Annotated in this window: 56 protein-coding genes (2 of these 56 running past the window's edge); 27 read left to right on the forward strand and 29 right to left on the reverse strand. The window is 32.9% G+C overall.

Annotated elements, in window-relative coordinates; translation table 11 throughout:
• The 4 genes from ASJ80_RS00815 to ASJ80_RS00830 all read right to left on the reverse strand — a co-directional run.
• Positions 1-350, reverse strand: the 5' portion of a protein-coding gene (locus ASJ80_RS00815) for a class I SAM-dependent methyltransferase (protein WP_069583618.1). 271 nt of this gene lie to the left of the window's left edge; the window shows 350 of its 621 coding nt (coding positions 1-350); the start codon lies at positions 348-350; its stop codon lies beyond the left edge, outside the window.
• A 77-nt stretch (positions 351-427) separates the two neighbouring features.
• Positions 428-1,939, reverse strand: a complete 1,512-nt coding sequence (locus ASJ80_RS00820) for an ABC transporter ATP-binding protein (protein ID WP_069583410.1) — start codon at positions 1,937-1,939, stop codon at positions 428-430.
• 14 nt (positions 1,940-1,953) lie between these two features.
• On the reverse strand, positions 1,954-2,679 hold the full coding sequence (locus tag ASJ80_RS00825; RefSeq protein WP_069583411.1) for an energy-coupling factor transporter transmembrane component T: 726 nt from the start codon (positions 2,677-2,679) through the stop codon (positions 1,954-1,956).
• A gap of 46 nt (positions 2,680-2,725) precedes the next feature.
• Entirely contained in the window at positions 2,726-3,304 is a 579-nt protein-coding gene (locus tag ASJ80_RS00830; RefSeq protein ID WP_069583412.1) for an MptD family putative ECF transporter S component, read from the reverse strand.
• Positions 3,305-3,723: 419 nt separating this feature from the next.
• Here ASJ80_RS00830 and ASJ80_RS00835 point away from each other — a divergent pair, with 419 nt between their 5' ends.
• The 5 genes from ASJ80_RS00835 (at position 3,724) to ASJ80_RS00855 (ending at position 10,299) form a co-directional block, all read left to right on the forward strand.
• Complete coding sequence (locus ASJ80_RS00835; protein ID WP_245837422.1) at positions 3,724-5,625, forward strand: ABC transporter ATP-binding protein; 1,902 nt, start codon at positions 3,724-3,726, stop codon at positions 5,623-5,625.
• The gene (locus ASJ80_RS00840) at positions 5,618-7,348 is read left to right on the forward strand and encodes an ABC transporter ATP-binding protein (RefSeq protein ID WP_069583414.1); all 1,731 of its coding nucleotides are present in this window, start codon (positions 5,618-5,620) and stop codon (positions 7,346-7,348) included. Before ASJ80_RS00835 ends, ASJ80_RS00840 begins: the two co-directional genes overlap by 8 nt.
• 271 nt (positions 7,349-7,619) lie before the next feature.
• Positions 7,620-7,946, forward strand: coding sequence for a DMT family transporter (locus ASJ80_RS00845; RefSeq protein WP_069583415.1), 327 nt, complete (start codon positions 7,620-7,622; stop codon positions 7,944-7,946).
• Between the two features lie 354 nt (positions 7,947-8,300).
• The gene (locus ASJ80_RS00850) at positions 8,301-9,530 is read left to right on the forward strand and encodes an MFS transporter (protein ID WP_069583416.1); all 1,230 of its coding nucleotides are present in this window, start codon (positions 8,301-8,303) and stop codon (positions 9,528-9,530) included.
• Positions 9,531-9,720: 190 nt separating this feature from the next.
• A complete protein-coding gene (locus ASJ80_RS00855) occupies positions 9,721-10,299 on the forward strand; it encodes a TetR/AcrR family transcriptional regulator (protein WP_069583417.1) in 579 nt (192 codons plus the stop codon).
• A gap of 239 nt (positions 10,300-10,538) precedes the next feature.
• On the opposite strand, the gene ASJ80_RS00860 is transcribed toward ASJ80_RS00855, so the two are convergent.
• Positions 10,539-11,336, reverse strand: a complete 798-nt coding sequence (locus tag ASJ80_RS00860) for a class I SAM-dependent methyltransferase (RefSeq protein ID WP_083240923.1) — start codon at positions 11,334-11,336, stop codon at positions 10,539-10,541.
• A 116-nt stretch (positions 11,337-11,452) separates the two neighbouring features.
• Here ASJ80_RS00860 and ASJ80_RS16740 point away from each other — a divergent pair, with 116 nt between their 5' ends.
• On the forward strand, positions 11,453-11,608 hold the full coding sequence (locus ASJ80_RS16740) for a hypothetical protein (RefSeq protein WP_176720224.1): 156 nt from the start codon (positions 11,453-11,455) through the stop codon (positions 11,606-11,608).
• Positions 11,609-11,920: 312 nt separating this feature from the next.
• Here ASJ80_RS16740 and ASJ80_RS00865 read toward each other — a convergent pair whose 3' ends face one another.
• The 7 genes from ASJ80_RS00865 to ASJ80_RS00885 form a co-directional block, all read right to left on the reverse strand.
• A complete protein-coding gene (locus tag ASJ80_RS00865) occupies positions 11,921-12,730 on the reverse strand; it encodes a ZIP family metal transporter (protein WP_069583418.1) in 810 nt (269 codons plus the stop codon).
• 289 nt (positions 12,731-13,019) lie between these two features.
• Positions 13,020-13,241, reverse strand: coding sequence for a ferritin family protein (locus tag ASJ80_RS17815; RefSeq protein WP_369802121.1), 222 nt, complete (start codon positions 13,239-13,241; stop codon positions 13,020-13,022).
• Positions 13,242-13,262: 21 nt separating this feature from the next.
• Entirely contained in the window at positions 13,263-13,439 is a 177-nt protein-coding gene (locus ASJ80_RS17820) for a ferritin family protein (RefSeq protein WP_369802122.1), read from the reverse strand.
• Positions 13,440-14,636: 1,197 nt separating this feature from the next.
• Entirely contained in the window at positions 14,637-14,789 is a 153-nt protein-coding gene (locus tag ASJ80_RS16745; RefSeq protein WP_176720225.1) for a hypothetical protein, read from the reverse strand.
• A gap of 91 nt (positions 14,790-14,880) precedes the next feature.
• On the reverse strand, positions 14,881-15,477 hold the full coding sequence (mtrA, locus tag ASJ80_RS00875) for a tetrahydromethanopterin S-methyltransferase subunit A (protein ID WP_069583419.1): 597 nt from the start codon (positions 15,475-15,477) through the stop codon (positions 14,881-14,883).
• A gap of 655 nt (positions 15,478-16,132) precedes the next feature.
• Complete coding sequence (locus ASJ80_RS00880; protein WP_338036855.1) at positions 16,133-17,269, reverse strand: permease; 1,137 nt, start codon at positions 17,267-17,269, stop codon at positions 16,133-16,135.
• A gap of 64 nt (positions 17,270-17,333) precedes the next feature.
• Entirely contained in the window at positions 17,334-17,690 is a 357-nt protein-coding gene (locus ASJ80_RS00885; RefSeq protein ID WP_069583420.1) for a hypothetical protein, read from the reverse strand.
• Between the two features lie 360 nt (positions 17,691-18,050).
• On the opposite strand from ASJ80_RS00885, the gene ASJ80_RS00890 reads away from it, so the two are divergent.
• The 7 genes from ASJ80_RS00890 to ASJ80_RS00915 all read left to right on the forward strand — a co-directional run bounded on the left by ASJ80_RS00890 (position 18,051) and on the right by ASJ80_RS00915 (position 26,618).
• Positions 18,051-18,281 carry a FeoA family protein gene (locus ASJ80_RS00890; protein WP_048080884.1) on the forward strand — a complete coding sequence of 77 codons (231 nt, stop codon included), beginning with the start codon at positions 18,051-18,053 and terminating at the stop codon, positions 18,279-18,281.
• 207 nt (positions 18,282-18,488) lie between these two features.
• Complete coding sequence (gene feoB / locus ASJ80_RS00895) at positions 18,489-20,594, forward strand: ferrous iron transport protein B (RefSeq protein WP_083240924.1); 2,106 nt, start codon at positions 18,489-18,491, stop codon at positions 20,592-20,594.
• 90 nt (positions 20,595-20,684) lie between these two features.
• Entirely contained in the window at positions 20,685-20,816 is a 132-nt protein-coding gene (locus ASJ80_RS17585) for a hypothetical protein (RefSeq protein WP_255360680.1), read from the forward strand.
• A 681-nt stretch (positions 20,817-21,497) separates the two neighbouring features.
• Positions 21,498-22,565: an NAD(P)/FAD-dependent oxidoreductase gene (locus ASJ80_RS00900; RefSeq protein WP_069583422.1), complete on the forward strand. Its 1,068-nt coding sequence runs from the start codon at positions 21,498-21,500 to the stop codon at positions 22,563-22,565.
• A gap of 93 nt (positions 22,566-22,658) precedes the next feature.
• Complete coding sequence (gene ade / locus ASJ80_RS00905) at positions 22,659-24,266, forward strand: adenine deaminase (RefSeq protein WP_069583423.1); 1,608 nt, start codon at positions 22,659-22,661, stop codon at positions 24,264-24,266.
• A gap of 13 nt (positions 24,267-24,279) precedes the next feature.
• On the forward strand, positions 24,280-25,158 hold the full coding sequence (locus ASJ80_RS00910; RefSeq protein WP_069583424.1) for an MBL fold metallo-hydrolase: 879 nt from the start codon (positions 24,280-24,282) through the stop codon (positions 25,156-25,158).
• A 230-nt stretch (positions 25,159-25,388) separates the two neighbouring features.
• Positions 25,389-26,618: a histidine kinase dimerization/phosphoacceptor domain -containing protein gene (locus ASJ80_RS00915; RefSeq protein ID WP_069583425.1), complete on the forward strand. Its 1,230-nt coding sequence runs from the start codon at positions 25,389-25,391 to the stop codon at positions 26,616-26,618.
• Positions 26,619-26,687: 69 nt separating this feature from the next.
• Here the strand turns inward: ASJ80_RS00915 and ASJ80_RS00920 are convergent, their stop codons facing one another.
• Entirely contained in the window at positions 26,688-27,305 is a 618-nt protein-coding gene (locus tag ASJ80_RS00920; RefSeq protein WP_069583426.1) for a DUF447 domain-containing protein, read from the reverse strand.
• Between the two features lie 576 nt (positions 27,306-27,881).
• Here ASJ80_RS00920 and ASJ80_RS00930 point away from each other — a divergent pair.
• A complete protein-coding gene (locus ASJ80_RS00930) occupies positions 27,882-28,451 on the forward strand; it encodes a GMP synthase subunit A (RefSeq protein ID WP_069583427.1) in 570 nt (189 codons plus the stop codon).
• Positions 28,452-28,526: 75 nt separating this feature from the next.
• On the opposite strand, the gene ASJ80_RS00935 is transcribed toward ASJ80_RS00930, so the two are convergent.
• The 5 genes from ASJ80_RS00935 to ASJ80_RS00955 all read right to left on the reverse strand — a co-directional run bounded on the left by ASJ80_RS00935 (position 28,527) and on the right by ASJ80_RS00955 (position 34,798).
• Positions 28,527-30,137, reverse strand: coding sequence for an NAD(P)/FAD-dependent oxidoreductase (locus ASJ80_RS00935; RefSeq protein ID WP_069583428.1), 1,611 nt, complete (start codon positions 30,135-30,137; stop codon positions 28,527-28,529).
• Between the two features lie 278 nt (positions 30,138-30,415).
• Positions 30,416-30,892: a GtrA family protein gene (locus ASJ80_RS00940; protein WP_069583429.1), complete on the reverse strand. Its 477-nt coding sequence runs from the start codon at positions 30,890-30,892 to the stop codon at positions 30,416-30,418.
• A gap of 316 nt (positions 30,893-31,208) precedes the next feature.
• Positions 31,209-32,630 (reverse strand): DUF2142 domain-containing protein, encoded by a 1,422-nt coding sequence (locus ASJ80_RS00945; protein ID WP_069583430.1) that lies wholly within the window; start codon positions 32,628-32,630, stop codon positions 31,209-31,211.
• Between the two features lie 88 nt (positions 32,631-32,718).
• Complete coding sequence (locus tag ASJ80_RS00950; RefSeq protein WP_069583431.1) at positions 32,719-34,152, reverse strand: DUF2142 domain-containing protein; 1,434 nt, start codon at positions 34,150-34,152, stop codon at positions 32,719-32,721.
• Positions 34,153-34,273: 121 nt separating this feature from the next.
• Positions 34,274-34,798: a hypothetical protein gene (locus ASJ80_RS00955; protein ID WP_069583432.1), complete on the reverse strand. Its 525-nt coding sequence runs from the start codon at positions 34,796-34,798 to the stop codon at positions 34,274-34,276.
• 565 nt (positions 34,799-35,363) lie between these two features.
• On the opposite strand from ASJ80_RS00955, the gene ASJ80_RS00960 reads away from it, so the two are divergent.
• From ASJ80_RS00960 to ASJ80_RS00985, 6 genes are all read left to right on the forward strand, one after another.
• Positions 35,364-36,335: a tetratricopeptide repeat protein gene (locus ASJ80_RS00960; RefSeq protein ID WP_069583433.1), complete on the forward strand. Its 972-nt coding sequence runs from the start codon at positions 35,364-35,366 to the stop codon at positions 36,333-36,335.
• Between the two features lie 273 nt (positions 36,336-36,608).
• Positions 36,609-37,535: a glutamine-hydrolyzing GMP synthase gene (gene guaA, locus ASJ80_RS00965; RefSeq protein WP_069583434.1), complete on the forward strand. Its 927-nt coding sequence runs from the start codon at positions 36,609-36,611 to the stop codon at positions 37,533-37,535.
• Between the two features lie 47 nt (positions 37,536-37,582).
• Complete coding sequence (locus ASJ80_RS00970; RefSeq protein WP_069583435.1) at positions 37,583-38,029, forward strand: hypothetical protein; 447 nt, start codon at positions 37,583-37,585, stop codon at positions 38,027-38,029.
• A 149-nt stretch (positions 38,030-38,178) separates the two neighbouring features.
• On the forward strand, positions 38,179-38,658 hold the full coding sequence (locus tag ASJ80_RS00975) for a MarR family winged helix-turn-helix transcriptional regulator (RefSeq protein WP_069583436.1): 480 nt from the start codon (positions 38,179-38,181) through the stop codon (positions 38,656-38,658).
• A 50-nt stretch (positions 38,659-38,708) separates the two neighbouring features.
• Complete coding sequence (locus ASJ80_RS00980; protein ID WP_069583437.1) at positions 38,709-39,272, forward strand: GNAT family N-acetyltransferase; 564 nt, start codon at positions 38,709-38,711, stop codon at positions 39,270-39,272.
• A 358-nt stretch (positions 39,273-39,630) separates the two neighbouring features.
• Positions 39,631-42,864, forward strand: coding sequence for a PAS domain S-box protein (locus ASJ80_RS00985; RefSeq protein WP_069583438.1), 3,234 nt, complete (start codon positions 39,631-39,633; stop codon positions 42,862-42,864).
• A gap of 60 nt (positions 42,865-42,924) precedes the next feature.
• On the opposite strand, the gene ASJ80_RS00990 is transcribed toward ASJ80_RS00985, so the two are convergent.
• Positions 42,925-43,791, reverse strand: coding sequence for an MBL fold metallo-hydrolase (locus ASJ80_RS00990; protein WP_069583439.1), 867 nt, complete (start codon positions 43,789-43,791; stop codon positions 42,925-42,927).
• A 144-nt stretch (positions 43,792-43,935) separates the two neighbouring features.
• Positions 43,936-44,493 (reverse strand): isochorismatase family protein, encoded by a 558-nt coding sequence (locus ASJ80_RS17410; RefSeq protein WP_069583440.1) that lies wholly within the window; start codon positions 44,491-44,493, stop codon positions 43,936-43,938.
• Between the two features lie 166 nt (positions 44,494-44,659).
• Between ASJ80_RS17410 and ASJ80_RS01000 the strand changes: the two genes are divergently transcribed.
• The 5 genes from ASJ80_RS01000 to ASJ80_RS01020 all read left to right on the forward strand — a co-directional run bounded on the left by ASJ80_RS01000 (position 44,660) and on the right by ASJ80_RS01020 (position 48,453).
• Positions 44,660-45,202, forward strand: coding sequence for a hypothetical protein (locus tag ASJ80_RS01000; protein ID WP_141705173.1), 543 nt, complete (start codon positions 44,660-44,662; stop codon positions 45,200-45,202).
• A gap of 564 nt (positions 45,203-45,766) precedes the next feature.
• A complete protein-coding gene (locus ASJ80_RS01005) occupies positions 45,767-46,330 on the forward strand; it encodes a PadR family transcriptional regulator (protein ID WP_069583442.1) in 564 nt (187 codons plus the stop codon).
• 17 nt (positions 46,331-46,347) lie between these two features.
• Complete coding sequence (locus tag ASJ80_RS01010; protein WP_069583443.1) at positions 46,348-47,136, forward strand: EFR1 family ferrodoxin; 789 nt, start codon at positions 46,348-46,350, stop codon at positions 47,134-47,136.
• Between the two features lie 17 nt (positions 47,137-47,153).
• On the forward strand, positions 47,154-47,777 hold the full coding sequence (locus ASJ80_RS01015) for an MBL fold metallo-hydrolase (RefSeq protein ID WP_245837439.1): 624 nt from the start codon (positions 47,154-47,156) through the stop codon (positions 47,775-47,777).
• 25 nt (positions 47,778-47,802) lie between these two features.
• Positions 47,803-48,453, forward strand: a complete 651-nt coding sequence (locus ASJ80_RS01020) for a class I SAM-dependent methyltransferase (RefSeq protein ID WP_069583445.1) — start codon at positions 47,803-47,805, stop codon at positions 48,451-48,453.
• A 130-nt stretch (positions 48,454-48,583) separates the two neighbouring features.
• Here the strand turns inward: ASJ80_RS01020 and ASJ80_RS01025 are convergent, their stop codons facing one another.
• The 7 genes from ASJ80_RS01025 to ASJ80_RS01055 form a co-directional block, all read right to left on the reverse strand.
• Entirely contained in the window at positions 48,584-48,877 is a 294-nt protein-coding gene (locus tag ASJ80_RS01025; protein ID WP_083240926.1) for a hypothetical protein, read from the reverse strand.
• A gap of 151 nt (positions 48,878-49,028) precedes the next feature.
• The gene (locus ASJ80_RS01030; protein WP_069583446.1) at positions 49,029-49,694 is read right to left on the reverse strand and encodes a HEAT repeat domain-containing protein; all 666 of its coding nucleotides are present in this window, start codon (positions 49,692-49,694) and stop codon (positions 49,029-49,031) included.
• Positions 49,695-49,793: 99 nt separating this feature from the next.
• Entirely contained in the window at positions 49,794-50,132 is a 339-nt protein-coding gene (locus ASJ80_RS01035; RefSeq protein WP_069583447.1) for a cupin domain-containing protein, read from the reverse strand.
• A gap of 35 nt (positions 50,133-50,167) precedes the next feature.
• Positions 50,168-50,974: a HEAT repeat domain-containing protein gene (locus ASJ80_RS01040; RefSeq protein ID WP_069583448.1), complete on the reverse strand. Its 807-nt coding sequence runs from the start codon at positions 50,972-50,974 to the stop codon at positions 50,168-50,170.
• Between the two features lie 172 nt (positions 50,975-51,146).
• Positions 51,147-51,707, reverse strand: a complete 561-nt coding sequence (locus ASJ80_RS01045; protein ID WP_176720226.1) for a GNAT family N-acetyltransferase — start codon at positions 51,705-51,707, stop codon at positions 51,147-51,149.
• A gap of 165 nt (positions 51,708-51,872) precedes the next feature.
• Complete coding sequence (locus ASJ80_RS01050) at positions 51,873-52,502, reverse strand: SGNH/GDSL hydrolase family protein (protein WP_069583450.1); 630 nt, start codon at positions 52,500-52,502, stop codon at positions 51,873-51,875.
• A gap of 77 nt (positions 52,503-52,579) precedes the next feature.
• The gene (locus tag ASJ80_RS01055; RefSeq protein WP_069583451.1) at positions 52,580-53,470 is read right to left on the reverse strand and encodes an alpha/beta hydrolase; all 891 of its coding nucleotides are present in this window, start codon (positions 53,468-53,470) and stop codon (positions 52,580-52,582) included.
• Between the two features lie 218 nt (positions 53,471-53,688).
• Here ASJ80_RS01055 and ASJ80_RS01060 point away from each other — a divergent pair, with 218 nt between their 5' ends.
• Positions 53,689-54,084: a PadR family transcriptional regulator gene (locus ASJ80_RS01060; protein ID WP_083240927.1), complete on the forward strand. Its 396-nt coding sequence runs from the start codon at positions 53,689-53,691 to the stop codon at positions 54,082-54,084.
• 146 nt (positions 54,085-54,230) lie between these two features.
• Positions 54,231-55,397 carry an Nre family DNA repair protein gene (locus ASJ80_RS01065; protein WP_176720227.1) on the forward strand — a complete coding sequence of 389 codons (1,167 nt, stop codon included), beginning with the start codon at positions 54,231-54,233 and terminating at the stop codon, positions 55,395-55,397.
• Between the two features lie 226 nt (positions 55,398-55,623).
• Here ASJ80_RS01065 and ASJ80_RS01070 read toward each other — a convergent pair whose 3' ends face one another.
• Both ASJ80_RS01070 and ASJ80_RS01075 read right to left on the reverse strand, forming a co-directional pair.
• The gene (locus ASJ80_RS01070) at positions 55,624-57,048 is read right to left on the reverse strand and encodes an Ig-like domain-containing protein (protein WP_069583452.1); all 1,425 of its coding nucleotides are present in this window, start codon (positions 57,046-57,048) and stop codon (positions 55,624-55,626) included.
• A 283-nt stretch (positions 57,049-57,331) separates the two neighbouring features.
• Positions 57,332-57,671, reverse strand: the 3' portion of a protein-coding gene (locus tag ASJ80_RS01075) for a GyrI-like domain-containing protein (protein WP_069583453.1). The gene runs 197 nt beyond the window's last position; only the last 340 of its 537 coding nucleotides appear in the window; the start codon falls outside the window, past its right edge — the gene reads right to left on this strand; its stop codon occupies positions 57,332-57,334.

Consider the following 57,671-nt stretch of genomic DNA (forward strand, 5'->3'; position numbering starts at 1 on the left):
TCAAATTTTTCATCTTCAAAGGGGAGGGATGAAACAGTTCCATGAACAATATCCACTTTCCCCTCTGAAACTGCTTTCCTATTGAATTTCTTTGAATTTGCTACACTTGTTTTGGAGTAATCCACACCATAAACCTTGGCATGGGGTGCTTTTTTTAATAGATTGGAAATATTTTTTCCGCCGCCACATCCAATTTCTAGGATATTAAAAGCTTTTTCTATTTCAATATTACTTAAACACCACATCGCATTTTTATTATGCATAGTATTCATCATCTGCAACATCATTTTGCCAGTTATACCTTTTCCTGGCTTACGTGTATTTGCGAAAATTTTTTTGATTAAACTCATATAAATCATCTTCTTGTAAAACTCCCCATGAACCATTTTTCAATGTAAATTGCTTTTTTGGGTCGAAATTATAAATTTTATGGATTTAAAGAGATATTGAAGTCTTTAAACGGGTTTATAAAGAATTTTTTTAATTTTTCTTCTCCTATATTATCTAAAATGTAATTATCGATTACTTTACCATTTTCAAAATGCAAAACATGGGAACAACATTCCAGTATAAGTTCCAGGTCATGAGAAATGATAAACAGAGTAATGCCTTTTTTTTGTAGGTTTTTTATATTATTGGCCACTTTTTTCATGTGTTTTAAATCTAAACCGCTGGTTGGTTCATCGAAAATGATAATTTCTTTTCCAGATGCAATTGCACTGCCAATAGCAACCCTCTGTTTCTGTCCTCCGGATAATGCCATGGGATGGGCTTCTTTTAAATGTAGTAAATCCAGATCTTTTAAAATTTTTTCAATTTTTTCCTCAATTTTGGGAGAGGATTCATCCATACTGAGTAAAATTTCGTCTTCAACACTTTCAGTGAAAATTTGATGGTTTACATCCTGCATAACCATGTAAGAAAGTTTTAAACGATCTTTATTTCTCAGAACTTTCCCTTCTTTTTTCAACTGGCCTTTGCATTTTCGTTCCAGTCCGCAGAGACAACGGGCGAAAGTGGATTTTCCAGCTCCATTTTCACCGATTATGGCAATTATTTCATTTTGGGGGACCTGCAAATGTTTTATATCAATTGCTAATGTGTTCCCATAAGAATATTTGAAATTGGTTAATGTTATGGAATTATTCCTACAATCTGGTTTTTTTGATAAAGCAGCTTTATTTTTGGAAAGTTCCTCTAAAGAGAAGGGACGAAGCCCTAACTGTGAAAATGATTTATTATCCATGGAAATTAAGTTATCCTTGTCCAACTCCATGTGAATTTGACCATTTTTCATGTAGATAAGACGATCTATTAAATCATTTAAAAAATACAAACGATGTTCTGCTATTATAACAGTGTTTCCTGCATTTTTCCATATTGAAATTAGTTTTCTAAGGTCCCATGTTGACGCAGAATCAAGATTGGATGAGGGTTCATCTAAAACTAAAATTTGAGGTTTAGATGCGGAAACTGAAGCGCATGCAATTTTTTGTTTTTCTCCACCAGATAATTTGAAAATGCTTTTATTTAACAGGTGGTGGATATTGAAAGTTGATACTACATCATGAAGTCGTTTTTGAATTTCTTCTACAGGAAGTCCCATATTTTCACAGCCAAAAACCAGTTCACTGTTGGTATCAACATTGAAAAATTGAGAGCGTGGATTTTGAAAAACAGATCCTACGATCTTAGCTGTTTCATATATGGGGTTTTCATTCACAGGTATACTGTTAATCAGGACCTGGCCTTCAACTGAACCTCCATAAAAGTCAGGTATCAATCCATTTATAAGTCGAGTTACAGTGGTCTTTCCACAACCGGATTCTCCGCAAAGAAGGATTACTTCACCCTTTTTAATATGCAGGTTGATATCATTTAAATCGGTTTTTGGAGTAGTTTCATCATACGAAAAATTAAGGTTTCTAATTTCAAGCATCTAAAAAAGCCTCCTTATTTAAATAAGACAAAAACAATTAACGCTCCTATGGAAATTATTAATAGAATTATGTCCTGGATGTGGAACCCTATATGGCAGATATGGGTTCTTTTTGCAGGGTTATTTATTCCTCGGGTTAAAGATGCTGCAGATAGTTCATCACCAGTTTTAACTGCATTGATCAATAAAGGGACAAAAATATATTCCAGCACTATTAATGGGGATTTAACTGTCCTTAGATTCAATCCAATTCCACGCATGCGCATGGCATCAATGATTGCCTTAATTTCTTCAATTAAAGTTGGGAAGAATCTAAAGATTACTGAAATAGGTATGGTTATAATTTTAGGAATTTTGATTTGTTCCATGGACGCTAAAAATTCGCTTACTGTGGTGGTAACAATTACATAATATCCCATGACAAGTCCGGGCATCATCCGCGCTAGCATGCTGGTAAACATCACAATTATCATATTGGAGATGCCGTGTGTTGCAGGTACAACGTAAATTTCCCCTAATTTAGCTAAAAAATAGGCTAAAATATAAATAAATGCTGATTTTTCTCTTTTACTACATAATAAAAGGAAAAAGGGAATAGCAACCAGAGATATGGTTAAATATAATTGCGCTCCCCCAAATACGATCAAATTCAGTATTATCAGTACAATTAGCTTTGTTCTGGGATCAAATTTAAGAATTGTACCTGTATCTAAATCTGATTGTAAAATTTCATAATTCATTTGTTTATCCTCTTATGCTTCTTTTAACCATATTTATAAACCTCTTTTAAGCAATCCCTGCTCTTTTGAAATGTTTTTCCAGAAGAGATTTACCAAGTAGAGCTCCGATGATTCCTGCTATGAATGAAACTAATATCACAACAAAGAGCATCCAATCGGGGGTGAGTGCCATTACCGTATTAACATATTCTGTTCCCATACTGGATCTTATGTATTCAAAATAGCTGTCTCTCATAACCCACATGGGGATCATGTATCCAACTACAGAAATGCTGAATACTGCATACCCTAAGACAGAATTTTTAAAGTTTTGATAGTTGCCGGCTTTGAATATTAAATCTGCAATCAAACCAAATACCAGACCAGTTATGATTGGGATAAATGTATGTCCGGTTAAAAACATGATTAACCCCAAAAGAAGTCCCATTATAGTAACCATTCCAAATTTTTTTACCTTGGTTAAAAACAGCATAAATGGAATTCCAGTTACGATAGGAGCAATAAATGGAAGTAGTATAAACAAGATGGGGATGAAGCCCAGCATGCCGCAGGCAAATAAAACCACGAAATATATCGCGGTAAATATTCCTGTTGTTATCAAATCTTTCGTATTCAAGTTATTCATATGTCATCACCTCTATTTTTATTAATTTAAGGAATTTTGTGGATTTTATAGATATATTTAGGTAAACCTAAATCATATTTAAACTTTTAGGTTTGCCTAAAAATAAACATAAATTTCATGTCTGCCATGTGCTTCTGAAATATTACATCAAAACAGCATCGTAATATTTTTAGGCATACCTAAATTTTATATAGTAGTAGTGCAAAATGTCTAAACCGACAATAAAATCAAATTATTCTAAAAAAACATTTCTTGTCTATCAGAGAAACTAATTTTCATTTAATGCTCAAAAATTCATGTTTAAATGGATATTTTGGTTTTATAATTGCTACATTGTATTTAAACTAAAAAATAATAGTTTAAACTCGAAAAAAGTAGAAAAAATGAATATAAAATATTTTATAAAGAGGCGACTAAAATTGAATGAAAATAAAGAAAAACATGGTTTTTCACGGTTAATGGAATTAACTGGAAAATTAAAAATACTGCTGGTTTTAGGGTGCATCTTATCTGCAATAGGAAGTGTATTAACACTGGGTCCTTTTGTTTATATTTACTTTATAATCAAGGAGATCTTAACTGTAGGTGGAAATATAAACCTGGTGAACACTGGTGTAGTGATTCATTATGGCTGGTTAGCGTTGATTTTTGCCATCTCTGGAATAATAGTGACTTTTGCAGCGTTGATGTGCACCCATGTGGTGGCATTTAAAACCATCAAAAATGTAAGGTACGATCTACTAAAACACCTGGCTACATTACCTCTAGGTTTCCATACAATGAATCCCAGTGGAAAAATTCGTAAAATAGTAGAAACCAATACTTTTCAGCTGGAAGATTTTATAGCTCATAGATTGCCTGATTTAGTTGGAAGTCTTGTTACTCCTGCAGCAATATTAATATTGTTACTGTATTTTGATTGGGTGCTTGGAATCATCTGTTTAATCCCATTAATTGCAGGATTTGCTATTCAATATTCTATAATGAAAAGATCAAGCCAGAAATTTTTAGAAATATACCAAAATTCCCTTGAAGATATGAATAATTCAGCAGTGGAGTACGTAAGAGGGATTTCAGTAGTAAAAGTATTTGGACAGACAATATACTCATTTAAAAATTTCTATGATTCTATAATAAGGTATAAAGATTTTGTTTTGAAGTATACTTTATCCATGGAAAAATCAATGAGTTTATTTGTAACAATTATCAATGGAGCTTTCTTTTTACTGGTACCTGCGGGTATTATACTCAGTTCGTATGCTACAAATTATGAATCATTTGTTTTAAGTTTCATATTTTATGCAATTTTTGCTCCAGTTACAGCGTCCATGCTCATGAAGATAATGTACACTGCTTCAGACCAGATGATGGTTTCAGAATCTTTAAAGAAGATTGATATGTTGTTCAATGAAAAACCTTTAAAAGAGCCTGAAAATCCTCAAACACCAGAAAATAACAATATTACATTTAATAATGTAAGTTTTTCTTATATCAGTGAACATAAAGAAGAACTGGCTTTAGAAGATGTTTCTTTTAAAGTCAATGAAGGAAAAATAATGGCTTTAGTTGGGCCTTCTGGAGGAGGTAAAACAACCATAGCTAATTTAATTCCTAGATTTTGGGATGTTAACAAAGGAGAAATCCGGATTGGTAATGTAGATATTCAGGAAATAGCTTACTCCGAGTTGATGGATAGAATGAGTATTGTATTTCAAGATGTTTATCTATTTAAAGACAGTATTTTAAACAATATAAAATTCTCAAAACCCGATGCAGGAAGAGAAGAGGTTTTAAAGGCTGCTAGATTAGCTCAGTGTGAAGATATACTGGAAAAATTACCTGATGGGATTGACACAGTAATTGGAACTAAGGGAATATACTTATCAGGGGGAGAAAAACAAAGAATTGCTTTAGCAAGGGCCATTTTAAAAGATTCACCCATAATAATATTTGATGAAGCAACAGCATTTGCAGACCCTGAAAATGAATATAAAATACAGCGGGCATTTGAGGAGCTGACTAAAAATAAAACCGTTATCATGATAGCCCACAGGTTATCCTCCATAAGAAATGTTGATGAAATTTTGGTGCTTAAAAAAGGTAAAATCTTAGAGAGAGGAAGTCATGATGAGCTCCTGAAAAATGAGGGGTTATACGCTACAATGTGGAAAGAATATCAAAGAGGACTGTCATGGGATGTTGGAAAGCAAATTGAAGATAATAGATCTGGTGGTGATTTTCCTGATTCAAATAAGTTGCAGGACAGTTTAAGCGGTTATGAAATAGAAAATAAAAGGGGAGAGGTAGATCCAAATGCTTAAAGAAAGGTTTGTTTTAACAGATAAAGGAGCTCGCGACCTAAAAAAAGCAATTTTTTCGGTAGTATTAACTGATCTGGCATTAATGCTGCCTGTTTTTATATTGCTGGCAGTTATTCAACAACTATTAAACCCTTTACTGGGAATGGGAGTTGCTGATTTAAATTTAATAAGTTATACTGTGATTGCGGGAGTAATTTTACTTATAATCTTTGTTACTCAACTATATCACTATAACAAGACTTATGTCGCAGCATATGAAGAAAGTGCCAATAGGAGAATACGGTTAGCTGAAAAAATAAGGAAATTACCATTATCTTTCTTTGGTAAAAAAGATCTAACTGAATTTACAGGAACCATGATGGATGATGCCACCTTTTTAGAAACTATATTTTCCCATTCTGTTCCTCAACTATTTGGATCAACAATTGCCATCATCATAATAGTGGTTATGTTGATGCTGTTTGATTGGAGAATGGGAGTAAGTCTGTTAATTGGCCTTCCAATTTCATTAGGGCTTCTTTGGGGCTGTGGAAAGGTTAAAGACAATTTTGCAAATAAACACATAGATAACAAAATTGAACTGGCAGATGCCATGCAGGAATCCTTAGAAGGAATAAAGGTTATAAAATCTTCTAATCAGGCAGATAACTACTTCGATGGAGTTAATGTTAAATTAAAAAACTTTTTCAACAGTGCACTGAAACTGGAACTGGTAATGGGAATATTTATATCCGGAGCGCAAATGGCCTTAAGGATAGGAATCCCTTTGGTAATATTAGTTGGTGTGGACCTTCTGACAGCTGGAAGTATCAATTTCGTATACTACATCCTGTTTTTAATCGTTGCAGTAAGGTTGTACGATCCATTAACAATAGCCATGATGAAACTGGGAGAGGTATTTGTTTTAATGACCCATATCAACAGAATGAAGGAAATGGAAGATCATGAAATAATGGGCGGAAAAACAGAGATCAATGTCAATGATTATGATATTGAGTTAGATGGTGTAAGCTTTGGATACAATGAAGAAAAAGTTTTGGACAATGTTTCAGTAACAATAAAACAGGGTGAAGTAACTGCCCTGGTTGGACCGAGCGGCAGTGGTAAAAGTACCGTGGCTAAGTTAATAGCTCGTTTTTGGGATGTTGATAAAGGAAAAATAGCCATTGGCGGGAAAGATGTTAAAAGTATTGATCCTGAAACACTTCTATCCAATTTTGCAATAGTTTTCCAGGACGTGGTTTTGTTTAACGATACCGTATTCAACAACATAAAAATCGGTAAAAAAGATGCAACTGATAAAGAAGTTATAGAAGCGGCTAAGCTTGCAAACTGTGATGATTTCATAAAAAGCATGCCTGAAGGATATGATACTGAAATTGGAGAGAATGGATGGACATTATCCGGCGGAGAACGCCAGCGTATATCAATAGCCAGAGCGCTGCTTAAGGATGCTCCAATTATTTTACTTGATGAAGCCACTGCTTCACTGGATGTTGAAAACGAAACAAAGATACAGAGTGCAATAACCAATTTAATTGAAAATAAAACATTGCTTATTATAGCACATAGAATGAGGACAGTTAAAGGTGCAGACAAAATTGTTGTTTTAGAAAATGGAAAGGTGGTGGAACAGGGAACACATGATAAATTGATTAATGATAAAAATCTTTATAATAAATTAGTAAAACTTCAAAATGAAAGTTTAGCATGGAGTATATGATTATTCCATGCACGTTTTATTTTTTAAGAATACTCATATCGGTGTCATGCTGGGGCATCTATGATTTCACGCGTTTACAATTATGGATTTACAACAGTGCAGAATTTTACTGTATAATTACTATTGAAAAATGGAAGATTTTATATGTGGGTTAATTTAAGTTGGATTTGTTTAAAAAAATTCAGCTTTATTAATCGACAGTTTAAATAAATTATAATAGTAATATTTGCACAGCACACTGATATGAGCGTTAAAAAAGGTTGGAGAATCAATGGTTAATGCATGGATATTACTCTTTATAGGGGTTGGACTGGAAGTGGTTGCCACTACCTGCCTGAAATTATCACAGAGTTTTACTAAGCTATGGCCTTCTATTGGATTTATTATTTTCTTTGCCAGTGCTTTTTATCTTTTTTCTCTGTGTATGAAACATATTGAAATGGGGATTGCATATGCAGTCTGGGCAGGATTGGGAATTGGATTAATAGCAATAATGGGAGTTATTTTTTTCAGTGAAGAGATTAGTTTTTTAAAATTCCTGGCTATTGGAATGATCATTGCAGGAGCTGTGATTCTTAACTTGACCAGCACAGGATAGAAATGAAAACTATCCCCACTTGATTAATTTATGACCTGTAACCATGGAAACACTTAAATATGATGAAAATCAGTATTCAAATATTGAACATTAGTTCAATTTTGGTGGATGGATGATTTTAAAGAGGTGTAAGATATGGATATAATTTGCAGCGGTGTGAAATTCAGCAGAAATTAGCAATATTTTTTTTGAACATAACTGAACAATTGTTCAGTATTGGATGGGTGAAATATGTAATTTTGCTTTGATATTTCAATTGAAATAAAAATATGATTTAATTTGAATTTTAAAGTTAATAATCAATTAATTTGTTAAAATAACTATATCTATCAAATAAAAATAGGAGAAACCAACATGGAAATACTTAAACTTAAAAATCCCCATTTGACGAAAATAGTACTGGTATTAACGGGAATGATGACTGTTATGGCAGGAGCACTTATAGCACCGACTTTACCCTCAATTCAGAGTTATTTTAGTTCTGTTCCTTCCATTGAATTAATAACGCCTCTTGTTTTGACAGTTGTTTCATTGGCATGTATTATATTTGCCCCTGTTATTGGATACCTGCTTGACAGGATCAGTAAGAGGAAAATTTTTTTAACATCCTTACTGCTTTTTGCTGCAAGTGGAAGCGCTGGCCTGTACCTGAACTCAGTATGGGCTATTGTAGCAAGCCGTGTGATCCTGGGTTTAGCTGTAGCAGGAATATCTGCGTGCACCCTGACATTGGTAGGTGACTACTTTGAGGGATCTGAAAGAAATGAATTAATAGGTATTGTAACTGCATTTATGAGTCTGGGTGGTATGATATTTGTGCCTCTGTCTGGCTATCTTACTCAATTCAACTGGCATTTGCCCTTTGCACTGTACCTTTTCCCCCTTTTTATTCTGCCTTTAGCTTTTATCTCAATTCCTGATCTAAAAATAAAAAGCATTACTACTGGAAAAATTAATTCACAGGTACCTGCAAAGGATAAAACCCTTAAAAAAACAGTTGTTATCTTAATATATGCATTGGGTTTTTGTTCAATGGCCTTTTTATATATTATGACTGTGCAGATACCTTATTACATTAAAGCACTTGCAATTGGAACTTCTTTTATATCAGGAATTGTGATTGCTGTGTTATGTTTGTTTGAAACAGTATCATCTGTGATCTATGGAAAAACATCCATTAAACCTATAAATGTTGTAGCGTATTTTTTCTTCCTTGAAAGTATTGGGTTTTTAATTTTATCTATTGCGTCCAATTTATGGACTTTTATTGGAGGAGCAATTCTTGTGGGTTCTGGAATAGGTTTAATGGTACCTGCAACTAATACTCTGATTACAGTTAACACACCTGCAAAATCCAGAGGAAAGTATGTAGGGGGACTGGTTACCCTTTTCTATCTTGGACAATTTTCTTCTCCATTTCTGGTTAGACCATTAATTACATCGTCCGGATATTCAGCACCAAATGGTTTATTTGCAATATTGGGAGTATTATGTATGGTATTTTTTATTTTAAATCTCATAATATTCCTGATAATTTCAAATAGAAAAGATAAAAACTATTTCTTCATAGAAAGCAGTAATTAATTCATTACTACTCTTCTATTTTAAAAGGGGATGTAGTAATAATTGGAGATACAAAACTAAAAATCAAATCCTTAAAATATAGTAAAATACTCAAAGCTCTGCTACTTTACAGATACAGCACAAAACTTATATTTCATAAAAATAATCGATTGTGTGTGGAATACAGAACATCAGTTCAGGTGAATTAATCATGGCACAGGTTTTAAAAGAAGATATAAGACAGAGGATTTACGCTGCGGCTGTGGAAGAATTCTACAGCAAAGATTACAGAAATGCCACAATAAGGGCCATAGCAAAAAGAGCTGAAGTGCCTCTTGGGCTTGTATATACCTATTATAAAAATAAACAGGCTCTCTTATCAGCAATTGTTGAACCAATTTTTGCAATGATAAAAGAAACAATGGAAAAAGCAGAAAATTCGAATTTTCACAGTGCATTTGAGAATTTCGAAAAAATAGAATTTGGCATGTTTTTAGATTTATTCGAAAAACGCAAGGAACTCATCATATTAATTGATAAAAGTAGTGGTACGGAATATGGCAACGCTAAGGAAACCATTATTAATCTAACTGAAACTCACATTAAAAAAAGCCATCAAAATAAGGATATTCCTGTGTTTAACGATTTTTTAGTGCATATATGGGCAAATAGTCTTATTGAAGGAATGTTTGAGATAATTCGCCATTGTACAGACAGAAAATCAGCCGAAAAAATGATGGAACTGGTGGCCAGACAGTACTATTATGGAATTGAAGGATTGAATGATTAATTCAAACAAAACTGAATATTTATTCCTTATTTAAAATGGAGAAGTCATATGGACCAACAGAATCAAAAATTATATGGAAATAAGTTAATCCTGTTATTTTGCTGTGGCAATTGCTAAAATTTCACCATTTGATAAAGAATAATGTTATTTTGACTGTTAAAATCAGTTAAAATAGATATTAATTACATCTTTAACATTTTACTCATATCTCCAAAGAGATGGATTTTTTTATATTTTAATTATTTCTTTTGAGAATTAAAATAAAAAATTGACTTAATGTTGTTCTTATCAGTAAAATCATAGTTATCCTTTAACAGGTTAACAAATTCTTCTTCACTGTAAAATGGCGGTGTAAAAGATCCCTGTTTTGTATATATGTTGTCTACAACTAAATCACTTATTTTTCTCTTATCTTTTATATAAAAACACCCTGTTAGATATCCATTGTTCTTTAAAACACGGGTGATTTCTTTAATTGCATTAATTTTATTTGGAAAAGCATGCAGTCCATTCATGGTAAGCAGTAAATCAATGATCGAGCTTTTTAAAGGTAAATTTCCAATATCTGCCCTGATCAATGCTACATTCTTGATATTGTTCTTTTCATAAACTTTTTTAGCTTCCATGAGCATGCCGTAAGAGTAATCTACACAGATTATCTTTGCATTTTTCAGTTTTGGGTATTTTTTGCAGGTAAAAACTCCTGAACCAACTGGCACGTCTAAAATTAATCCATTAAAATCATCTGGGATGTAGTTGAGAACATAATCTACGTAATCTTGATCATTTAATCCCCAAACTGCTGCATTATATAGCTTGGTTAAGATATTAGAACTTGTTAACATAGAATTGTAGACAGAAGATACGTTGTCATATGTATTTGATATTTTGTCGTTAATTTCAGGTATAAAATCGATAATGCCTTTTTTTATGGGGTAAGTCTGTTCACTGTTTTTAACATAAACGGTTTTTTCATCATAATTTATGTGGATTTTATTTTTGCTTTTGGGACAGAAAAGTAATTCTTCAAGGTTCATGGAATCATCTGCTTTAAATTTTCTTTTAAAAACAACTTTTTATGTATTCAAATTGTTTACGTGGGTAATATATGGAATAAATTGAACATATCTTGTTATGGAGAAGGAGGTAAGGTTTGCCAGTACTGGCAAACCTTAGGGGTGCATATGCCATTTTGATCTCATGGGATTTCTATGGTTTTAAGTCCACCCTGAAATGTTTACCGGTGATTCTAAATGCCGTTTTAAAATTTTTAGGTAAACCTAAATTTCAGGGTGTTAGATATACCTAATCTTTTATAGTATATAAAATTTTCTGGGACTTCTAATCAATAAAATTGTTTCGGGAGTACTTGTAGTCAGTATGTATGGTAAGATGTGCTGTTACCTGTATATGGCCACTTTGAAAGTAAAACTATTCTGGCTTTATGTATAATGTAAGTTACCCAATAATCAGCCAGATATAATCATCAATATGTCCTTAAAATGAAAGATATCAACTTGGATTTAAATAATTTAAATTCATAGTTTAAAAAAATTAGCTTAGTTAAATATTAAGGTTATACTGGATTGTAAAATTAAGTGAATATTTTAATGAATTAGGATTATCCCAGCGAAACATCGAGTATCATCATTATCACAAAGCCGACCATGGCTGCAACTGTTGCCAGGTCAACATTCCCCTCCCTCTGACATTCTGGAATTATATCCTCGATTACCACGAATATCATGGCCCCAGCAGCAAAACTCAATGCATATGGAAGTACTGGTGTGAAAAGGGTTACCAGCAGGGCACCTGCAACTCCGGCAATAGGTTCTACAATTCCTGATAACTGGCCGTACATGAAACTTTTCCTTCTGGATAACCCTTCACCTCTAAGGGGCATGGATATGGCGGTTCCTTCTGGAAGGTTTTGGATTCCAATACCGATAGCCAGGGCTATTGCGGCAGTTAATGAACCATAAGTTATATCTGAGGCTAATGCACCAAAAACAACCCCAACTGCCAGGCCTTCTGGAATATTATGTAAAGTTACAGCCAGTACCAGTAACCTGTTTCTGTGCCAGGTTGTTTTAATACCTTCAGCTTCATTTAAAGAGCAGCCTGGATGAACATGGGGAATTACTTTATCAACTATGGCTAAAAACAGGCCGCCTAATAAAAAACCTACAGCCGGAGGTAACCATTCAGGGGAACCCTGAGCAGCTGACATTTCAATTGCTGGGGCGAGTAATGACCAGAAACTGGCAGCCATCATGACTCCTGCGGCAAATCCAAGGGATAAATTTAAAACCTTCCTATTGGCTCCACGAACAAAAAACACAGCTGATGCACCTAAAGCTGTCATAAGCCAGGTGAACAAAGTGGCTAAAAGGGCCAGGAGAACAGGATCATAGCTTGTTATTGAATTCATTTTCAAGTTTCCTAAAATTTTTTGAAAGTATCCTTTTCATGATTTATAATAGTTTTTTTTTAAAGGATGGCAGATTTGAATAACACCGTTTACATGGATAATAGTTCAATCAGTGAGTTATATCTGTAAACTCGTTGTAAACACATTTTTACTTAAAAATGGGTTATAAAATAAATAGTTCGGTTATGGGCTGTTTTTTGTTCTAAAATTCTCAATATACATATTTTTAATAAATAATATAAAAAAAATAATAGAATAGATCTTAATTAAATAAGTTGGATTTTCCGGTTTATTTGAAGTAACGTTCTAATATTCCTTTTAACATCCATGAGTGTCTCGCCTCATCTCTGGAACTTTCATCGAAGAAGTGGTGGGCTGGATCTATGTCCATCTCTTCGGCTTTCTTTGCAGCAGCTTTTTTTTCATGGTTAGCTATAGTTTCCCCATTCATCATCATTTCTAGATTTTCTTTGAGAGTTGGTTTTATGACACCGTTCATCTCAGCAAACATGGCTGCATGCTCAGCTTCGTCTCAAGCTATGGATTTAAGTACTTCTGCTACTTCTGGCATTCCATCTCTTTGAGCAAGCCTTGCTATGGCCATGTAAATGCCTACTTCGGTGCATTCTCCTTTGAAGTTTGCCGCAACGATTTCTTCCATATCTGTTCCTTTAGAAATTCCTATTTCTTGATTATCAATTGATTCCATTATTTTGCCTCTGTTGTTTTAACAACAATTAAGGAACCTTTAATATTTTTAGGTGCACCTAAATTATTGTTAGGGATACCTAAATTTTTTATAATATATATAATTTTCTATTTTTTGATAATCAAAAAACTATATTGAAAACAATAACTTAAAATCCGCTTTAAAATTAATTTACACAATTTTAGCATGTTTAAATAGTTTTATGTATGTTTTTTTTTAAGCTCAATATAACTAATTAAAATATATGTGATTATTTAAACTATTGAAAACTAGAAATAGATTATAATTAAACTTTGAATATGTTAAATGCTTTAACATTCATATTATTATCATTGCATGGTTTTTCTTCATTAACATGTTAATGGTTAATCTAAAGTTGAATTGTTTTAAAAAAGTCCATTTATTTAATCAAAAATTACATAATAATTTAACAAGTAATATTATGCACAATACTCCAGACATGAGTGTTTTTTTTATACAATGTATGGGACACCTGCTAATTTTTAGGTTAACCTAAAAATTTATATAGTATAAATGATTTAACTATACCTAACTTTCCATTATTTAGGCATGCCTAAATTTATGAAAGTAAGTTTGTAAAATTAAAAATTTTGCAACAGTAAAAAAAATCTCTGATTTTTTTTACATGTTTGCAAACATGGTTTTAGATCATCCTCAGCTCAAATGTATCATTTGAAACCATGTTTATAAACAGAACACATCAAAATATGGTTTTAGGCCTTCTTCTGCCAAAAAATAGCTTAAAATCATATTTTTTAAGTATTCAAACATGTAAATAGGTTTACCATACCTATTTATCCTCCAAAAAATATTTAGTTAAGGGCCTGGAGTCGAAACAGGTCCCTGACCTCTTTATTTTGAGTTTATTATTAAAAAAGTGCCAACATTCCCAATTTAAATTTAAACACGTCGTTTTTTTTACAGTATGATGTAGAATCTCCATCATGACCCCATCAGCTCAATTCCATCAGTTCCCGCCGTGATAATTTATATATTTCTGAAATGTTTGCTCGATATTGCCCTGTGTTTTATTTCAAAAGAAATTATAAGTCTCGACACATTTTCAGGGCTTGAGCCGAGTCTTTTGCCGTGAATTTCATGTAATTTTGAATACTATGGCAGCCAAGACTATCCGGATTATTCCGGGTTTTTTTTAACTGGCGGTAAACACAGCATCTATATTTCTTTGTAACCTCTGTTTATCCATGAAGTTGTTAATGAGTTCCTGTTTTCAGGTAGTTTTACCACAATCATGGCACCTGTAGATTTCTTTTCCTGTGCTTGTTTTGAAAATGAGTTTAAATTCGTAATTTGAGTCTGTAACTTCATGATAGGGTAAATCCATTTAAATATTCCCAGATTTATTTTATCCTTAAATGGATCATATTTTGTTAGACTGCAGAGATCCCTTAAATATCCATCATGTGTTCATTTTTCTGTATCGTCTCCTACTATAAATTAAATCAGTTTCAGAAGTCGATTTAACAACTTTTACTTCTTCACAATTTTCTTCCAATTGAATAATTACTGTTTCCTCTTCAGCAGCTCCAGGGTCTTTTTCAACGCATTCCTTTACTCTTGCCCTGATTAAATCCATATCTTCACTGTCGATCAGGCTGACTATCTCAAGCTGCTGCCGAAATCTATCAATAGCTTCATCAGGCACGTTTTCGATGTATGGAATTGCTCCAGTTGCACCAACAATTCTCCTTTTATCAGGAGCTACACCATTGGCGTGGAGAGCTTCGATACTTTGACCAGTGATGTGTCCCTGGACCTCCGAACCACAAAGCAGCAGAAATCTAATGTTCGGGTTAGAGATCAGGTTAGCTATCATTTTTTCTATTCCCAGGTTTTCAGTTTTTACAGGTCCTGCAATAGCAGCACCGGCATCAACAATCACATCTTCCAAGTGTGAAGCCAGCGTTGCACCGGCCACACAACTTTTAGGGTTTCCTACAACATAGTCTCCATTTACAACAGGCCATCCTTCTGCAGTTTTTTTCTTTTCTACCACTTTTAACACCTCTTTTTTTATAATAATTTGAATTTGACGTGTTTATCATTTATAAAGACATACTGCAACTATTGTAATGCAATTAAAGATTATAAACATATTTTATAAATATAACATTTACCCGACATTTCAATTTACATCTTATTTACCGGTATCCCAGTTAGTTCCCCATTATACCTTTTTTTCCCGCTTGGTTGGAAAAATGAACATGTCTTCAACTCTTGTAAATATTCTTTAAAAAAAATCAATATAATTCCAATCAGGAGTATTGATTAGAGTCAAAGAATCTATTTTCAATTCCAATTATATTCAAGTATGGTTGAATATAATTCAATTATACCTGATATTTAATACTACCGATTTTTTCAAATATACTTGAAAAAAATTAAAGTAAACTTTATATAATATGTTAGCCAACTAATGAATGTAATAAAAATTAAGAACAGGCATCGAATGGGTCTACCTAAACCTCCTTGTTCTCTAAACAAGATGTCTATTCAGGGGATCTAAATTCAAAAATAGATCCCTACCCACCACCAAAAAAAGAAGTAATAACTTATTTTAATTAAAAACAGGTTTTCAAATAGCAAATAGATGATATATCCTTTTAACTCCATGCTTTAATCTGTTACAGAAAAATTTTGCATTATACGACCTATTCATGCTTATAATCAAAAGCAGATTGCTGGCTTAATTTAACTATTTTAGTCCTGTATATTCCATAAACCATCAGACAAATCAGAATAACTACTGAAATCAATCTTATAGAGAAAGGAATAACACTATTATATAAACTCAAATTTCTAATTACAATAATTCCCATGAAGAAATTACTGAATAAATTGACAATATATCCCATCAAAAGAGAAACTACCAAAATAGAAGTGATGTATATACCAAAAAACTTTTTTCCAAATTTGTTAATTACCATTGACAGTGCTGCTATATTGGTGGCAGGGCCTGCATAAATAAAAATCAGGATACTTCCCGGTGTAAATCCCATGAAAACGAATCCCAGAGCAATGGGAATTGAAACCGTTGGGCAAACATAAAGAGGAATACTGACTAAGAGGAGTACAAATAGCGATATTACAGGATCCCCTGCAAAAGTCTTCATCACTCCCCACGGCATTATTACATTCATTAAAGTTCCCATTAAAGCAGCGAAAACCAACCCAATTAAAAGTGAAGTGGAAACATCTGGAAACATCTCCCTAAAAGAATAATTAAGGACTTCTCGAAATTTATCATTTCTTGTGGTTTTATGGTATCCACAGTGTCTGCTGGACATGGAATGATTTTGATTACATGAATTACAGTGGTTATTCATACTAATTTCATTCAAATCTGTTTTAGTACTGCCTTCTTGGTTATCATCACCAAATAAATGCACCAGTACTCCTGCAGTTGCACCAGAAAATGCCGCAACTACAGGCCTCATTAGCGTCAAAGGTAAACCTAAAAATGAGTATGATGTAAAAATAGAACTTACACTGAAGCCTGATGTTGATACTAAAAAAGAAGCTGCTACAGAATCTTTAATCCCTTTTTCCTTTAGTGCTATTGCCGCAGGGACGATACCGCAGGAACATATGGGGAGAGGTAATCCTATTAAAATACCCTTAAAAATTCCTCCAATTGTAGATTTACCTATCAATTTTTCCAATAAATGCTTAGGAAGTAATATTTGAATAACGCCTGCCAGTAAAAACCCTATAAGAATAAAAAAAGAATTTTCAAGCAGTATACTGTAAAAATATTGAAAAAAGATCACAATTATATCCATATACATACTGTCCACTAAAATCTTTAGAAAGTCCTTTTTTTATAGTTTTTAGAGCCATTATCCCCAATTATCATTCTCTGCAAAAATCAGATTTAGGTTTCCATTTTCCGTTTGAATAGGTCCATGTACCATTCCATATAACTGAATCAGATAGAACTGTTACAACTGCCTCCTTATCTGATTTAAACTGTATAATATCATGGAAAAAATCAATATCCATTCCCTCCTTTTGGGAAACATATTTTTTTGAAACATTGGCCAGTTCTTGATATTGCTGCGTTTTTTCTGTAGCGTCTGCAAAATATTCACACCCATCACTACAGTTAAGACACCCCTCTGAAGTATTTAAACACAATAAAACTGATAAAAATGGAACTACAATCACGAGTACCAGTAAACCAATACCAATTTTTAATTTTCTCTCCATGCCAACTCCTCTAAGAATTATCGTTTAAATAACTATTTATTACATCTATCTTTATATAATGTCTCACAAGCATCATTTATCATTTAGTTAAGCTGCATTTTACCTTTTTAAAAATTATAATCTAATTTTAATAAGATATCATTTCCAACAGGAAAAATAATTTTCTATCTACTAAAAACCCATTTTTATCAGTTTAAACTTGAAATATCCTCAAATCAGAAGGTATTTTATTACAATTAATCAAATTTTTAGGCTAGCTTAAAAAAATAGCAAAGTTTATATATTAAAAAAGATTTAGGTATACCTAACTCTAAATAATTTAGGCATTCCTAAATTTTAAAAGTGAGGTGAATAAAAAAAATGATAACAACATTAAATGAACTTAAAACTGGAGAATCAGGAATTATTGTATCCTATAATGGAAAAGGTGAATTACGAAAGCACCTTATGGAAATGGGATTCGTAAGAGGGTCCAATATTGAAGTGAAAAGAATAGCACCCCTAGGAGATCCTATGGAAGTAAAAATTAAGGGATACTCCATATCTTTAAGAAAAGAAGAAGCAGTAAATATTGAAATCGAAGTAACATGATGATTTAGAATGTCTAATTCAAAATAAAGAATTAAAAAATAATTTATGTAGAATATAACTGCAAATAAACTATTAAATAAATGATTAATGTAAATTTCATAATATTATTTAAAAAAAACATCCACCGACCTTTAATTACAAATATAAAAGGATCATGGGTTTAAGGGCAAATTGCCCCAAGACTAATTTATGGAGGGAATACAACCCATGGAAAAAATAAAAATAGCCCTGGCAGGAAATCCAAACGTTGGTAAAAGTACACTTTTTAACCAGATGACTGGTATGAAACAGCACGTTGGTAACTGGCCAGGTAAAACTGTAGAAAAAAAAGAAGGAAGCTTTAAATATAAAGGAAATGAATTTGACGTGGTTGACCTTCCTGGAAACTACAGCCTCACTGCTTACTCGGTTGAGGAAATAGTTTCAAGGGATTATATTGTTGATGAAAATCCAGATGTAATTGTTAATATTGTTGATGCCGGTAACCTGGAACGAAACATGTATTTAACTGTACAAATGATGGAACTTGGAGCCAATTTAGTACTTGCACTTAATATGAACAAGTTTGCAGATGAAAAAGGCTTTAAAATAGATACTGATAACCTGTCCCAACTTTTAGGAATACCCGTTGTTAAAATTGAAGCTGTTGATAAAACAGGATTTAATGAATTAATTAAAACAGTAGTAAAAGTTTCAAAATCCCCTAATAATGTATCAGGCAGAATAGAATACGGACAGGAGATTTCTGAACACACAAAGCAGCTTGAAGAAATTATAAATAAAAATATTTCAACAATAAATGCGCCTTCAAGCTGGACAGCTCTTAAACTACTTGAAAACGATAAAGAAGTTGTAAAAAAGATTGAAGGATCCCAAAACGGGCAAAAAGTTTTATCAGAGGTAAAAAAAGTCCAGAAACATTTAAACGATGTTTTTGGAGATGATGTTGATGCATCAGTTACCGATGCTCGATATGGCTTTATAGCAGGACTTATTCAGGAATCAGTGCAAAAACCAAAGATAGACAAGGTAACCAGATCAGACTTAATTGATCGTGTTGTAACCAACAAATATCTGGGAATACCAATATTCCTAATTATAATGTGGCTCACCTTCCAGATAACATTCACTGTAGGTGCACCATTCCAGGATCTTATTGATTCTGGGTTTGGCTGGCTTGGAGACACAGTAAGTGCGTATTTAGGTCCGGGATTTGTGACATCATTCATTGTTGATGGAATAATAGGTGGTGTAGGTGGTGTAGCCGTATTTATACCAATGATCTTCCTGCTGTTCCTTATACTTGCCATACTTGAAGACAGTGGTTACCTGGCAAGGGCCGCATTTGTAATGGACAAGTTAATGCACAAACTGGTAGGCCTGCATGGGAAATCATTCATACCCATGATACTCGGTTTTGGGTGCTGTGTACCTGGTATAATGGCCACAAGGACACTTGAAAATGAGAAAGATAGATTTTTAACCATGTTAATCGTTCCATTCATGTCCTGCAGTGCAAGACTACCTGTTTACGCCCTTATTATAGCTGCGTTTTTCTCCGCATACCAGGGATGGGTCCTGTTCTCAATTTACCTGCTGGGGATAGTAGTAGCAATCATAATGGCGTCCATATTCAAAAGGACCCTATTTAAAGGGATGTCAGCACCATTTGTCATGGAACTTCCCCCATACAGAAGGCCAACTGTCAAAGGCTCTCTGATCCACATGTGGGAAAGGGGATACCTCTTTTTAAGAAAAATGGGTACAATTATCCTTGCTCTATCTATTGTCATATGGGCACTCAGCAGTTTACCTGTTGGAGTTGAGTATGGTTCACAGGCAAGTATAACCGGGCAGGTAGGGACTGCTATAGCCCCAGTATTCGCGCCTCTCGGTTTTGGTGAATGGCAAGCTTCAGTTGCAGTAATATTCGGGTTCCTTGCTAAAGAGGTGGTTGTAAGCACCTTTGGTACCATTTATGGTGTTGGTGAAGATTCATCTGATGAACAGGCATCGGTGGAAGAAGCATCTGGCGAAAATGCATCAGTTGATGAAGCAGCTTCCGAAGAAGAAGCACCTGAAGAAGATCCTGGATTTATCTCTGCAATACAGCAGTTATTCACCCCTCTATCAGCATATGCATTCATGGCATTTGTACTGCTGTACATACCTTGTTTAGCCGTACTATCTGCGATAAGAAGGGAAACCAATTCATGGAAATGGCCAGCTTTCTCTGCAGGGTACACTCTGGTGGTTGCATATGTAGTTTCATTTGTCATATACCAGGGAGGACTACTGCTGGGATTCGGTTGAATTGAAGTTATAAAATTGTAAATAAAATCTTTGAAAATTGGAGAGGATTAATATCCTCTCATCTTAAGTTTTTAATATTCAGGTGTTAAAATGACAACAAAATGCGGAATAAGAGGTATAAAAAATATAAAAAAAATTCAAAATGTTGAAAACAAAATATATTGTTCTAAGGGCTGTGATGAAACAGTAGATAAAGGTGATAATGAAAAATGTGAAACTTAAACATGTGGAGTAATAGTTTAAGTTGCATTGAAAGCCGAAGGAACCACAAGTGTTATCAACAGGAGGTTCATTAATAGGAGTACCTGCAACTTAAATACCCTTATTTTTTATTTAATATTAATCAGTTTATTTTAAAGCCGCTCATGTATGGAGTATTGTGCATAATACTACTTGTTAAATAAATGGACTTTTTTAAAACAATTTCAACAAATTAACATGTAAACATGTTAATGAAGTATAAACCTACACATGATAATTGACATGTAAAAATCTCTCAAAAAACCGAAGCTTGTGAAAATTGAAAATCCCTCAAAATCTGTCAAAATTTATAATTTTGACGCGACAAACATTTTATGTTTGTAAGCTTTGATTTTGGGGCAGAAAAAATCAAAGATTTTTTCATGCTTCGATTTTCAAACTCGCAAATGAAATTTGCGAGAATTTTCAATTTTTGACAGTTTTCTCGGGCTTTTTCATCTTTAATAATTGGATTTTTCATGTTTTGTTTCAGTTGCCCTAGCCCACAGAGGAACCAGCAATGTTTCAGGTACGCCCGTTAATTTTTGTTCCATGTTTTAGCACCTTGGATATTAAGATTTAATAGTTAGTATTTAGTTTATATAATGTGTTTCTGTCTCAATTTGATCAATAATTTATAAAATTACAGACAAAATTAATACTATGGGAGAGATACAAATTTTAGGTGCAGGCCCTGCGGGGTTATCTGCAGCCATAAATCTTGCTCGATCTGGTTATAATGTAGATATTTTCGAAAAAAGTACAGATGTAGGTTCAAGATTCCACGGAGACTTTCAGGGACTTGAAAACTGGTCTGATAAAGAAGATGTGCTTAAGTTATTTAATGATATGAATATTGATGTCAATTTTAAATATGATCCTTTCTTGAAACTTAAAATATTTAATGAATCTAAAATATGGGATTTTAGATGTAAAAGGCCTGCGTTTTATCTTGTTAAGAGAGGATCAAAAGAAGAAACTTTAGACACAGCTTTAAAAAATCAAGCTTTGGATCTGGGAGTAAATATTCATTTTAATGAAAAAATCCGGGAAAAGGAAGCTGATATCATCGCAACGGGACCTATAAAAGATAAAATTTATGCTGCAGCAAAGGGAATTACCTTTAATACATTCTCTCAAAATATGGCCGTTGGCATTGTTAACAATAATGCAGCTTTAAATGGTTATTCTTACCTTTTAATTGCAGGTGGACAGGGCTGCATGGCCACTGTCTTATTCAATAATTTTAACAACATGGACTCTTATTTTAAACAAACAAAAAAGATTTTTAATAATAAGTTTGATTTGAATTTGAAAGAAACATGTAATATTGGTGGTATAGGTAGTTTTTCATATGAAAATATTTTTAAACGAGGTAAAAGTTTATATGTGGGCGAAGCCGCGGGTCTGCAGGACTTTTTATGGGGCTTTGGAATTAAAAGCGCTGTGACATCAGGATACCTTGCTGCAAAAAGTATAATCAATGGAAAAGATTACCAGAAATGTGCAGAAAAATTTTTTGAGGATAAAGTAAAAGCAGGTATGGTTAACCGTTATTTATGGGAACGATTCTGTTTTTTAGATTATTCTTTTATTGTAAACAGAATTCATAGGGCAAAAGATCCCCTTAAATTCCTTAATTATTTTTACAATGCCAATTTTATTCATAAAATGATTTATCCATTTGCTCACAGATATTTAAAGAAAAAATATGAAATTTTAAGTATTTAACTTTTTTAAAAAGAATATCTATAAAGAAAATACAGTTAAATAATTTATAAATATTAAATTTAGATTAAGTCGATTTTATTGGGAGCGTTATCCATGATCAGAGGCAATTTAGTTAACCCGTTTACTGAAGAGATCTATCCTGCAGAAATAGAAGTACGTGGCGGGATGGTAGAATGCGTGAGGCAAGTTGAAGGTAAATTTAACCAGTATATTTTACCTGGATTTATCGATGCACACATACACATCGAAAGCTCGATGCTTACGCCTTCAAGGTTTGCAGAAGCAGTTGTACCACACGGAACAACGTCTGTTGTATCAGATCCTCATGAAATTGCCAATGTTCTGGGAATCCCTGGAATAAAGTATATGATTGAGGATGCATCGACTGTTCCGCTTAAAGTGTTTTTTACAGCCCCTTCATGTGTTCCTGCAACGCCGTTTGAAACTTCTGGCGCAGTAATTAGCTCAAAAGAAATAGATAAACTTCTTAAATATGGTGAAATGGTTGCACTTGGGGAAATGATGAATTTTCCAGGAGTTTTGTCGGATGATCCTGAAGTTATGGCTAAAATTGCTGCCGCAAAAAATTACGGAAAGCCTGTAGATGGACATGCGCCTCTTTTAAGTGGAAATGGCCTCTGTAAGTATATTGCAGCAGGTATTTCAACTGATCATGAATGCATATTGAAAGAGGAAGTAATTGAAAAAAGAAAGCTTGGAATGAAGGTGATGCTCCGGCAGGGTTCATCTGCAAAAAATTTAGCGGATTTAATAAGTGCCGGCGGTGATTTCATCATATCTGATGATAAACATCCTGAAGATCTCTTAAAAGGGCATGTTAATTTAATGCTGAAGGAAGCTGTTGAACTGGGAGAAGATCCTGTTAAAGCAGTTAAGATGGTAACTATTAATCCTGCAGCTCATTATGGCTTAAATACTGGATTAATTGCTCCTGGAAAATCTGCAGATATGATCGTAGTTGATGATCTTGTAAATTTCAATGTAAAAGAAGTTTATATTGATGGAAATATCGCTGCACATGAAGGAAAAGCGCTATTTTCTGTTAATCCCGTTGAACTTGAAACTACATTTAAAATAAGTTCTAAAGAACCAGCAGATTTTGAAATTTCATCTTCTAAAGGTGAAGAAAAAGTAAGGGTAATTGATGTACGTGAGGGGCAGCTGCTTACTGGAGAATCTGAAGCAGTATTAAATGTTGCCTATGGTAAAATAGAGCCCAATGTAGAAAATGATATTTTAAAAATAGCAGTTCTTGAAAGATACGGCCATAACAAAATGGCAAATGCATTTGTCAATGGATTTGGACTTAAAAAGGGAGCAATTGCATCAAGTGTGGCCCATGATTCACATAATATCATTGCAGTTGGAACAAATAGTCAGGATATGGCAGATGCTGTTAATAGTCTTGTTAAAACTAACGGCGGACTTGTAACTGCATCTGATGGGTGTATCCATTCTCTAAAACTCCCAATAGGTGGTTTGATGAGTATGAAATCTGCTGGAGATGTGGCTTTTAAACTTGAAGTTTTACACGATGCTCTGGGTGATATGGGATGCAAGCTGGATTCACCTTTTATGACCATGTCATTTTTAGCCCTTCTGGTAATTCCCAAACTAAAAATAAGTGATATGGGGCTATTTGATGTTGAAAAATTTGATTTTGTGGATGTTGTAAAGTGAATCTGGTGATCTCATGAAAGTTATACCGCTTGCCTTTGAAAGTATGGGTGTAAGATCCATGGCCACATTCGTTGAAACTGACCAGAAAATACTTATTGACCCTGGAACATCTGTAGCCCCTAAAAGGTTTGGATATCCTCCATGGAAGTATGAATTTGACGCTTTACATGAGACGAGAGCTAGAATTGAAAAGTATGCAGAAAAAGCAAACATCGTCACTATTAGCCATTATCACCATGACCATTACACTCCATTTGAACTTGGAAAATTTCTGGATTCTTCGCCTAGAGCAGCAGAGAAACTGTATCAAGGAAAAAAGTTATTTATTAAACACCCCACTTCTCAAATCAACAAAAGCCAGCAAAAGCGTGCCGCTGAATTTTTAAAGAATTTGGAAGGATTGAACTGCGAAGTATCATATGCAGATGGTAAATCATTTGAAGTGGGAGATACATCTATTAAATTTTCAGATCCGCTTCCTCACGGTTCGCAGGGAAGTAAATTGGGTTATGTAGTAGCTGTAACAATTAATTGGAATGAAAAAACTTTTATGCATGCATCTGACGTCCAAGGTCCTATTTCTAGGGAATCAAAGGATCTTATTCTCGAAGAAAAACCAGATATACTGGTATTAAGCGGCCCTCCTATTTATCTTGCAGGATATGCCGTTGAGAGAAAAGATATTGAAAAAGCTCGAATCAATTTAATTGAAATAGTGGAAAAAATACCTAAAGTGGTATTGGACCATCACCTTTTAAGGAGTACGAGATATACCAATTTTGTAAATTCAGTAGTGAAGGAATCTGGTGGCGAAATAATAGTAGCATCTCAAATCGTAGGTAAAGAACCTGATTTGTTAGAGGCAAGACGGAAACAATTTTATAGAACTTAAAGTTATTAAGGGCATCTGGTTATTTATTTAAAAATTTTAAAACATGATGGATGTTAAATCATGTATAATTCACATTATGATGGTTAAATAGCCTTAAAAAAGTAGAATTCTGTTTTATAATAAAAAAACTTATATTGTAATAAAAGTAAATATAACTATCTTATTTAGGATAATGCCATTAAATAGCCAATAGTTCAAAATGATAATCTTGAAGACTTAAGGATGATAAGATGGATGCTAAGTACATTAACGTTCTTTTGATAGAAGATAATCTTACAGACACAGCTTTAATAAGGGAAATGTTAAAGGAAGTACGAAAACCTAGATTTAAGTTACATAATACGCGCCGCCTTGAGGATGGGTTAAATTATATAGAAAAAAATGGGGCAGATGTGCTGTTACTGGATTTAAACTTACCTGATAGTTTTGGCTTTGATACATTTCTGAAAGCTAAAGAAAGAGTACCTCAAAGTCCTATAGTTATATTAAGTGCGTTCGATGATGAAGATGTGGCGATTAATGCAGTTAAAGGTGAAGCACAGGATTATTTAATTAAAGGAAAGGTTGACAGCAGTCTTCTGTCGCGATCTATATCATATGCAATCGAGCGTAAAGCAATTGAGGGTGAATTGATACGTCACAGAGATCATCTTGAGGAACTGGTTCAAGAAAGAACAATTGAACTCCGGGAAGCAAATAAAAAGCTTAAAAATGAAATTGAAGAACGTAAACTGGCTGAAGAGGAGATTAAAGCATCACTTGATGAAAAGAATATACTCCTTGAAGAGATACACCATCGAGTCGAAAATAATTTACAGACAATATCCAATCTTATGGGACTAGAATATACTCAGCTCAATGATAAAGAACCTATTGAGATTTATCAGGAAAGCCAAAACCGTGTTAAAACTATAGCTTTAATTCATGAGACTTTATCTAGGTCTGAAGACTTTGCAATAATTGATTTTAATAAATATGCCTATGATTTAATTAATTACCTGTTTAAGTCATATGCAGTTGATAAAAATATAAATGCAAATATAAATATAGATGGAATTCTGCTGGATATAGATACTGCAGTTCCATGTGGTCTAATTCTAAATGAACTTGTCACCAACTCCATAAAACATGCTTTCCCATCATCGTATTTTGAAGATCGTAAACTCTTAAAAAGTAGATTTACATCCTCATCTAACCGTGAATTTGTAAATGATCAATTTACAGGTCAAAATGATATAACTGGAGAAATAAATGTTATCTTTACGTTGGATGATGGTAATTTCACATTAAAAGTGAGGGACAATGGAATTGGCTTACCTGATAATATTGATTTTAGATATGCAGAAACTAGTGGGATGCAACTGGTAAATGCATTGGTGAGACAGCTTGATGGGCTCATTGATCTTGAGAAGGATAATGGTTGTGAATTTAAAATTATATTTAGAGAATCCAGTGTATAGATAAAATTTTAAAAGTCTATTTTTTTAAATTTATATTTTCATTATATTATTTTTCAATTAAAAGGTTTATCAGTTGTTTTCAATATATTTTAAAATATTTTGCATCGCTTTTTTATGATCTAAGCTTCCAACACGGTTTACAGTTCTTGACATTTCATGAATTCGTTCTAAATATTCTTTTGCAGTATTTTCATCTACCATTTTAATTCTTGTTAAATAAACAAGTGATTCTATTATTGCAAAAATGGCCCTGTTTAAAGGTTCAACACTTTCTTTTTTAATAATAACTTCATTTACACTGGCTTTTATTATGGTCATCTTGGATTTGCTGATATTATCTTCTTTTTCAATTTCTTTAGTGCGGGTTACACTTGCAGTAAAAAAGGCATCTGTATTTTTAATGTAAAACGCATCACAATGCTTTTTAAAATGATCAGAAGAAAGATCTCCAGTGGTGCAACCTACAAAAACTAGAGGATCTTTTAGTATATTTACAACAAATTGGGAGTTCGTTTTTATATTTTCAAGAGTGTGGGTTCCTTCAAAAAGATTCAGCACGATTTCATTTTTATTTTTGCAGATAACTCCTATAGGGGCTGCATTTGGTACTCCGTTCCCATTATGAGTGGTTATAATTGTTTCATAGAGTAATCCCTTTTTCATTCCCAGAGATTCAAGATCTTGCATATGTTCACCCTGCTAATTTAGTTAAATTTATGTCATTTGATTTATTTAGTACTGTTAATAAATTTAATTATGCGGTGAAGAATCTATTTTGTAGGTTAAACTAATTATAACGAGCTATTTAAAGTTTAATTATGTTAAAACAGATTTTAAATTATAATAAGAAAATAGGTAAGCTGATTTAATATAAAATTAAATATGATTTAAATTGTTTTATCCGTATCTCTGCCTTTAGATATATAATGCCTGTTAATGACGGTGTAGATTATATTATGTAAAATTAGTGTATGATTAATTTAATTTTAACTTGAAATAAAATTAAATATGAGGTAATTGTTTTATCCGTATCTGTCCCTGCCTTTTAAAAAGATATACACGATAAAGGCTATGACAAGTATAATGATTATTGGTAGCAAGAACCATATTATCTTGAGTAAAATTACTGCAACTATAATAGCTATTATTATATATATGATATCTCTAAATTCCATATATCCTAATTGTATTTTAATATATTTATACATTTTTATGTTTCACATGACTTAATTTACTAATAAAACAATATTTGGGAGATATATAATGAAAATACTTGTTATAAATAATCATGGACAGTACAATCACAGAATTCATAGAACATTACATTATTTAAAGATTCCTTCAGAATTAATTCCTAATTCAACATCTATTGATGAAATAAATGAAAAAGAACCAGTAGGCCTCATACTAGGTGGAGGACCGTCTATAGAACGGGCTGGAAATTGTTTTGAATATGTTAAAGAATTGGATTATCCTATTTTAGGAATTTGTCTTGGCCATCAAATAATAGCAAAAGCTTATGGTGGAGAAGTAGGATCTGCAGGGATGGAAAGTTATGCAAAAATTGAAATTACCATAAAAGAAGAGAATGATATCTTTAAGGGACTTGGAGATACCATGAAAGTCTGGACATCCCATAAAGATGAAGTTACAACATTACCTGAAGGTTTTAAACTACTTGCAACATCTCCAATTTGTGAAATTGAAGCAATGAAGCATGAAACTAAACCTTTATATGGTATACAGTTCCACCCTGAAGTTCATCATACTGAAAATGGGCCAAAACTACTGGAAAATTTCTATGAATTTTGTAAGAATTACTCCAGTCAGTAAAAAATAAATTAATTCACTTTTTAAATTTTGAAAATAAAATTAAAAGAAATTAGTGCCATTTTAGGCGCTAAATATTTATTTTTCTTCATGATATTCTTCTTCGGTATTTATACACCAGAGATTATCTTTAGAAGTAACTCCTTTTATGATATTGTCAACTGCAGTCATTGCGGTAAGCATAGAATGGTCCATGTTGTTGTACCTATGCATTCCGTTCCTTCCAATTAAAAATAGGTTCTCAAACTTATTTGTGAAGTCTTTAACAGTGTCAAACTGGTCGTAAGTACCAAAGTATGCAGGATAAGTTTTTTGAACTCGTATTACCACGTTGTCAAGCACGTCCTTTTTGTCGATGATGTCAATTTTTACAAGTTCGTCTATGGCAAATTTTGAGAAGTCTTCATCGCTCATAGTCCAGTATTCATCTCCTTCATCACAGAAGTATTCAAGACCAATCCATGTTTTAGAATCATCATTTACAAGATAAGGGCTCCAGTTGTTGAATATTTGAAGCCTACCAATTTTAACATCACGTTCCTGTATATAAATCCAGTTATCAGGGACTATATTATTGATGGTTTTTTGATTAGTCTTATTTTTTATTTTAAGTTCATTTAAAAGTAATCCTACTGTAATAAAGTCACGGTATATCAATCCGTTTGCAACATCCTGAACATTTTGAGGTACATTTTCTGTAGCGTTAATTAAATCTTTAACTGGCATTGTTGAGAAGAAATAATCTCCTTCTACTGATTTTATTTCACCTGTTTTGGCGTCTTTAATTTTAATTTGCTTTACTCCGTTATTATCGTGTTCAATTCCAACAGCTTCCTGATTGAAGTGTATTTCGCCCCCGTTTTCAGTGATAATTCTTGCTACTTCTTCCCATATTTGTCCTGGTCCATATTTTGGGTACATAAATTGTCCTATTAAGCTTGTTTCTACGTTTTTCTGTGCTATAGAATCGTTTTTTGAAAATCCGCTTTTTAATGCATGGGTGACAACTTTAGTTATGGATAAGCCTTTTACCCTTTGGGCTCCAAAATCGGGTGCAATCTCACTGCAGGGAACTCCCCATAGTTTTATATTATAATCATCAAAGAAAGTACCGTAAAGTTCTTTACCAAACCTGTTGATATAAAAGTCTTCGAGGGTATTTTCCTCTTTAATCGGAGATATTGTGACTTTAGCGTAACTTAGGCCTATCTTAATCATTCTTAAGGCGCCTAAATTTCGAATGGTGTTGGAATTTAATTTAACAGGGTAATCAAAAAATTTTCTAAGGAAATAAATCCTTGAAAGACGCCCTCTGTTAAGCATTACTTTATCTTCTTTTTCAGGATCAGGTGCTGCAATTTTTTTAGCTTCTTTTTGCCCTATTTCTCTTTTTAAGCATTCTTTCTCCAATGGAACTTCTCTTCCAAGGGTTAAATCGTCTTTTGCAGGTGTCCCTTGTAGCGGCATGATATTCTGCCACCATTTCATAACTCGATCATTTTTTGAAAAGAATCTGTGACCGCCTATGTCTATATGATTGCCCTTATATTCAACGGTTTTTGAGATTCCTCCAATATCTTCGCTTTTTTCATAGATAATTGGTTTGATATCAGTTTTGTCGAGTAATTCATAAGCTGCAGTTAATCCTGCAGGTCCTGCTCCTATTATAATCGCTTTTTTTTGACTCATATCGGTACTCCTTGATTAAATCATTGTATTTTGATTATTATCGACGTTTTTACTAAGCATCGCTTTTAGTATACTAACTATTTTTATAATTGCAATTTTTGACTAATAATATTGTGTATCCTTATAAATAATGTTAATTTCGTTGAGAAATTTTTAGTATATTAATTGTGGTTTTTAATTGATAAGAATAGGGTTATATCCTTATAAATCTTGTTAATTCCTTGCAGGAATTTTTAGTACATTAATTGTAGTTTTAAATTGATAAGGATAAGACAGCCCTATTTAAATAATGTTAATTTCCTTGCAAAAAAGTTCCAGAATAATACTAAAGCAGCTGTAAGAACATAGGATACATATAAACCTATGTTATGACTTGAATTGTATAGATGAACATTGTAGAAAATTTGATAAAAACCCACGAAATCTACAAAGAACCACATAAATACTTCAGTTAGTACCATTCCTATAACACCAATAACTGCAAAAATCACAAATTCTGACCACATATTGTCAATTGCATGTTTGTTAAAGACCCAGTTAATACTCAAAGCATAGTTAGCTATTAATCCTAAAATAAATGCCAGTGGTGTAGCAATAAGATAATTGATATTGACGTTTGTAAATATCATAAATGCTGCAAATTGCACTAAAAATGCAGCTCCCCCAACGAACATGTAACGGAAGAACTGAATATGTGTTTGATCTGTTTGATTTTTTAGTAATTTGTCTATAATAGTATCTTCTATATCTGTCATTTAATATCTCCATCTAAAATAAGTAAGATAATTGTAAATATGTATTATATTATTCTAAATTTTATTCTGTATAAATCTTTGCTATTTGGTTCTCATTTGTCCTGCATATAAAATATTCATTTTAACATTCGTTATATTTTTCTATTTTTTATAAGAACGCTTTATTCATTGATTTTTTTAAGTAATAATTACTTATAATAAATACTCAACTGGCAGATTATTAGAGTATATGAAATTAGGTTATTCATTAAAAATTAGAATATGTGGAATGATATTTTTAATTAAAACAAACTTTAAGCTTTAATATGTTAACTAATCAGATGTAATAATCAAATATAAATATTAAAAGTGTAATTGACAGGAAAATAACAACATATGCAATTAATATTAGATTCAAGTTATCATAAACAATTTTAATAACAGGCTTACCTTTAATAACCAGTTTGCCGTTTATTGTTTCATAATAATTCTCAAAATCTCTTATTTTGTATAACAGTAAAAACAATAAAGGAATGATAAGAATGATATACCTTCCCTGAATTCCATCTATAACATTCTGGCCAACAGGAGTCCATGTAATATACACACCAGCACATGCTACAATAAAATTCATAATAAAGATCCCTGCTGAGATTGATTTTTGATTTCTTGTTATATTTATCCTGCTTTTATCAAGTAAAGCTACAGGAATTATTGTAGCTATATAAGCACCTATCCACCATGTAGGTAAGGGAACATCTAACCAGAAGTTACCTATAAATAAAAATTGATAGGATGCCCCATTAGTAATAAGTGTATTTATCAATATGTAAGGAAATCTGAAAGGATCTCCTAAGATATAGGTAATTTGACCTGAGATGGATACCTGTGGTATAATTGGCACATAGAGACTTTTAACAATAAGATTCCAGATACCAACAACTGCAATTATAGCTGAAAATAATAATCCTGTTACTTGAAGCATTTTTTTTCTGTTTCCAAATTTTTGTGCAGGAATGAGGAAGATCAAAAATAACAATAGGATATAATTCCATTTGGTAAGTGCAAGTAATATGAAAAGTATAAATAGAATATAAACCTTTTTTACGTCTATTTTAGTTATATGATCGTCAAAAGCATATTTAAAGAAGACTGCAATGATTAAAAAAGATAATCCCAATAAAAAGCTATCTGCAGAAAGTGAAGCCGCCTCAAAAAGTGTTATTGGAATTAATGATATCATCAGAAAAACCCATTTGTGGACAGGGGTTATTTTGATCGCTAAATATGTAAGAAAGACCCATACCAGCAGGTTTGCTAATCTTCCAATGTACATTAGTACTAAAGGAGCTAGATTAAATAATTTTCCGAGGTCTATGGCGAATGCAGAGATTAGGTAGGGGACTGGTGAATAAGTAATTACAAGAATTCTGGAGATGTCTTCGAAGACCATGTTTTTGCTGTTAAATGGTATACGTAGAAGTGGTGTTAAGTTTGTTTTGTTGTCTCTGTTTTGAAGAAAGGTGTACCACTCTTGATTGACGGTATCGGATGTAAACTTCACACTTTTGGGGACGTAAACCCCTGACAGGTTGCCTAGTTTTTCTGGTACTACATGTCCTTCGCTTACATATAATGACCTGTAGAAGTGTTCGTATTCATCAGGAACCTGGAAAGCAGGAGTTGCAAGAAGAAAACCTAATCCATAGATTAATCCTATAATAAGAAATGCAGTTTGAGGATTAACCTTGTTTATCATAATTGAAAATGTTTATAAGATCTATAAAAATATTAGTATAAAATTTTTAGTGAAAAAGGGTATAATTATGTAAGTATCGGTGATTTAATTAAATATAATATCTTGTTATAAATATTAAAAGCGTAATTGACAGGAAAATAACAACATATGCAATTAATATTAAATTTAAGTTCTCGCGAATAATTTTAACAACAGCTTTATCTTTAATAACCAGTTTATTGCTGTCTATTTTTTTATAATAATTTTCGAAATCTTTTACTTTGTACAACAACAGGAAGAGAAGCGGGAATATTGGAATGAAATATCTTCCTTGAATTCCATCTATAACATTCTGGCCAACAGGAGTCCATGTAATATACACAAGGGCACATGCAATAATGGCGTTAAGGATGAAAGTCACTGCCGAGATTAATTTTTGATTTCTTGTTATATTTATCCTGTTTTTATCAAGTAAAGCTGCAGGAATTATTGTAATTAAATAAAAACCTAACCACCATGTCGGTAAGGGGATATCCAGCCAGAAATTACCTACAAATAAAAATTGGTAGGATAAGCCGCGGCTAATAAATGTGTTTATTAGTAAGTAGGGGAACCTGAAAGGATCTCCTAAAAGGTAGGCGATTTGGCCTGAAATGGATACTTGTGGTATAATAGGGGCATAAAGCCCGTTAACAATAAGATTCCAGATACCTACAACTGCAACCACGACTAAAAATAAAGATCCTGTTACTAAAATTCTGTTTTTCCTGTTCCCAAATTTTTGTGCAGGAATAAGGAAGATCAAAAATAACAGTAGGATATAATTACTTTTTGCAAGTCCTACCAGCAGGAGAAGTATGCCTAAAATATAAATCTCTTTAAAGCCTATTCTCTTTTTATTATCATCAAATGCATATTTGAAGAAAATTGCAATGATTAAAAAGGATATTCCCAGTAAAAAACTGTCTGCAGAAAGTGAAGCTGCCTCAAAAATTGTCATTGGAAGCAATGCTAACATAAAGAAAACCCATTTATGGACGGGGGTTATTTTGATCGCTAAATATGTGAGAAAAATCCATACCAGCAGGTTTGCTAATCTTCCAATGTACATAAGTACTAAAGGAGCTAAATTAAACAATTTACCAAGATCTATAGCAAATGCAGACATTAGGTAAGGTACGGGGGAATAAGTAATTACTGCAATTCTGGAGATGTCTTCGAAGACCATATTCTTGCTGTTAAATTGCAAATGTAAAAGCGGAGCTAGATCTGTCTTATTGTCTCTGTCCTGAAGGAATGTGTACCATTCCTGATTAACTGTATCTGATGTAAACTTCACACTTTCAGGAACGTAAACCCCTGACAGGTTGCCTAACTTTTCGGGTACTATATGCCCTTCGCTTACATATAATGACCTGTAAAAGTGTTCGTATTCATCAGGAACCTGAAAAGCAGGAGTTGCAAGAAGGAAACCTAATCCATAAATTAGCCCTATAATAAGAAAAGCGGTTTGAGGGTTGATATCTCTGAACTTGTTCATCATTGACACAGACTCGGAATTTTTATTTATATCTGGTGGATTGAATTATCAAAATTGAGGTTAATATATTTCCATGTTAATCAATAAAAAGTTATTCTATTAACTTTCTAAATAGTAGTACTAACTATGAACTGGAATTCAGGAATTTAAATTTTTCAGGGTTTGCAGATATGATTTTATTTTCATTGTTTTTATAAACTGAAATATCTTCTTTTAATTGATTTATGTGGGGATACAGATCAACTGGGTCAACTTTTTCCTGTCCCTGATTTAAATCATTATTTTTCACTTTGTTTAAATATATTTGAAAATCTAATAATTTAGATGTTGTTTGCAGCACAAGAATATCGCTGTTAATATATTCTGTGTAAACACCACTTGCATGGGTTAATGCGTCACTATCACTTTTTAAAGCTTTTGATATTTCATCTGAGCTCTTTTGAAACATTATAGCTGCGTTTGCATAGTCATTTTTGTTTTCATAAACACTTGCCTGGTTTGAATAATTACTGGCGGCTATTTTATGAGTTAAGGATATTTGTAAGTATTCCTGAGTTTTTGAGAGGTTGTACTGTTCATATCCGTAGTATCCACCTAATCCTATTGCAATGATTAGTATAACAGATAAAATTTTATATTTTTGGTTCAAAAAATTCCCTCTATATCTATTAAAATCAAGTGTGACACTTTGATTAGTTTTTATAGCATTATTATAACTAATTTATTATTGTTATACATATAAAAATTTTTTCAAAATATTTTATCACAAAAATGGGATATAAATTCATTTAAAAATAGAAGCTATGGTTAAATAGTGGAACAATATCTCTAAATTGGGGTTTATTTTTAGATTGGTTAGTGCTAATCATGCAATAAAAAAAGTTAAAGTATATGGATATGTATCAGTTGCGTTAGTTCTTGTTGTATTGGTGTTATTCTGGTGATATTTGTTTTGCTGGTTTGATTATAAATTTTAACAGTATGTGAAAATATTTGGTCATTCATTATAAAAAATAGGTTTGCAATGCCAAGTTTAATAAATTAAAAAATTTAGATCAATATTTTAAGATATTATTTGGTTAAATGATTTAATTAAATTTAGATAAAATTTTATGGTTTTATATGTATAAATAGAATATTATAACTATTTATCTTTTACAATCTAAATTTTACATAGAAAATAGGATATTTTGAAATGTATACTGGTGTTGTTTATGAGTTCATCTGATGATAATAAAAAAGAATCGTTAATTAAACTGGCTACAAACATTATGAGTCATAATCAATCTTTAGAAAGCTTTAATAAAGGTTTAGAACTTGTTAATGAAGCATTAAAATTGGATCCAGATTATGCTTTAGCATGGAATCTTAAGGGCAACGTGCTTATAGGGATGGCCAATCTTGAAGAAGGAATTGAATGTTTAGATAAGGCTATAAAACTAGATCCTGAATTAGCAGCTCCCATGTATAGTAAAGCACTGGTTTATCAAAAGTTAGGTAAATATGAAGAGGCAATTGAGTACTTTGATAAATCTCTGGATTTAGGCTTTAAAAGCTTTGAAAATCGCTATGTGGATATTTACTTTAGAAAAGGGCTAATTTTAAACCAGATTGGCCGATATGGGGATGCAGTTGAGTCATTTGATGAAATCCTGAAAATAAATCCATATAGTTTTGACGCGTTAGTTAGCAAGAGTTTAGCTCTAGGATTCCTTAATAAATATGATGAAGAGCTAGAATGCTTAGAAAAAGTTTTAGAACTGGATCCTGAAAATCCTATGATTTGGGCTAATAAAAGTGCGGTTCTTAATGAGCTTAAAAAGTTTGAAGAAGCTCTTAAATGTACAGATAAAGCCCTTGAAATTCTTGAAGATAAAGGGTTAGGTGTGCAAAATAAAAATCAAAACAAACAGGTCACATGGCATGTCCGCGGAAACAGTTTTCTGGGTCTTAAAAAGTACGATGAAGCTGTAAAAAGTTTTGATGAATCTTTGAGATTATATTCTGAAGGGGATATACCTCAAGTGTATATTGATAGTTTAATCGGTAAAGGTAATGCTCTTGCGGGCCTTAATAAATTTAAAGAAGCTTTAGAGTGTTATAATTGGGTGTTGGAATTGAGTCCAGATTCTGCGGCTGCTAAAAAAGGAAAAGCGGATATTTCAGCGTATAAATCTGAAAAATAATAACGAAATTTTTCTTGTATTTTTATGTAATAGATACTAAAAATTATAAGGATTAATGGTGATATTAATCTTTAAAGAGTTCAGGAAAGGAACATAGTACTGATATTATGATTTATGTTACCTGAATTAAATTAACTGGTTTGAAATTATAAAATTTTCAGTCCAGTATTGTATTTGCGAATTTAAAAATGACTTGTATAAATATAAGATATAACCGCAGAAGATACTTTATTTAAATAAATGAAAATTTTAACAGGTTTTAGGTGAAAAAAAATGCTTGATCCATCTGATTTTATAAAGGAATCAATTGAAGGAATTAAAAAACAAATAGGGGACGAAAAAGCAATAATAGCTCTTTCTGGAGGGGTAGATAGTTCTGTTGCATCAGTATTAGTCTCTGAGGCGATAGGAGATAACCTCCTGGCAGTGTTTGTTGATCACGGCCTTTTACGTGAAGGGGAGGCGGAATACGTTAAAGAAACATTTGAACCAAGACTTAATTTTGACTGCATTGATGCAAGTGCTGAATTTTTAAAGGAACTTGAGGGAGTAGAAGACCCTGAAGAAAAACGAAAAATTATAGGTGAAGTTTTTATAAGAGTCTTTGAAAGAGAAGCAGAAAAAGAAGGTGCTAAATTCTTAGTACAGGGTACAATTGCACCTGACTGGATAGAAAGTGAGGGGAAAATTAAATCTCACCACAATGTAGCTTTACCTCATGGGCTGGTTTTAGAACTGGTAGAACCTATAAGGGAACTTTACAAGGATGAAGTGAGAGTTGTGGGGGGTGAAATGGGTCTTCCAGATGAAATAGTCAATAGACAGCCATTCCCGGGTCCTGGACTTGCAGTCCGTGTGGTTGGAAAATTAACGGAGGAAAAAATAGAAATCTGCAGAAAGGCTAATGCTATCGTGGAAGAAGAAGTTAAAAAAGAAGGGCTTGACGAATCGCTCTGGCAGTACTTTGCAGTTTTAACAGATACTAAAGTTACAGGAGTTAAAGGAGATATAAGGGACTTTGGGTACCTTGTAGTTTTACGTATGGTGGAATCGTGGGATGCAATGACTGCTAATGTGCCTGAACTTCCATGGGAAATGATAAGAACAATTTCAGCACGAATTACTGCTGAAGTTTCTGAAGTAACTCATGTGGCTCTTTCAGTTAGTGATAAACCCCCTAGCACTATTGAGTTTGCATAATTTAATTAAATTTAACTTACTTTTTTTATCATTTTTCAGGTTAAATCATGACCAATGTTGAAAGATTTAAAGAAATAATTACTCAAATTCCATTTGATCACAGTGATTTAAAAGTGGTAAATAGAAAAGAGTATCAATCTTTATTTGAGGAATTATTTGAGATCTATAAGACATCTAGCCCTTTAGAAAAGTCTTCTATAAATGAATTTGTTCAAAACGATAGCAATTTAAGTTACAAACTTGTTCATTGGATCCCTCCATGTTTAGAATCTGATCCAAAACGTTATGTAATGTACCGGCTTATTTCAGCTACTATTCGTAATGGAACACCTGATTTTCGTGATGATCTTCTTGAACTGGTGCATTTATGGGATTTTTTAGAAGAAAAAGGATTAAATGCTCAAGAAACTTTTAAAGAAGCTATAAATATTAGCGGTTCTTTCCTTTTTGATCAAATTATGGATCCAAAGCGCAGGGAAGAGCTGAGATTTTAATAAGGGGAATTTTAGTATTTGTTCAATGATTGAAGCAATTCTAACATATATTTAGCGAGGAATAAATAGGAGATTTATTATTTAATCTTTTAATGAATAGGGCCATATCTAGTAAAAAAGGTAGTATTAAGGTTTAGCGCGTGAAATAAATGAAACCAGACGAAATCACTCATGAAACCATATTTAAAATGATGGTTCAATTCCGGAGAATCACAAAGAAGTTCAACGAACTGGAAAAGATGTCCATAGATGTTGGAAATGGAGAAAAACTTTATCCTTCTGAATTTCATGTTATAGTGGCTGTTGGAAGCGGTTATGAGAATACTGTTACAGGGCTAAGTAGAAGACTTGAAATTACGAAAGGCGCTGTTTCACAGGTTGTAAATAAACTTCAGGATAAAGGTTTCATAAATAAGGAACGAAATAAGGATTATGGGAAAGAGATTATCTTATCTTTAACTGAAAAGGGGCAAAATGCATTTAAAATTCAGGATAATTTCCATAAAAAGATGGAATGGGAGTTTATAAACCATTTAGAAATGTTTACTCCTGAACAAATTGACTCTTTTCTCCATATTTTGCCTAAAATTGAAGAATATATCGATACCTTTTTAAAGAATAAAAAATAATATTTTTTTTATCAAACAGTTTAGTAACTAAACTGTTAGGAGATAATATTATGTCCATAAAAACAGCAGTTAAAGATCATTTTTCATATAGTCCAATTTCAAGGCACCTGAAGAATCATTTTGATTATTTGCATGGATTTAACGGTATGAAATTAGCTTATCAAGATGAAAATCTTTTAATGAGGAAATTCACAGTTCAGGATGTGGATAAATGTGCCGAACTGTTTAAAGAAGTGTTTTCAGCCTATCCATGGTATGATAACTGGGTATCTTTTGAGCAGGCAAGAACCTATTTAATAGAATTAATTGAAAACCCTGTTTTTGAAGGATATGTTGCATATGATGGATTAAATCTGGTAGCAGTTTGCTTTGGTCACAAGAAGTCCTGGTGGATGGGAAAAGAATTTTTCATAGATGAGTTTTATGTGAGAAATGAAAGCCAGGGAAATGGAATTGGAACCAGAATGATGGATTATATAAAAAAACAGCTTATTGAAGAAGAGTACACACGTTTGGTTTTATTAACCAATAAAGGGATACCTGCTGAGGAATTTTATATTAAAAATGGATTTTATAATGATAATGACAGGACAGTCATGATTAAAGTGTTATAACTTATTTTATTAGAATAAAAGATATTTGAAAAAATTTTACAGGATTCATATTTTAAATTACTGAATTTGTAAAATCATGCATTTTAAATAGTTTTGAGCCTATTAGTGGATTGGCCCACTTCAGTATAACTAAATGGAGGGTTATCCTTTAAAAATCAATTCTTAGTGTTATATATTGTCTTAACACCTATTTTTAACTTTATTTTTTATTATAACTCATTGCAGTAAAATCATTTTAGAAGAAACCTATTTTTGGAATTAATGAAATGAGTTAAATATATATAGATATTTTTAATAATGTAAAACCTCATATTAAATTGTAAAGTTTAAATTCGCATATTTTAGTGGGCTGATTTAAATGAAAAATACTAATACTCATTTGGAGCTTGAAAAAAAAGTTCAATTTTTAGAATCTATTTTAGATTCAGCTAATGAAGGTTACTGGGAGTGGGATCTCACAACAAATAAAGTTATTTTTAACCGTGCATGGTATAACCTTTTTAATTATGATTTATGTGAATTACCACAAAGTTTTGAAGCATTTGAAATTCTTTTACATCCGGATGATAAAGAAAAAACACTAGAATCTCTTAATTATAATATAAATAATGGTAGTGATGGTTATAAAATTGATTTTAGAATGATTAAAAAGTCAGGTGAAATTTGCTGGATTTTGAGCCGAGGCAATATTGAACGTGATGGTGAAGGTAATCCTTTTAGGGTAATAGGGACCCATTTTGATATCACTGATTATAAATTAAGGGAAGAACAGGTTAAATATTTAAATTCTATTTTATTGGCTATACGTGACATTAATCAGCTTATTGTAACTGAAAAAGATAAAAATAACCTTTTAAATAGGGCCTGTAAAATTTTAAGCGAGACAAGGGGTTTTGACTTAGTCTGGATTGGAGAGATTGAAGAAAATAGTTATAATGTCATTTCAAAGGCATTTTCTGGTTCTTACATAGCATTTTCAGATTTAATGAATGTAACATGGGATGATTCACTGACTGGCCAGGGGCCTACGGGTAAATCCATTAAAACAGGTAAACCGTGTATTGTAAATAATATTGGTGATAACTTTAATTTTACACCTTGGTTAGATGCAGTCAACAGATATGGATTTAATTCTGCAGTTGCAATGCCTTTAACTAATAATGAAAAAATTTGGGGAAATTTAACCATTTATTCTAGTCACATTAATATTTTTGATGATGAAGAAATATCACTCCTTAAGGAAGTGGCTGCAGATATAAGTTTCGCGATCCGTGCATTTGAACTGGAAAATCAACGTAAAAAAGCAGAAGAACAAAAAAGGAAGTTGATTGAAGAGTTACAGCAATTTACAGAAGAATTAGAAGTATCTAATGAAAAGTTACAGGCTACAATGGAGGAACTACAGTTATCCAATGAAGAACTCCGGCAGCAGGGGAATAAATTAATTGAACTTAACCACGCCCTGCGTAGTAGTGAAGAAAGATCACAAGCTTTAATTAATAATTCAAACGATATAATCCACATACTTGATGAAAATGGTAATATAAAGTTTGATTCTCCATCATCAACACGAATTTTGGGCTATCCTGAAAAATATTTTATAGGAAAGAATCCTTTCGATTATATCCATCCTGAAGATCGTGAAATGGTGATGAAGAACCTGCAGGAAGTTTATGAAAAACGAAATCTTGGAATTTCCAATGAATTCCGGATAAAAAAAGCCGATGGCAGCTATCTTCCTGTAGAATCAGTTTTTCAAAATCTAATGAATGTTCCAGGAATAAAAGGTATTGTGGTGACCACTCACTCCATTAAAGATCGTAAAAATGCAGAAGAAGTCTTGAGAATATCAAATATATATAACCGTAGTCTTATTGAGGCTAATTTGGATCCTCTTGTGACTATTGGGCCTGATGGTAAGATCACTGATGTCAATAGTTCTACTGAGTCTGTCACGGGTTATTCCCGTAAAGAATTAATTGGCACTGAAGTTTCAAATTACTTCACAAAACCTGGGCAAGCTAAAGAAGGATACCAAAAAGTGTTCAAAGAGGGATGGGTCCGTGATTATCCTCTGGAAATTGTACATAAAAATGGGGATATAACTCCAGTTTTGTACAATGCATCAGTTTATAAAGACGAAAATGGAAAAATTGTGGGCGTTTTTGCTGCAGCACGCGATATAACAGAGCTTAAAAAAGCTGAAGAAGAAATTCAAAGGCTGGCAAACCTCGTGGAATCATCAAATGATGCAATAATAACTAAAGATCTTGATGGAGTTATAATAAGTTATAATAAAGGGGCAGAGAGGTTATATGGTTATACTGCCCAGGAAGTCAAAGGAAAAAACATAGCTATGCTGACACCGCCCCATTTAAAAAAGGAAGTAAAACATTTCATTGAACAGATTAAAAACGGAAAAAGGGTTTTTCACTATGAAACCAAGAGGGTAAGTAAAGATGGTATGGAAATAGATATATCCCTTACGTTATCTCCAATCATCGATCAATTCGGGAAGTTGAGCGGAATTTCAACCATTGCCAGAGATATCTCTGAAAGTAAAAAAGCTGAAGAAAAGATTGAACTGGCAAGTAAGTATAATCGTAGCCTTATTGAGGCCAGTTTGGATCCTCTTGTGACTATTGGGCCTGATGGTAAGATCACTGATGTCAACAGTTCTACTGAGTCTGTCACGGGTTATTCCCGTAAAGAATTAATTGGCACTGACTTTTCAGATTATTTCACAGAACCTGAAAAAGCCAGAGAAGGTTACCAGGAAGCATTTCGGGAAGGAAGAGTACGTGATTATCCTTTGGGAATTAAAAATAAAGATGGTTATTCAACACCAGTATTATACAATGCTTCTGTTTATAAAGATGAATTTAAAAATGTTACAGGAGTATTCGCTGCTGCACGTGATATTACAGAGCTTAAAAAAGCAGAAAATGAGATTAAAGCATCTCTTAAGGAAAAAGAACTTCTTTTAAAGGAGATACATCACAGGGTTAAAAATAATCTGCAGATAATCTCAAGTCTGCTTGACCTCCAGGCGAATTATGTAGATGATACTGAGACCATTAATGTTCTGCATGAGAGTCAAAACAGGGTTAAATCCATGGCTATGATTCATGAAATGCTTTATCAATCCCCCGATTTAACCAGTATAAATTTCTCAAATTACATTAAGAGCTTGATTCAAGATTTAGTTTATTCTTACGGTACAAAAAGCAACATCAGGCTGATCATCGATTTGGAAGAGGTTTTCTTAAATATTGAAACTGCAATTCCATGCGGGTTAGTAATAAGTGAACTTGTTTCTAACAGTTTGAAATATGCATTTCCCCAGGATAATGTAATGGGTGAAATATTTATAGGTCTCTCCTCACTTTCACAAGGATATGAACTCATTGTCAGTGATAATGGGATTGGTTTACCTGAAAATATTGATTTGAATAATATAGAATCATCATTAGGACTGAGACTAGTAGATATGTTAGTAAAACAGATTGAAGGCTCAATAAAGTTAGAAAAAGAACAGGGGTCTATGTTTAAGGTAACATTTAAAGAATTAATCTATAAAAAGAGGTTTTAATTAATTAAAATTGGTAGAGGACGTATGTTGAGTTAAGGCACCTCAAAAATTAAATTGGATTTATGAAAATAAATCCTGATTTTCACGTGCATTTAAGTTAGCCTGGAAAGACATGGCAACTATTGGATTTGCAGCCACTTCAGGTATTCCTAAATCTTTTAATACCATTTTACAGAATTCCATTGGATCTGCAGATTTGTCTGTCTGGCTAATTTTAACCACTGACTCGTGGATGCTTTGAAGATAATCAAGCGCTCCATCCATAACATGGTATGCTTCTTCACCGTTTTTAGGGTCATCCCATGCTGCAAGCAGTGCTTCAATTCCATGAATAGACTTAAGCTTCTTAATTGATTTTACAGAGGTTTCAACGTCTTCATAAATGGGCAGGTCCCCTTTAAGTGGAACAGCGTCTCCTGTAATGATAACTCCTTCTTCTTCAATTAAAAGAGAAATAGATCCTTTAGAATGCCCGGGGGTATGGATAACCTTTAATTCAATATTTTTACCTAACTCTACGATTTCTCCTTCTTCAAGGGTAATATCAACATCAACTGGGTCTTCTACCAGCAGATGGAAATTTGGTACTGGACGTTCTTTTGCCTGTAATTCAACATCTTCGATCCATGGTATTTCTCCAGAGTGGGCTGCAACCTGGCACCCCGATTTTTCTTGTATGGACTTGGCTGATCCAATATGGTCTGGATGTGAATGTGTTAAAATCATTAAAGAGATATCTTCAGGTTTTAAACCGATTTTCTCCATATAATCAAAGATCACACCTTCAGATGCCACAACTCCGCTGTCAATTAAGCATACCTGTTCTCCATTTACCAGGTATGAATAAACGAATCTATCAAGCGTTCCTAATTCAGTTTTTACCTGAAAAGGAATTTTTATTGCGTGGACATTTTTTGTAATTTCCATATTTTTAACTCCTTAGTGATCTTTTTATTCATTCAGTATATTCAAGAAGAATACTCATCTAAAATTCATCTTATTTATAGTTTACAGCTGTTTTTATCCATTCATCTGTAGAAACAACTTCACTGAACCTCATGGCTTGTGTAATTAATATGGCTTTATGCAGTTCTTCAGTACTGATTTCTCCTGCAGAATTTGATATATCGAGTGTTCTGTAGCATCACTTAAAAACTCCACATTAAAGCTAAAGTGCATTGCCTGTATTGCAGTTGTATCGCAGCACATTGGGGTTATGTATCCACTGATTACAAGGGCATCTATGTTATTTTTTTTAAGCCAGAGCCCTAATTTTGGTCCCGTGAAACATCCGAAATTTTTCATTTCGCTGCTGCAAAAATGTTGTTTTTGGAAGCCGTCGAAAAATTTCCAATTTTTCGGGTATTCGAAAATCAAAGATTTTCGAGAGCTTCCAGGTAAATTTTTCTCCATGATTTTGTCATATCCTCTTTTTAAGACTTTATTATGGATTCTATGTTCATCAGTACCCTTTTTAAATGTAGCTGAATCTTTCCAGGGATTGATATGTTGAATGGAAAGTACTGGAATTTTATTTTCATTTGCAAAATTTATAACTAATAATATTTTCAAAACTGTTTTCGGGATAGGTAACTGGTAATTTACCTGTGAAATATTCGTTCTGTACATCTATTACAAGTAATGCTCTCCTCATATTTTCCCTCATTTTCTAATTTACTTGTTAATAAAATTTAAAAAATATTTTATAGTTAACTGGATAATATGGTCATCTTTTCATAATGTTCATATCTTATAAGTGACTATAACTCTTTAAGTAATATTTTGGAGCGGGTTCTTGGTGAGTGAAGACAGGGCTAAAGAATTGTTTTTCAGTTATTATGGTAATGAATTTTTCATGTGGAAAGATGGTGATTTAGACGAATATAAAAGTTATAATATATCTAAATGCCAGGAATTACATTGGAGAGGGGAATTAATAGATAAATTATGCTCAGAACTTGAGGTTAAACATAGTAGTTCGCTTAATGGGTTGATACTAATTATAAACTATTTTGGCGAATATGATTTATTAGAAAAAGTACTGTATTTTATTTCAGATAATTACGGCGAAGCAGATTCTTTTTTAAAACTCAGATATGCTGAAGAGTTATTTGACATAATAGAAAAGAGCAAATTTCATGAGCATGCACCTGAATATACTCTTTTAGAAACTAAAAAATTTATTATAGTTATAATTAATGATATTTTAAGCAATAAAATAAAAATAAGCGCTGAATCTGAGAAAATTCTGGAATTTAATAGAGATATGCCAAATGAAACTTATCTTGTCGTGAGGACTCAAGATTTACTTAAAAAAATTGAATTTTATGATATATAACTCCTGGAAATCCTTTATTTTGTATATATTTTTAAATTTAAGTGTCTCATTAATGTTTAAATAATGTTTTTAAGGGCTCATACTTATTTTTAATGTCATTTATTTTTTTCTTATTTTCATGAAAGTTTATATATAACATGTTCTATATTATGATATAAGTTATATATAACAAGTTATATATGAACTGTTAAATTTCATGGAGGTTGAAGAAAATACGAAGTATTTTCAAAACCCCAAAAACAAAGTTTTTGGAGGTTCTCAAACATTATGTGTTTGGAACCTTTCGAAAATTAAAAAAATTTTCGAAGCCATAGGAAACATAGTTCCCTGGCCACAAATCGGGGCATGTAGAAATCGAAGATTTTTGCTGCATGTAAACATCTACGATGTTTACTGTTACGAACTTCGTTCGTAAACATAGAAAATCTACGATTTTCTAAAGATTTGTAGGGACCGAACACAATGTGTTCGACGGCCATAAATCGAAGATTTGGGGGTTGACAAAATTCATTCTGAATTTCGAGAACCCCAAATTTTTGTTAACAAAAATTTGGAGGAATTGTAATGTCGTTATCACATGCAATACTGGGCCTTTTAACTTACAGGCCAATGTCTGGTTATGGTCTAAAGAAAATATTTGATAAATCAATATCTCATGTATGGGCAGCCAGTTTGAGTCAAATTTACAGGGAATTATCAGCTTTAGAAAAAAAAAGATATGTAAAATCAACTATTAAAAAGCAGGAAGATCGGCCGGATAAGAAAATATATAATATAACTGAAGATGGTAAAAATGCATTTCAAGAGTGGCTAAAGGATTTCTCAGGAACTTTTTCGTCCACAAAAAGGGATGAATTCATGCTCAAAATTTTCTTCGGGTCAAAATTAGAAAAAGAACAGTTAATAACAGAATTTAATCAATTTATTTTGCAAAAAAAAGAATATCTAAAATCATTGAAAGAGATAGAAAAGAATTTTGGTAGATACCGCCATGAGTTTACAGTAGATATCCCTGAAAAAGAAGAGATTTTCTGGAATTTTACCATTAAAAGAGGCATAATGAATTTAGAAACTGCTATAAAATGGGCTGAAGGATGTATTGTGGAATTAGAAAAGATTAAAGATTAATATGGGGGGAATAAGAAATGAAAACTAAAATATTTTACTTCACTGGAACTGGTAACTCATTATCTGTGGCAAGAGATATTGTTAATAAACTTGAAGATGCAGAACTTGTTTCAATTCCAGCAGTTATTGATGGAAATATTGAAGCCAATGCTCCAGTTATTGGAATTGTTTTCCCAGTTTATATGTGGGGAATGCCCAATATGGTCGCTGATTTTGTTCAGAAACTTAAAATAAGCAGTGATCAATATATTTTTGCTGTAACCACATGTGCAGGTCAGCCGGGTGAAACACTGGTTCAGCTGCAAAAGATGCTTCAAAAGAAAGGTACAGAGTTACATGCGGGTTTTGCAGTTAGGGAAACTGCTAATACGATTCAGGAAGACAATATTTTCATTAAAATGGCCATGTTAATTGAAAGGAACAGCAAGATAACTAAATCTGGAAAGGAGAGGCTTTCAGAGATGGTAGAAGTTATAACTAATAAAAGGAAACACGAACCTGAAACAAGTTCAGCGCTGCTTAATAAATTTGGTAACTTCGTTTATGGAATGGGAATGAGCAGGATAAACACAATGGGTAAATTTTGGGCTGATGAAAAATGCAGCATGTGCTTAAACTGCCAAAAGATTTGCCCGAGCAACAACATTGAAGTAATGAGTGATAAACCTCACTGGAATCAAAACTGTGAGTTTTGTCAGGCGTGTGTTCAGTGGTGCCCTAAAGAAGCAGTTCATATTAAAAATGAAGATCCTAAAAGGCGGTATCATAACCCTGAAATAAAGGTAAATGATATAATGATAAGGTAGGAGTGGGTTTTTTGAAAGTGACTGATAATGTTTATGCATTGGATTCAACAAAAGGAAATTATGCTTATCTAATTTTTGGTGAAGAAATTATTTTAATAGATACAGGACGTCCTGGACAGGGAAAAGGGATTTTAAATGATTTGAAGTCTGTGGGCATAGAACCTCAAGATGTTAAACATATTTTAATAACACACCATGATGTAGACCATATTGGGAGCCTTGCTTTCCTGCAGCAGGCGACTGGGGCTAAAATATGGGCCTCAAAAGAGGATATCCCTTATATTTATGGAGAAAAAAATCGTCCGGGTATCAAAAAATTGATTTCATATATTATGAGGGTTAAAAAGCCGGAAAATATAAATCTTTATCCTGAAGATGGAAAAATGGGAGATATTGTAGTTATAGCAGCTCCAGGACATACTCCTGGGCACGTATGCATCATTTACAACGGCGTTTTATTTGCTGGTGACTTATTCAGGACATCAAAGGGAAAAATAGCTCCCATGAAATCATTTATGAACTGGAACGACTCTGTTTTAAAAGAGTCATTGGTTAAAATTGATAATTATGATTTTGAGTGGATATGTCCTGCCCATGGCGAACCACTTAAAAGAAATGGACAGCTGAAAGAATTGTATTAATATATAGCTTAGATGGGGAAAATATATGGAAAATATTCACAATCAGGAATACTGGGATAAAGCAGCCGAAGAAAAGGAATTTCCGACCCCTTTTAAAATTGAAGAGTTTGAAAAATTTGTACCCAAGGAAAGAAGCATATTAGATGTAGGCTGCGGTTATGGGAGAACATTGGGTGAACTTTACAAACACGGCTTTAATAAATTGGTAGGTATTGATTATTCTCAAGGAATGGTAGAACGAGGTTTAAAAGAGCATCCCTATTTAAATCTCATTAAAAATGATGGGGACAGTATACCGTTTCAGGATAACAAATTTGATGCAGTGCTTCTTATTTCTGTGTTAACGTCCAATGTTAAAGATGAAGAACAGGAAAAACTGATTTCAGAAATCTTAAGGGTGCTTAAAGACGGAGGGATCCTGTATCTAACTGATTTTTTAATAAATGATGATAAAAGAAATCTTGGGAGATACCAAAAATATGAAGATAAATACGGGATTTATGGTATTTTTGAACTTCCAGAAGGTGCAGTTTTGAGACACCATACTGAAGAACATATTTTAGAATTGACAAATGATTTTAATAAAATGGTATTTGAAAAAACAGTCTTTGATACTATGAACGGCCATAAATCAAATGGATTTTATTATGTTGGGCAGAAAAAAAGAGTGTATTAAATTGTTTAGTGGTTATCTCCACCATCTATTTTCAGATAAGTTAAGGGTGATATTCCTCAATTATTCCATCATAGTTATTTGCACTCTCTACAATTGGGCCTTTAACTGCAAAAACAAATCAAATGTTACTTCATCTTATAGAAAGTAATTTATCATTTTTTTTAACATCAAAGCATTTTGCTGTTTCTTCAGGCAGTTTTAAAATTCCATTGGTGTTGATATTAACCCAGCAGTAGTGCCTCCCTTTGTATTTTACGCATTTTCCTTCAGGCAGCGAATAATCCTCAATGTTGGGATAATCTGTTAGTAGTCCTTTCATTATGGACTGTTTTATTAGGCCTAATCTGGATACAACAAATCCTCCGGATGTTTTACTTCCAGATATAATTATCAATTTTCCTTCTTTAAGCAGATCATACTCCAAAATAATTTCATCAGGAATTTTTATGTGTAGATCTCCGCTAATGGGTGACCATCCAAAAATGTATTTTCCGCCTTTGTTTATCTGAGGCCTGCAAAATCTATCAAAATTTTAGATTTTGCGGTTCAGGAAACTTGAGTTTCCTTCAACAAATTTAATCTCCTTTTAAATTTTTTTCTATTGTTTTTATTGCTCCATTAGAATGGACTCTGGTCACATGATACGCATCATTTAATTTTGTCTTTAATTTTGGAATTGAGTTTTTAACCAGTTCTGGCCTATTTTTACCCATAACTCTGAAAAATTCTGGAGCTTCGCTGCGAACTTTTTTATCTGCATCGTTTAATAATTCTTCATAAATATGAATGTAGTTTCTGAACAAATCTGGTTTTGTATTTCCTATATTTTCCGACGCCCATATCATACTAACACGAACTTCAGGGCATTGATCATCGTGTTTATCAATAATTTTATCAATGTGTTCTTCTATTAGCTCGGGTTTTGCTCTACCAATCCATCCTAATGCAAAAAGAGCATATTCTCGTATCTGATCATTTGAATGGTTCACAAGGTTAAAAAGTCTTGAAATTGAATGTGTATACCATTCTGGCTTCTTTTTACCGATTATACCTGCTGACCAGCAGGCATATGCACATATCTCTTGATTTTCATGATATAATTTTTCGGTAAGATGTGATCTGTATTTTTCAACAATCAATGGATTTTTAGAAGCCATGCGAGAAATTTTTTTAAATGCTTTTAATGATTCAATATCATTGGGACCATTTAAACTATTGATTAAATTCAGTATATTTTCCATAAAATACTACCTGCAACATAATGGATTTTTAATTCAATGTCTTTATAACTGAACAGTATTCCTAATCACAATAGCTGAAATAAAAAATGTAGATAACATTTATTCAGGGATATAATCCTCTCTAACAGGTGAAAATATTTCAACAGCGACTGAATCTTCAATTGTCTCTGCACCGTGCACTGCATCCCCTGGAATTGCCCAGCTGTCCCCAGGTTTTATATCATGCCTTTCGCCGTTGATAATCAGTATTATGTGGCCTGATACTAGATAACCAGTCTGCTCTTCAGGGTGGCTGTGTGCAGGCAGTATTTTTCCTTTTTCTAATTTAAATTCAGTTAAAAGTGTATTATCTCCATAAACAAGTGTTTTTCGTTTTATGCCGTCAAAAACATTTATATAACCGTCTTTTCCTGTTTTTCCAACTTTGTATGTTGACATGTTTGTTCCTCGTGTGTTATAAATTTCTGGATATTTTAAAGATTTTCAAGATTAATTAACGCATTTTTTGCTGCCTTTTTAATTTCAGGGTGATCATTCTTTTCTAATTTACAAAGTGCATCCACAACATCCTGCCTGTTGATACTTATCTGGCCTAAAGTTCTTGCAGATTCCCAGATAATTGCAGCGTCATAATCTTTTTCTAAAATATTTAGCAGTGGTGGCAGCGCTTCAAAGCTATGTTTGAATCCACTTAAAGACCTGATTATTTTCCACAAAGTAATTTCATTATTTGAATCAAGGCCATTAATCAGTACAGGCAGTGCACTTTTATCGCAGGTCTTAGCTGCTATCCCACCCAAAGCATCAACTGCCTGTTGTGAGATATAATCATCCTGTTTTTCCATTACTTCAATTAGATATGGTGTAGCTGGTTTTCCAATTTTGACAATTGTCCTTGCGGCCATATCGCGTGCCAGTGGAAAACTTTTCTTTTTAAAATATTTCTCGGGTAGTTCTTTTTCCTGATTATTTCCAATCTGGCCCAGCAATTTGATTAATGGGGGAACTGCTGTTTTTCCCATTTTGCCCAACGCTTCAGACATGGTAATTCGTGAATAAAGCGCTTTTTCTTTCTTTAAAGAGTCACATAATGGCAATATTCCTTTTTCATCTCTTCTATTTCCTAATATTGTTGCAGCAATTGTTCTTTCTTGAGGGTTGTCGTTATTTAACATTTCAATTAAATGTTCTGCCTCAAATTCAACATATGCTCCAAGCTCTTCCGATGAAATCTGACCTCTTTTTCTTTGGGCCTGTTTCATTTTATCTTCAGTTGCCATTGTAATCATTATTATTTGGTGGTATCTATAAAATTTATTTTAGATTTGCACCTGCTTACAGCACATGGAATACGTGCTGCTTCATAGAGTTATGTTTGCATGTAGTAAAATTTGAGAATTTCAAACTGCAGAATCTGATGAGACATTTAAAATAGCAAGTTTAATTTATTAATTATTTTAACTGCTTCCATTCTTTCCTGAGTAATGCGTAAATATGTTCGCTCCAATACCTGTTGTTCCAGTATCCATATTCTCTAAGAGTTCCTTCTTTCCTGAAACCAAGTTTTTCAAGTACATTAACGGATCGTGATGCTTCTGGGACAACATATGCTTCAATACGGTTTAAAAGCGTTTCTTTAAATCCAAATCTGATCACTTCTTTCAAGGCTTCAGTAGCGTATCCTTTTCCCCAGTATCCTTGACCTAATTCGTATCCAATTTCTCCCCTAGAGCTTCTTTTAATCCATGTGTTAAAACCACAGGTCCCAATAAGGGCATTATCTTCTTTTCGGATTATACCCCATCTAATACCTTCCTTATTTTTAAACAGGTTGTTTAAAAAGTTAATCATATAGGTGGCCTGTTCAATATTTACAAAAGAGTTCATATTCATATATTTTGTAACTTCATCATCTGACCAGAATTTGAATAATGTTTCTGCATCTTTGCTGGTCATTTTTCGTAAAATTAATCTTTTTGTAGATAATTTTGGAAATCCGGGTCTTATTCTCACGTTTTTCATCCCTCAACTTTTATAAAATTAATCAATTTTAAAATTAATCTGTGTATATTTATTGATTTTAACCTATAGAAATTTATTGATGGAACTTAAGCTAGTTAAATCTTACTATTTTTATTATATTCTAATATTTTGGATATACGATCTGATTTAACATTTCTATTCCATGATTTTTACAACAATATCGGCTATTACATGGCCGAGTTTAACATGTTCCCCGACATCCAGATGAATTCCATCTAAGTCGCTTGCTACAACCACTTCTGAAGAGTCTAAGAAATGAACATTATGTTCTTCAGCTACCTGCTTGTAATATTGGCCTAATAGACGTGATTTAGTTTTTCCACTTTCAAATTCCTCAGCAAAATTGGATAGTTCTGTAATTATCGGTGGAGCAACTAATAACAATTCTGGTGCATTTTCATGGGGACCTGCTTCACTTTTAAGGATTAAATCCACCAGAACACGGATACTGCGGGCAATTTCTGTAACGGAAAGAGAAAAGCGCGTCTTAAGGTCATTGGTGCCTAAAAATAATATTACAAGATCAACGGGTCTGTGGGATGCAAGACATGGTATAAGGTACTTCATTCCATTCTTATAGCCCCCATGTAGTGGGTCGTCCCATAATGTTGTTCTACCATTCAGTCCTTCTTCAATTACAAAATAATTACTGCTTAAATCGTTCCTTAAAACTCCGGGCCACCGTTTGTCTCTTGCAATACGCTTGCCAGTTGCAGGATCATAGCCCCATGTAAGTGAATCACCATAACAAAGAATAGTTTTCATAAATAGTCCTCTGTTGTTTTTATAGTTATAATGCATATAATAGTTCATTTTTATAAATTCAAATATTAATATGGAAATTACAGTGATAACATATGTTTTATATATTTTCCAGCATTTCTGGTGGCATTTTGCCCTTCTTCAATACATGATGAAAAAATTTGAAAACTGTGAAACATGTCTTTCCAGAGTTCAAAAGTCACTTCAACATTAGAATCAACTGCTTTTTCATAAAATTTTATAATATCGTCCAATAACAGTTCATGGCTGCCAACCTGAATCATTAATGGAGGTAATCCATGTAAATCTGCATAAATTGGTGAAGCTAAAGGTTGAGTTAGGCTGTTACCTTTTAAATAGATTCTTCTTGATTTTTCAAGCCTTTCTTGTGTAATCCAGTCTTTTCCTTTATTTGTTACCATGGAATGACCTTCAAATAGCATATCAACTAAGGGTGACATGCATACTGCGGCTCTTGGAAGCTCAACTTCATTATCTCGTAGAGATAAAAGCGTAGATAATGCTAAAGTTCCACCAGCAGATATCCCTGCAATAATAATTTGGGAGGCTTCTATTCCATTCTTTAAGAGCCATAAATATGACATTAAGCAGTCTTCTACAGCATCAGGAAATTTATGTTCTGGTGCAAGCCTGTAATCAATGCTAAAAACACAGAAACCTGATTCACGAGATAGTTTCCCGCACAAGTCAAGGTGATCCTTTGTAGAGCCTGCTGTAAAGCTGCCTCCATGGAAAAACAGTATTATGTGGTCATCTTGAGCATTTTCAGCACAGATTTTAAATCCAGGGATATCGCTGACGTTTTGAATTTTCACATTAAGCTCATGTTTAGAACTGAACTTAAGGTATAACTGTTCAAAATCTTTTCTTAACTGAAATATGTTCCCTTGACTTAAAGAAATGCTTTTATTGATAACATTCAGTACTTCTTCAGCTTGCTTATTATTCATGATAGTCCCTTTTTATGATAAATGTTTTATTATCCTTACTAAATTTTAAATTTAATATAATTAATTTGGATTTAATTTAAAAAATACTTTTTCAGTTACTTCACTATCCTATGGGTAACTATTTAAAAAATTATATAAAATCGATATATCAAATCATTAGTATCAAAAAATGATATATCAAATTTTGATATTTAACCGGGAATAAAGGAGTTAATTTCATGGAAGAACATATGCAAATCTTTAAAAGTTTGTCTAAATATGAAAGAAAACTTATTAAAGGTTTAATGAGGAGTTTCAGCAATATCATGATTTTATGGCTTATTAACAAAAAGAGGATGCATGGATATGAGATAATGACTGCACTTAGTAATTCTAACCCTTATGAGAATAAAATGCCAAGTAGCAGTAAAATTTACCCTGTACTGCATGATTTAGAAAGTAACGGACTAATAAAAGGATCTTGGGAACATCAGGGAAAAAGAAAAGTGAAGTATTATGTGATGACTGATGAAGGTAGAAATTTCATTTTAAGTTTTAAAAAACTTTCTGAACATGTTAAAAAGGATCATGCTAATATCTGGACAGAATTTCAAGAATATATGGGTTCTGTTTAACAGATAGTCAAAAATTAAAATTGGCGAAATGTATTTTCAATTTCACTTATGAATCATAATTTAGGTAAATGCTATCAAATAATTTTAAAGATACTTTCCATATGCTCTCATTACTTTTTTATTAAGGTAAGTGGATATATAAGATCATGATAAAGGGCAAGGAAGCCTACCTCAAAAGGCTCACAGCGAACATCAATATGAAATCAGTTGATGTAGGAAAGGAACTCGATGGAACTACACCTCCTTCAGTATTCATTGGCAGTTGGAACTATCCCAAAGTCTATGCTGGCCCAATGATTGCTCCAATACAGGGTGATATATCAATTATGGACAGTCCAGAATCATGGATACCCAACCAGACAACTCAGGAAGAGATTATAGGCTACAGGTTGAATTTAGTACGTGGTAAACAAACTGTAGGAATACAGGACTTCAATAATTCTTTTGTTGAGAAATTACAGGAGATTTCCCTTGCATCCACTTCAATTGAAAGCGAGGCTGAATTTGGAAGCCGCCCAAAGGGTCTTTCATTCAGCGATGAAACAGCGCCCCACGGCCCAAGTGCTTTAATTGAAAAATTTGATATAGATGCAGTTAAATGGGACCGCCAGCTGGAAAAAGTGTACTATGACACTGATTTTAAGGCAGCTGCAGCCACAGTTGACCTCCACAGCAAAGGGGTTCCCTTTTCAAGTATCCAGAAGGCATTTTCTGTGGGAACAATGGGGGTTGAAAAAAACAGGAAATTAGTCCCTACACGGTGGTCAATTACAGCCTGTGATACAATTATAGCAGATAATTTGCTTCGAGAAGTCCGGCATTATGATATACTGGATACTTACAGAGTATATGAATTCAGCAGCCTCAACAATTATTATGCTGTGTTGTTACTCCCAATGGAATGGCAGTATGAATGGATTGAAGCGTTCATGCATGTTATGGGCCGTGAAGAGCTGATATTTGCAGACCATGAGTTAAACGGTGGTAAAAAAGAATATTCATGTGTAGGTGGATGCTATTATACTTGTAAGATGGCAGTCCTTGAAGCCCTTGCCCGTGAGAAGAAACAAGCTGGTGCAATAGTGCTGAGGGAAGCTTACAATGGATATGTACCTCTTGGAGTTTTCAACGTCAGGGAAAATGTGAGAAGTGCAATGGGTGAAATCCCAAGGGAATTTGAAGACATGAAAACAGCTCTTGCATATATTGAAACTAAATTAAAGCTCCCTATGGAAAAATTTAAACAAACAAGTACCCTGCTGCAGGACCTCATGAGATCTAGGCAGATGACGTTAGATAACTTTTTCAGGTAATTTTAATTTAATTGATAGGTCCCACCAATTTCAAGGGGCACAAATTCGATATCTGACTTTTTTTAAATATTTTTTTGATTTGGAATTTGATGGTGAGTTTAAATAATGTAATCTATAGGAAGGGTGTCTCTATAGGCCCTAGTTCTGTAAAATAGTTTTAAATCCTTAAAATAATATAAAAAAAGAAATAATTAGAATTCAGCAAAAGTGCTGAATATATTTCAATTTACTGGTAGTTTAAGGGATATTTTCCTGTTTTGAACTTGAAAGTATAAGCTGCCGCTAAATTGTTGTTAAAATTGTCTTTTATTGCTGTTTTTGGAATGTAAATTTGGTACCATGTGTATGAGTATCTTTTTGAGCTCATTTTGATGTAAAGTGTATTTCCTTTGATTGCTTTGCTGATTACGGCAGTTTTCCCTGTTTTCATGTTTTTAACATAGATTTTTGACCAGTATGTGCTTGCTTTTATGTTCTCGTTGAATTTAATTGAGATAGTGGCTGTTCTTGAAAATCCTGCTGCATTGTTTTTTGGATTTGTTGAACTCACTTTAGGAGGAACTTTATCTATTATTTTAACTGATTTGAATAATTGTTGAGCATCCAGTACAACTGAAACGTTAGCAGTGCCTCCAGTTGCGCTCTTTAATGTAGATTGTGCTATTCCTGCAGTAGTATAAGCTTTTGTGTTTATGGTTCCAAGAGTAGTGGTAAAAGTTACGGGTATTCCATTTGGTAAGTATGATTCTGTATGAAGCATTCCATAATTATCATACCTTAAGTCTGCAGTTATCATGGAGTTTGTATTAATTGGCACGGAACTTGAATTAACATTTAATTTGAGTACCAACCATTTAGCGACGGTAAAACCGTTCATTAAGGGGTATTTATTATTTCCCCACCAGTTAAGTTCTGCATCTACTGTTCCACCGCTATTGTAGATAGTATTTCTACTATTTACAGAATTTACATTTCCATTCTCTATGATATATGCATATTCAACAATCTGGTTGAAGTGAGCAGTCAAATTACCTTTATTGTAAATATCACTACCCCTGTCAGCAAGGTTATTTGTGAATGCACTGTTAGTAACTGTTAAATTGCAGGCATTGTAGATAGCACCACCATATGCAAAACCACCATAATTCGCCCTATTACCTGTGAAAACACTACTAATTACATTTAAAGTACCTTCATTACGGATAGCACCGCCATAGTACTTTGCAGTATTGCCTGTGAAAATACAGCCAGCAATGCTTAGATGGCCTGTATTATAAATAGCACCAGCATTTCCAATGTTATCCTTGAAAATACAATTCTTTACAGTTACGGTACCTCCATTATTTGAAATGGAGCCTGCTGATCCAGTGTAATTTTTATTTACAATTGTTAAATTTTGAATTATAACATTTAAACTGCTTTGAATTTTGAATATTGGCGCGTTATTGGTTCCATTTATAATGGTACTGCTTTTACTCTGCCCTTTTATGGTCATGTCTTTGTTAATTATGATGTTGCATTCTCTGTAAACTCCATTTGCTATATTTACAGTTCCGCCGTTGGCTATGGTCCGTGTAGCATTTACTATTGTTCGTTTTGCAGTTGCCCATGAAAGTCCATCGTTTGCATCGTTTCCGTGTGAACCGTTCACGTAAATGACTGATGAACTGGCAGAAACTGCATTAACTGCTGATAATGTTATGAAAGTTAAGCTAAATAAAAAAACTAATATTATAAACTTGCTCGTGTATTTATGCCTTATTTTCCCATTAATTTTATCTATCCCCTTTTGTGTCTTAGAAAATAATTAGCAAATTATTACTAAATGGAGATATTAACATTAAATTGTTATTTAAAATTTACTATTTAATTTAATTGTTTTAAGTGGGATGATAGTGATCAAATGTTTTAAAGCAATGTTAAAAATCATTTTATCAATATTTTGGTTTTACAGGGACATAGAAATCAATTTCAGATTCAGGATTATCTAGTCCAAAGAACCGGTCTTTATCATATGCTAATGCCATGTATGGATGAGCTTCCTGGTAATCTGAGTTTGGGAGCCATTTATTCCAGATGTACTCCCCTCCTTGAGACATTTTTTCTCCTTTAAATGTGAAGACAGCATACTTTGTCATTGGGAATGTTTTACAAAACATTTCAAGGGGCATTTCTTCTATTTTCCTTACTTCAATTCCAACATAAACGTAAAATTTCCCAGTTTCTTTATAGTCTTCAGGTTGAAGATGAACTTCATAGGCCCGGTCGTTAACC

It is taken from the genome of Methanobacterium bryantii (genome assembly GCF_002287175.1).
Classification (GTDB): Archaea; Methanobacteriota; Methanobacteria; order Methanobacteriales; family Methanobacteriaceae; genus Methanobacterium_D; species Methanobacterium_D bryantii.

Excerpts from the sequence above, each read along its gene's own strand:
- ASJ80_RS17815 (WP_369802121.1), bottom strand. The coding sequence starts at position 13,241 with ATGTTTGCTGAGATGAACGGTGTCATAAAACCAACTCTCAAAGAAAAT.
- ASJ80_RS01020 (WP_069583445.1), top strand. The coding sequence starts at position 47,803 with ATGGAAAATATTCACAATCAGGAATACTGGGATAAAGCAGCCGAAGAA.
- ASJ80_RS00885 (WP_069583420.1), bottom strand. The coding sequence starts at position 17,690 with ATGGAGAGAAAATTAAAAATTGGTATTGGTTTACTGGTACTCGTGATT.
- ASJ80_RS01030 (WP_069583446.1), bottom strand. The coding sequence starts at position 49,694 with ATGGAAAATATACTGAATTTAATCAATAGTTTAAATGGTCCCAATGAT.
- guaA (WP_069583434.1), top strand. The coding sequence starts at position 36,609 with ATGCTTGATCCATCTGATTTTATAAAGGAATCAATTGAAGGAATTAAA.
- ASJ80_RS01005 (WP_069583442.1), top strand. The coding sequence starts at position 45,767 with ATGTCGTTATCACATGCAATACTGGGCCTTTTAACTTACAGGCCAATG.
- ASJ80_RS17585 (WP_255360680.1), top strand. The coding sequence starts at position 20,685 with ATGACAACAAAATGCGGAATAAGAGGTATAAAAAATATAAAAAAAATT.
- ASJ80_RS01065 (WP_176720227.1), top strand. The coding sequence starts at position 54,231 with ATGATAAAGGGCAAGGAAGCCTACCTCAAAAGGCTCACAGCGAACATC.
- ASJ80_RS17820 (WP_369802122.1), bottom strand. The coding sequence starts at position 13,439 with ATGGAATCAATTGATAATCAAGAAATAGGAATTTCTAAAGGAACAGAT.
- ASJ80_RS00960 (WP_069583433.1), top strand. The coding sequence starts at position 35,364 with ATGAGTTCATCTGATGATAATAAAAAAGAATCGTTAATTAAACTGGCT.
- ASJ80_RS00975 (WP_069583436.1), top strand. The coding sequence starts at position 38,179 with ATGAAACCAGACGAAATCACTCATGAAACCATATTTAAAATGATGGTT.
- ASJ80_RS00890 (WP_048080884.1), top strand. The coding sequence starts at position 18,051 with ATGATAACAACATTAAATGAACTTAAAACTGGAGAATCAGGAATTATT.
- feoB (WP_083240924.1), top strand. The coding sequence starts at position 18,489 with ATGGAAAAAATAAAAATAGCCCTGGCAGGAAATCCAAACGTTGGTAAA.
- ASJ80_RS00985 (WP_069583438.1), top strand. The coding sequence starts at position 39,631 with ATGAAAAATACTAATACTCATTTGGAGCTTGAAAAAAAAGTTCAATTT.
- ASJ80_RS00945 (WP_069583430.1), bottom strand. The coding sequence starts at position 32,630 with ATGATAAACAAGGTTAATCCTCAAACTGCATTTCTTATTATAGGATTA.
- ASJ80_RS00825 (WP_069583411.1), bottom strand. The coding sequence starts at position 2,679 with ATGAATTATGAAATTTTACAATCAGATTTAGATACAGGTACAATTCTT.
- ade (WP_069583423.1), top strand. The coding sequence starts at position 22,659 with ATGATCAGAGGCAATTTAGTTAACCCGTTTACTGAAGAGATCTATCCT.
- ASJ80_RS00865 (WP_069583418.1), bottom strand. The coding sequence starts at position 12,730 with ATGAATTCAATAACAAGCTATGATCCTGTTCTCCTGGCCCTTTTAGCC.
- ASJ80_RS00880 (WP_338036855.1), bottom strand. The coding sequence starts at position 17,269 with ATGTATATGGATATAATTGTGATCTTTTTTCAATATTTTTACAGTATA.
- ASJ80_RS01060 (WP_083240927.1), top strand. The coding sequence starts at position 53,689 with ATGGAAGAACATATGCAAATCTTTAAAAGTTTGTCTAAATATGAAAGA.
- ASJ80_RS00855 (WP_069583417.1), top strand. The coding sequence starts at position 9,721 with ATGGCACAGGTTTTAAAAGAAGATATAAGACAGAGGATTTACGCTGCG.
- ASJ80_RS01055 (WP_069583451.1), bottom strand. The coding sequence starts at position 53,470 with ATGAATAATAAGCAAGCTGAAGAAGTACTGAATGTTATCAATAAAAGC.
- ASJ80_RS00820 (WP_069583410.1), bottom strand. The coding sequence starts at position 1,939 with ATGCTTGAAATTAGAAACCTTAATTTTTCGTATGATGAAACTACTCCA.
- ASJ80_RS00920 (WP_069583426.1), bottom strand. The coding sequence starts at position 27,305 with ATGCAAGATCTTGAATCTCTGGGAATGAAAAAGGGATTACTCTATGAA.
- ASJ80_RS00990 (WP_069583439.1), bottom strand. The coding sequence starts at position 43,791 with ATGGAAATTACAAAAAATGTCCACGCAATAAAAATTCCTTTTCAGGTA.
- ASJ80_RS00935 (WP_069583428.1), bottom strand. The coding sequence starts at position 30,137 with ATGAGTCAAAAAAAAGCGATTATAATAGGAGCAGGACCTGCAGGATTA.
- ASJ80_RS00910 (WP_069583424.1), top strand. The coding sequence starts at position 24,280 with ATGAAAGTTATACCGCTTGCCTTTGAAAGTATGGGTGTAAGATCCATG.
- ASJ80_RS00850 (WP_069583416.1), top strand. The coding sequence starts at position 8,301 with ATGGAAATACTTAAACTTAAAAATCCCCATTTGACGAAAATAGTACTG.
- ASJ80_RS00900 (WP_069583422.1), top strand. The coding sequence starts at position 21,498 with ATGGGAGAGATACAAATTTTAGGTGCAGGCCCTGCGGGGTTATCTGCA.
- ASJ80_RS00950 (WP_069583431.1), bottom strand. The coding sequence starts at position 34,152 with ATGATGAACAAGTTCAGAGATATCAACCCTCAAACCGCTTTTCTTATT.
- ASJ80_RS01050 (WP_069583450.1), bottom strand. The coding sequence starts at position 52,502 with ATGAAAACTATTCTTTGTTATGGTGATTCACTTACATGGGGCTATGAT.
- ASJ80_RS01010 (WP_069583443.1), top strand. The coding sequence starts at position 46,348 with ATGAAAACTAAAATATTTTACTTCACTGGAACTGGTAACTCATTATCT.
- ASJ80_RS01040 (WP_069583448.1), bottom strand. The coding sequence starts at position 50,974 with ATGGCAACTGAAGATAAAATGAAACAGGCCCAAAGAAAAAGAGGTCAG.
- ASJ80_RS00845 (WP_069583415.1), top strand. The coding sequence starts at position 7,620 with ATGGTTAATGCATGGATATTACTCTTTATAGGGGTTGGACTGGAAGTG.
- ASJ80_RS00840 (WP_069583414.1), top strand. The coding sequence starts at position 5,618 with ATGCTTAAAGAAAGGTTTGTTTTAACAGATAAAGGAGCTCGCGACCTA.
- ASJ80_RS00860 (WP_083240923.1), bottom strand. The coding sequence starts at position 11,336 with ATGAACCTTGAAGAATTACTTTTCTGTCCCAAAAGCAAAAATAAAATC.
- ASJ80_RS01035 (WP_069583447.1), bottom strand. The coding sequence starts at position 50,132 with ATGTCAACATACAAAGTTGGAAAAACAGGAAAAGACGGTTATATAAAT.
- ASJ80_RS00980 (WP_069583437.1), top strand. The coding sequence starts at position 38,709 with ATGTCCATAAAAACAGCAGTTAAAGATCATTTTTCATATAGTCCAATT.
- ASJ80_RS00915 (WP_069583425.1), top strand. The coding sequence starts at position 25,389 with ATGGATGCTAAGTACATTAACGTTCTTTTGATAGAAGATAATCTTACA.
- ASJ80_RS16745 (WP_176720225.1), bottom strand. The coding sequence starts at position 14,789 with ATGAAGTTACAGACTCAAATTACGAATTTAAACTCATTTTCAAAACAA.
- ASJ80_RS00830 (WP_069583412.1), bottom strand. The coding sequence starts at position 3,304 with ATGAATAACTTGAATACGAAAGATTTGATAACAACAGGAATATTTACC.
- ASJ80_RS00970 (WP_069583435.1), top strand. The coding sequence starts at position 37,583 with ATGACCAATGTTGAAAGATTTAAAGAAATAATTACTCAAATTCCATTT.
- ASJ80_RS17410 (WP_069583440.1), bottom strand. The coding sequence starts at position 44,493 with ATGTACAGAACGAATATTTCACAGGTAAATTACCAGTTACCTATCCCG.
- ASJ80_RS00940 (WP_069583429.1), bottom strand. The coding sequence starts at position 30,892 with ATGACAGATATAGAAGATACTATTATAGACAAATTACTAAAAAATCAA.
- ASJ80_RS00930 (WP_069583427.1), top strand. The coding sequence starts at position 27,882 with ATGAAAATACTTGTTATAAATAATCATGGACAGTACAATCACAGAATT.